The sequence below is a fragment of the Corallococcus sp. RDP092CA genome (assembly GCF_041903675.1).
GTDB lineage: Bacteria > Myxococcota > Myxococcia > Myxococcales > Myxococcaceae > Corallococcus.
The window spans coordinates 57,335-113,683 of sequence record NZ_JAYESI010000006.1; the positions used below are offsets into that span (position 1 = coordinate 57,335).

The window sequence follows — 56,349 nt, forward strand, 5'->3', positions numbered from 1 at the left end:
CCTCCACGCGCCCCGGCCACCTCGCGCGGAAGCGCTCCAGGTCCTCCAGCGCCTCACGGAAGTCGCTGTCCGCCGCGTTCACCGTGCCGAACATCACCCGGTTGCCCAGGACGAGCTGCCCCAGCACCTGGTCCCCCCGCAGCTCCAGCGGCTCCTCGCGTCCGGGCACGCCGGTGAAGATGAGCACGCCGTTCTCCTCCAGCACCTGGAGCGAATCGAACGCCACCTTCGACGCCCCCGTCGCCTCGTAGATGAGGCCCACGCCGCCCAGCCGCTCCTTCAACGCCGCCGCCGTCACCTCCTCCGAGGAGAGGTACGGCGCGCCCACCGCCTCGGCCGCGGCGGCCTTCTCGTTGGGCTTGGGGCTGCGCGAGTACATCGTCACGTCGAAGCCCGCGCGCAGCAGCGCCATGGCGCCCAGCTGCGCCACCGGCCCCGCGCCCAGCACCAGCGCCTTGCCGGGGCCCACCTTCCACGGCAGGCGGGACTGGATGTGCGCCACCTGGCGCAGCCCCTTCTCCGCGATGGTGAGCGGCTCCGTGAGCACGGCCACCTCGCGCAGGCTGTCATCCGCCTTGTGCAGGTAGGCCGCGTCCTCCACGAAGTGCTCCGCGCAGAAGCCGTGCGCGCCCTGGATGCCGCGCTCCGTGTAGTCCCCCGTCACGCAGAAGTCCGGGTGGCCGTGGCGGCACGCGGGGCAGTGCGCGTGCGGACAGGGCCGGCGCACGCGGGGCACCACCAGGTCCCCCGGCTTCAGCCCCTGCACGTGCGCGCCCACCTCCAGCACCTGGCCCAGGCACTCGTGGCCCACGATGAGGTGGTCCTCGCCCCGGGGCGCGGCGCCGTGGTGGCCCTCCAGGAGGTCCTGGTCGGTGCCGCACACGCCAATCTCCAGCGTGCGGACCTTGACCTCGGTGGGCGAGTGCAACCGCGGTTCGGGGACGTCCAGGACGCGCACCTCGCGCGAGGGGAACATGACGGCCACGGCCTTCATGGGCTCAAGGACTCCTTCCGGGCGAAGTGCTGCATGTCCCAGGACAAGGGGTGAGGACGTGGGACCCATGCCGCAAGTGCCCGCCCGCCGCCCCGGGCGCCGCCGGCCGGTCCGCCGGCGGCGACCGCCGCTGAACAGCCCGGGCCGCCCGCCTGCCTGGAGGGCGACACCCGCGGGCGCGTGAAAGCGCTGCCCCCAAAGGGGCGCGCGGGTCTATAGAACCCAACCGTGCGTGCGCCCCCCGCCTCCCGACCCAGCCGCGCCACCGCCATCGGTGCCGCGGCCTTCCTGCTGCTCGCCCTGCCCTTCCTGGTGCTGGGGGTGTTCTTCCTCGGTCAGCAGGCGCGCATGGACCTGCGCTGCGGGCGCCAGGGCCCGTGCGTCCTCACCCGCTCCAGCTGGCTGAGCGAGGAGGAGGTGGGCCGCTACGCGCCCCAGGACATCCGGAGCGTGGAGGTGGCCCGCAGCCGCAGCACCCGCCGGGGCGCCGCGCCCATCTTCCGGGCCCAGTTGCAGACGACCTTCGGCGCCCAGCCGCTCGCCTACCAGTGGACGGAGGACGAGGCGCAAGCCCAGGCCTTCGCGGACACCGTGCGGCGCTACCTGGCGGGGCCCCGCACGGACGCGCTCGCGGTGTTCCAGGACGACCGCCGGGCGTCGCTGACCGTGGGCGGCGCCTTCACCGGCGTGGGCCTGGGCGCGCTCATCGCGAGCCTGTGGCTGTTCTCCCGCACGCTGGCGCACCGCAGGGCGGAGCAGGCCGCCACCGCCTGAGCAGCGGAGTGTCCGGCGGCGGGGAAAAGCAGCCGGCCGGACGCGCGGCGTTCACGTCCTGTCCTACAGTGGAAAGCGCCTGCCCGCTTCCGGGACCCGCCTGTGCGACCCGGGGGCAGATGAATAGGTTCTGGCGAATGTTTCGACGCCTCATCGAGCGGATGCGGGGCCTGCGCCAGGCGGCGCCCCACCTGCTGCGGCCCGCGAACGTGGACGCGGACCGGGCGAAGATCTCCATCGCCCAGCTGGGCCATCACTACGCCAACAAGGTCGTGGCGCTGAAGGACGTGAACCTCAACGTCCGCTCGGGGGAGTTCGTCTGCCTGCTCGGTCCGTCCGGCTGCGGCAAGTCCACGCTGCTCTACGCGCTGGCGGGCCACGTGGTGCCCACCGGCGGCAGCGTGGCCATCGACGGCAAGCCCATCCACGGGCCCGGCCCGGACCGGCTCCTCATGTTCCAGGAGGCGGCGCTGTTCCCGTGGCTCACCGTGCGCGGCAACATCACCTTCGCGCTGGCCGCCCGGGGCGTGCCCCGCGCCGAGCGCCGCGACCGGGCCAACACCTTCATCCAGCGCGTGCGCCTGGAGGGCTTCGAGGACACGCTGCCCCACCAGCTCTCCGGCGGCATGAAGATGCGCGCCAGCCTCGCCCGGGCGCTCGCGGTGGACCCCACCGTGCTGCTCATGGACGAGCCCTTCGGCGCGCTGGACGCCCAGACGCGCGTGCACATGCAGGAGCTGCTGCAAGCCATCTGGCTGCGCTCCGGCAAGACGGTGGTGTTCGTCACCCACGACGTGCAGGAGGCGCTGATGCTGGGCACCCGCGTGGTGCTGATGGCGCCCCGGCCGGGCCGCGTGGTGGAGGACCTGGAGATCCACCTGCCCATGCCGCGCTCGCTGGAGGACCCGTCCCTGGACGCGATGGCGCGCGACATCCGCCACCGCCTGCGCGCCGCGGAAGGGCAGGCTCCGGAGGCCCCTCCCACGGAGCCCCTGCACCGCCGCGCGCGCACGCCGTCCAGCCTGCCGCGCGCCAGCGCCGTGACCGGCCGTTAGAGGGGACACCGCCATGCTGAAGTGGGCGCAGAAGCTGGGGATGATCGCGCTGCTCTTCGCGCTCTGGGAGGGGCTGTCCCGCTCGGGCCTGTGGAACAAGCACCTGTTCCCCGGGCCGCTGGAGGTGGTCCAGACGCTCGTCGCCATGGCCCGCGACGGCCAGCTCGGTGGCGCCACGCTGCGCTCGCTGGGCCGGCTGATGCACGCCTACCTCCTGTCCGTGGGCATCGGCGTCCCGCTGGGGCTGTGCATCGCGCGGCTGTCCTTCTTCCGCAACGCGGTGAAGCCGGTGGTGATGGGCCTCCAGGCCCTGCCCTCCATCTGCTGGCTGCCGCTGGCCCTGCTGTGGTTCGGCCTCAACGACAGCGCCATCCTCTTCGTGGTGGTGATGGGCAGCGTGCTGGGCATCGCCATCGCCACCGAGGACGCGGTCAACGGCCTGGACCCGCAGCTGGCCCGCGTGGCCCGCACCCTGGGCGTGCGGGGCCCGCGCTTCTACTTCGGCGTGCTCCTGCCCGGCGCGCTGCCCGGCATCGTCACCGGCCTCAAGCTGGGGTGGAGCTTCGCGTGGCGCGCGCTGCTCGCGGGCGAGCTGCTCTTCGTCTCCGGCGGCCTGGGCCAGCTGCTCACCATGGGCCGCGAGCTGATGGACGTGTCGCAGGTGATGGCGGTGATGCTGGCCATCATCCTCATCGGCGTCACGGTGGACCGCGTCCTCTTCCAGACGGTGGAGACGCGCCTGCGGCGCCGGTGGGGCCTGACGGCGTCCGTGTGAGCCGGGAGACGCTTGCGCCCTCACGGGCATTGAAAACAGGCGGGGAGTCTCCATTAGCGTGACGCCCCATGGCTTCCGCGCGCCCCCTGTCCCTGCTCCTGGGTCTCTGCTGCGTCCTCCTGACCTCCGTCGCGTCCTGCAAGAAGGACGCGTCCTCCAACGCCAACGCGCCCCTGCGCGTGGCCTTCTTCCCCAACATCACGCACGCGCAGGCGCTGGTGGCGAACGCGGAGGGGCTCTTCGGGTCGCAGCCCGGCATGGGCCACGTGGAGGCGCGGCAGTTCAACGCGGGCCCCGCGGCCATGGAGGCGCTGGTGGCCGGCTCCGTGGACGTGGCCTACGTGGGCCCGGGCCCCGCCATCAACACGTACCTCAAGGCCGGCAAGGAGCTGCGCATCATCGCGGGCGCGGTGAACGGCGGCGCGGTGCTGGTGGTGAAGAACGCGAAGACGGCCCAGGAGCTCAAGGGCAAGAAGCTGGCGACGCCGCAGCTGGGCAACACCCAGGACATCGCCCTGCGCCACTGGCTGAAGGCCCAGGACCTGAGCCTCGCCACCGACGCGGGCGGCGACGTGCAGGTGATTCCCATCAGCAACCCGGACATCCTGGGCCAGTACCTCCAGGGCGCCATCGAGGGGGCGTGGGTGCCCGAGCCCTGGGGCGCGCGCATGCTCGCCGAAGGGGGCGGCCACATCCTGGTGGACGAGCGCGACCTCTGGCCGGACAAGCGCTTCCCCACCACGGTGGTGGTGACGACGAAGAAGGTGCTGGAGACGCAGCGGCCGCGCATCGCGGCGCTCCTGCGCATCCACGTGGCGCTCACCGAGCGCTGGCGCGCGGACCCGCGGGCCTTCGCCACGTCCGTCAACGCCGCCTTCGGGCAGCTCACGCGCAAGCCCCTGCCGCCGCCCGTGCTCCAGGACGCCTTCTCCCGCCTGGAGCCGAGCCTGGACCCGGTGCCCGCCGCGCTGAAGACCTCCGCCGAGCACGCGAAGTCGCTGGGCTTCATCCCCAGCGACGACCTCGCGGGGCTGGTGGACCTGAGCGTCCTGGACGAGGTGCGCGGCGGCGCGAAGCCGGACTAGTCCCGCTTCTCCCCCTGGAGGGACAGGGCCACGTTGTCCGTCTTCTCCACCTGGTAGAGGGCCAGGACCTGCTGCCCCTTCTCCGGCTGCTTGTGGATGGTCAGGGCGCTCAGGTCCAGCGGCACCACCGGCCCGCTCACGTCGCGGACGTACAGCGTCATCCCGGACCGCTTCACCACCGGCCCGCTGACCTGGCGCATCCGGTCCGGGTCCGGCGTGAGCTGCCGCACGGACTGGCCGGGGGAGATGAGCTCCGGCGAGGTGGTGGGCACGGTGCCCACCACGTTCGAGGGGCTGGTGCTGGCCGGCTCCGTGTACGATGACGCGTCGGCGGGGCCGTCGGCGGCCCTGCCGATCTGGGGCTCGTGCGCCAGGGCGGGGCCGGCGCCCAACAAGAGGCCGAGCGTCGGCGCGGCCCACACCATGGTTCGCCATTGTCTGCGGAATCCGTGCATCATGGTGACACCTCCGTGTCACGGGGGCGCTGCCCCCGGGGTCTGTTCCAACGTAGGGTGGGCGGCACTGAATGTTCAGCGGCGGAACACGGGCCGTGCGCGCGGCAGCGTCCCCACAGTAGGGTGGGCGCAGCGCACGCGAGCCAAGGACCGCTCGCAAACGAATACGAGGCACCTTTGGCTGGACGTACCGACGAGCAGCACCGCATCGCCCTCTTCATCGACTTCGAGAACCTGGTCACCAACACCGGCATCAGCGCCAACAACTTCGACCTGCAGCCCGCCCTGGACCAGCTCCTGGAGCAGGGCAAGGTCGTGTTCCGCCGCGCCTACTGCAACTGGTCGCGCTTCGAGGACGCGAAGCAGCGCCTGCACGACGTGGGCGTGGAGCTGGTGGACGTGCCCCCCTCCACCCGCGCCGGCAAGAACAGCGCGGACATGCGCCTGGTCATCGACGCGCTGGAGCTGTGCTACGCGCGCGAGCAGATCGACACCTTCGTCATCGCCTCCGGCGACAGCGACTTCTGCCCCCTGGCGTACAAGCTGCGTGAGAACGGCCGCACCGTCATCGGCCTGGCCGTGCGTGAGGCCAGCTCCCAGATGTTCGTGCGGGCGTGCGACCAGTTCATCTACATGAAGCCCAAGCACCGGGGCGAGTCCTCGCACAAGGACAAGGAGCACGGCGGCCGGGGCGCCAAGGGCGACGAGGGCAAGGGCGGCAAGCGGGGCGGGAAGGGCCACGACAAGGGCCACGACGCCAAGGCCGAGGGCAAGGGCGGCAAGCCCAGGGCGGAGGTGCCCGCCGTCGCGCGCGAGGTGGTGCAGAGCCTGCTGCGCCGCGCGACCGGCCCGCTCAACCCGTCGCTCATCAAGGAGACCATCGTCCGCAAGGAGCCCGACTTCGACGAGCGCGACCACGGCTTCTCCACCTTCGCGCGGCTCCTGGAGGCGCTGGAGCAGGAGGGCCTCCTGCGCCGCATCCAGCAGGGGCGCCAGGGCTACATCGTGAGCCCGGACTCGGACTTCGGCGCTCCCGCGCACGAGGGCAAGGGCGGCAAGGGGCGCCACGGCAAGGCGCCCGCCCCGGCGGTGGAGGAGGAGGAAGAGGAGCTGGAGTCCTATCCGGACCCGGAGGACGAGGGGCTGTAGTCCCTCACGCCGAGGCGGCGGGCCGGAGGTGCGCTTCCGGCCCACGCAGGCCCGCTACGCCGCGCGCGGCGTGGTGGACTCGCAGAGGTGCTCCAGGAACTCCGGCAGCAGGCGGGCGGACATCACCCACAGCTTGCCCTCGCCCAGGTCCGCCAGGGACACGCGCTCCGCGTACTCCACGCAGGCCGCCTCCACGTAGTGGACGAACACCTTGCGGTCGCGCGCGCGGTACCACTCCGCCGCGTGGCCCAGGAGCGCCACGAACGCGTCCTGCACCTCCGGCCGCGCGTCGTCCTCCAGCGGCACCAGGCGCACGCCATCCAGCACGTTGAAGAGGTTGAGGCCCGGCTGCGCGGACTCGAACACCGCGAAGGCCACGGCGCGGCCCTGGTGGCGGGCCACCACCAGCTCGCGCTCGCGGGACAGGCCCGCGTCGCCCCAGCCGGTGCGCGTGGTCTCCAGGTCGAAGCGCTCCGGCACCAGGTCCAGCGCCTCGCGGTAGGCCTCCGGGCGGGTGTCCGCGACGCGGGCGAAGAAGCTCGCGCGCTCCTCCTGCGTGGGCACGCCCACCGCGATGCTCGCGGGCTTCGTCCACGCGCTGTCCACCTCGCCCTCCATGAGGCGGAAGGGCACGAGGCACGTCTGGCCGGTGTGCGCGTACCAGGTGGCGAAGTCGAACTTCGTGTAGCGCACCCAGCGCACGTTGGCCTCGCAGTAGGCGAAGAACCACTTCACCTCGGGGTCGGCCTGGGTGGGCTCGTAGCCGCGCAGGTAGATGTCGCGCAGCGCCTCGCGCGCGGTGGAGCGGCTGCCCGCGGGCTGGTGCCGCGCCAGCTGGTGCGCCATCCAGCTGCCCGCGTAGGGCTTGAGCACGGACAGCGTGGCCTCCATGCCCTCCTCCGCGGGGCGCACCACGCGGTAGCCCAGGAGCGGCGCCTCCTGGAGCTTGTCCTGCGTGCGGGAGAACTGGTCGCGCAGGCTGGTGAACTTCTCCGGCTCCTTGCCCGGGAGGCGGAAGTAGCCGGAGCGCTCGAAGAGCTTCCACGTCGCGTCGTTCCAGTCGCCCTCCACCTTCGTGGTGGGGTGGGCCTGGGCCTCCACCAGCGCGCGCCACGCGCGGGCCCCGTCGGCGTCCAGGGGCCGGACGCTCACGCCGCAGCGGCGGCCATGGGGCGTGCTGGAGATGTTGCGCACCTCCGCGCGCAGGCGCACCGGCGCGTGCCCGTCCAGCGCGACCTCCAGCACCGGCAGGCGCAGGCCCGGGTACATCAGGTCCTCGCCGGGCTCGGTGAGGAAGGACAGGCCTTCATAGGAGACATCCAGCAGGCCGCGGCGCACGTGCACCTGGGGCCAGAGCGGGTGGTCGAACTCCAGCGTGCAGGACGCGCTGGCCTGGGTGCGGCGCAGCCAGCGGTGGCGGAAGCGCACGAGCGACGTGGGCGCCGGCATCAACAGCAGGCCGCCCTCCACGCGCGCGGCGTCCGCCTGGAAGTGCACCACGCTGGAGTAGCCGAACGCCTCCAGGGTGAGGGGGCCCGGGGGGAGCGCGCCGTGCAGCTGCCAGCCGAACACGTCCTGGAGCGGCTCGAAGAAGGCGCAGGTGACCTCCACCTCGGCGTGGCCGTCGCGCGAGCGCAGGACGCCGCGGGCCTGGCGGGCGGCGAGCGCTTCACAGATGCGCGCCACGCGGTCCGCGCGCTCAATCTGCTCGCGCCACACGGGCCGCGTCTCCGGCGTGAGCAGCAGGCCGTTGTCGCGCAGCGACTCCAGGAGCCCCACGATGCGGCGGCCCGCGTCCAGCGGCGGCGCGACGAAGCGCAGGCTCACCTCCGGGCGCATCGCGTTGACGCCAATCACCTCCGCGTCCAGCGCGGTGGCCCAGCGCTCGCCCTCCCCCACCACCACGGACGCGGCCTGGCCCTTGCGGGGCACCGCGCGCGACTCCAGGTGGAGCGTCAGGTGCTCCAGGGACAGCTGCACCAGGTGCCCGGAGGAGAAGTCCGCGCCGAAAGAGGCCGCCGCGCTGAGCGCCGTTCTCACCCGGTAGCCGAGGAGGGATTCACGGCCAGCGAGCACGTCGTGAGTGTCGGTGTGCATGGGGGCTCCCTGAAGTATTGCGGGGCATGATTCTACGACGTCCGAAGAAACAGTGTTGTCCCCGGTTACGCGTGACCCGGGGAACTCGGATTCCCACAGAGTGGAGATCATTCACTCCGCCTGCACTGAGACCTTTGGGCGGTGACCTCGGCCGCGGATCGGACTGTCTTGAATTGGTTTTTCATGAGCCGGGGTTCTTCCTCCACGGACAGGCGCATGGCCTTCGGAGACAGGTGCAGGCGCGTCCCGCCCTCGGGTCGTGCGCAACCCACGAAAACAGGGCGACTCTGACACATGGCACACGCGGAGCATGTCGCATGTCGACTGGTGAGACATGCCTTGCCTCCGGGGCGGAGGTGGGGGCGCGCGCGTTGGGGGATGACTCGCGCCCGCGCGGGGCGTTATCCCGCACGGCATGTCCTCCGCCCTGTCCAGCCTCTGTCTCCACTGCGGCATGTGCTGCGACGGCACCCTCTTCACGCAGGTGCCGCTGCGGCCCGCCGAGGCGGAGGCCTTGCGCCAGCGCGGCTTGTCGCTGACGGTGAAGGAAGACGGCGCGGTGGTGCTGCCCCAGCGCTGCGCCGCCCTGGAGGGCCTGTGCTGCACGGCCTACGCGGAGCGCCCGGACGCCTGCCGCCGCTACCGCTGCCAGCTGTTCAACGCGCTGGCGGAGGGAGAGGTGTCCCTGGGGGAGGCGAAGGGCGTGGTGGACGCCGCGCACGCGAAGGTGGACGCGGTGGTGGCAGGTGTGGGTTCCGCTGAAGGTGGAAGGGGCTCCGCGATGCGCCAGGCGCGGGTGGCCGCGGCTTCATTGGAGCTGTCCGCCGAGGCGCGTGAGGCGCTGGCGCACGCGGAGGTGTACCTGGACCAGCACTTCCGGGGGCGCTTCCGTCGCTCGGGGTGAAAGCGCGTATCCGGGGGCCTGGAGGGCGGCTAGGGTGACGCGGCCCTCTCCTCGACCGAGGTCCTCCTTCCATGAAGACGTCCCTGCTGGCCGTGCTGTCCTCCGCCGTGCTGCTCGCGGGGGCTCCTGTCTCCGCGCAGGGGGGTGACGCCTTCGTGACCGCCGCGCAGGCGGACCTGGACGGAGACGGCAAGCCGGACGCGGTGGCGCTCACGGTGGGGGCGGACGGGAAGTTCACGCTGAAGGTGGGCGGCGCGACGTTGAAGGGCGACGCGTCCGGCAACGAGGTGACGGGCTTCCAGGTGGTGGACCTGGACACGGGCGACAAATGGAAGGAGCTGCTGGTCCAGACGCTGGGGGAGCTGGACGACGGCCACCGCTATCTCCTCTACGGCTACGACGGCAAGGCGGTGAAGCCGCTGGGGGACGTGCACGCGCTGACGGAGGCGAAGGGCAACGGCATCGTCCTGGTCGATAGGTGGATGGGCTTCTGGCAGAAGCGGGACAAGTACACGCTGGACCGCAAGGCGTGGAAGCTCGTGTACGTGCCGCAGGAGCTGTACGCGGTGGGCGTGGAGGCGACGGTGAAGAAGTCCTTCCCGCTGGCGCAGGGCCGCACGGGCTCCGGGGTGGTGGCCACGACGGCCCAGGGCTCCAAGGTGCAGGTGCTGGCCGCGAGCGTCCCCGCGAAGGGGGAGGTCCAGTACCTGGTGAAGTCCTCCACCGGGCTGCTGGGCTGGGTGCGGGAGCAGGTGCTGGTGGACTCCACGGACGGGCTGCCGCTGGCGGGGTGAGTCACTCCGGCTCCGCCGGAGCAGACGCGATACCGCTGGAATCACGAACGCGTCACTGTTCAGCAAGCATCCGCTTCACAAGCCCATCGAGCAATGACAGCAGGCGGTTTTCATTGAGCCCTTCATGGTGTTGACACAGCACTTGCTGGCCGGTCGCGATGCTGAGGATCTCCATGCTTCTGCTCGGAGGATCCTGTTCGAAGGGCGTCGAACAAGCCCGTTTTCATTGGCTCCCCACTCAGGGCCTTGTTGCCGCACGCGGTGATTTCGCCAGCGCGCTGAGCGCCTCTCGCAGGAGGTCTCCGGTCATCACTTTCAACTTGGAGAAGTCGAGTCCCTCCAGGGTGAGCTGGCGCGCCACCGTGGAGGCGGGCTCAGGAAGGGCCTCCACGCGGATGGGATTCGCCGGTGCGGCCACCAGTCGGTAGGGGCCTCCATTTATATCCGCGTCGAACGCGAACACGCCCCGCGCCGCCATCAACTGCCAGGTGTGCTGGAATGGCGAGAGCACCTGTGTTTCAGAGAGACCATCCGTGGGTCCCGGCAACGCGAGGATCGCTTCAATCGCGTCATCGTGAGCATCCGTATCCCGCAGGAACGCTTCAGGGGCATGGCCTCCACCCGCCGTGCTGAAGAACCCGACATGGCCCGAGCCATCACACGCGATCCAGTCGTATTCATATCCCTGGATCTCTCCCGGTTCGTTCATGGTCGTGCCTCGGAAAGGGAATGACGCTGGCCGCCAGGCGGAGACATACGTCCACGCCGTCACCACGTTGGCGATGGTGATGGAGCATATCTCCGTCCAGGGCGTGGTGGTGGTGGTCGAGTTCCAGCCGCTCCCGCTGTTGGTGGTCGTATCTGGTAGCGCTCCTGGCGATGAGCAGGAAATCCCAGCCCCCATGCCGCTGAGATTCTTCTTTTCATCGGGCCTTTGATTCCATGGCAGAGCCCTGCGCATGCCGCGTATGGGAATGCCAACCTTCGAGTCGGCGCATGCTCGCGGGCGGGACCGGAAGTCGGGTGTTGGGGCGCTCGCGGACCGGATACGCGACGGGCCCGCGAGTCTGGTTCACCGATTTTTCACGGACCCTGTCTGGAAAGGCCCTGCGGGGTGCTTCGCTATTCGACCAGGGCGAACTCCACCCGGCCCAATTGCTCATCCGTGGAGACGACCTTCACGGTGACGGGCATGCCCACGGTGAAGGTCCGCGTCTTGCCCACCATGGACAGCTCGCGCGTGTCCGGACGGTAGGGACCTCCGGCGAGCCCCTCCGCCGGCACCATGCCCTCCACCCACATGCCATCCAGCTGCGCGACGAGGCCGAAGGGCTTCACGCGCACGATGCGCGCGGGGAACTGCTGCCCGATGCGGGCGGACATGAAGCGCGCTTCCAACTCGTGGTGGCGGTCCGCCTCCGCGCGGTTGGCGGAGCGGGCGCGCACGTTGATGTGCTGGGAGAGCTTTTCAATCTCCGGGTCCTCGTGCACGAAGTCGCGCTTGCCGTGCAGGTACGCCTTGATGAGCCGGTGCACGGCGAGGTCCGCGTACCGGCGGATGGGCGACGTGAAGTGCAGGTACAGGGGCGCGGCCAGCCCGAAGTGCGGGCCCGGCTTCACGGTGTAGCGGGACGGCCCCAGCGAGCGGCGCAGCACCGAGCGCAGCGCGGCCTCCGCCTTCGCGCCGGAGATCTGCCGGTCGAACGCGGCCAGGGCCAGCGGGGTGAGCCGCGCGCTGAAGCCCGCCGCGAACCCGGAGTGCAACGCGAACGCGTTCAGGTCCGCCACGCGCTCCGGATCCGGCTGCTCGTGCACGCGATACACGGTGGGCACGCCGCGGGTCATCAGCCAGGTGGCGATGGCCTCGTTGGCGGCGACCATGAAGCGCTCGATCATGTTGTGCGCGGAGGTGTCCTTCTCCCCGGCGAGCCCGGACACGGCGCCCGTGGCGGTGTCGAAGGTGAAGCGCGCCTCGTCTCGGGACATGGTCATGCCGCCCCGGGCCGCGCGCGACACGGCGAGCCGCGCGGACGCCAGGCGGAACCAGGGCATGGCGTCGCGCACGGGCTCCATGGCGGGGGACACGACGTTGTCGTCGAGGAAGCCCGCGACCTCGTCGTAGTTCAGCCGCGCCCAGGAGCGGATGAGGCTTTCATAGACATCCGCGGCGGTGACGCGGCCGTCGGGGTCGATGCGCAGCTCGACGGTGAGGCAGTGGCGCTCCTCGTTGGGGACCAGGCTGAGCCAGTTCGCGGACAGCTCCTCCGGGAGCATGGGGAGCACGCGGCCGGCCAGGTAGACGCTGGTGGCGCGGGCGCGGGCCTCCAGGTCCAGGGGGGTGCCTTCCTTCACGGACTCGCTCACGTCCGCGATGGACACGAGCAGGCGCACGGCGCCGTCAGGGCCGGCGGGCAGCACGGAGATGGCGTCGTCGATATCGCGGGTGGACGGCGCGTCCACGGTGACGGTGGGGATGGAGCGCAGGTCGCGCCGGGCGCCGCCCAGGGCGTGGGGGCGCTCCTTCGCGCGGCGGGCCTCCTCGCTGACGTCCGACGGGAAGTCCCGGTGGAGGCCGTGGCGGGCGATGACGCGCTCCAGGGAGCGGTCGGCGCCGGGCTCCAGGCGGTAGAGGAGGACGACCTTGCCGTCCGCGATGCGGGCGACGACGGCGTCATTGTGCTGCACGGGGGTGGTGCCCGGGTCCAGCGGCCAGTCCGTGTTGGAGACCTCCCGGTCGATGCGCAGGAAGAAGGCGCCCTTGCGCGACACGACCTCGCCATAGACGACGGTCCGGGTGCGCTCCACGAGCGTCAGGCCGGACGCGGTCCACCGTTCCTCGCCGGTGGCCGTCACGGTGGCGGAGACGACGTCGCCCGCGAAGAAGGGGTTCAGGTCCGGAGGCGGGATGAAGGCGGACAGCACCTCCAGGGTGCCGGGCTTCTGCACGGTGAGGAAGCCGAAGCCACGGGGATGCACGTCGACGCGGCCGGTGACGGTGCGCGGGGAGGCGGTGGTGTCCATGTCGGCACTGTCGTAACCCACCTCCAGGGCGGGCGGGGAGATCCTGGGATTCATGTTGCACTTGAGACGCCTGTGGCACGCCATCCTGACGGGTTGTCAAAGAGGTCACTTGCGTTTGCGTCGGATATGAACATGATTCCCAGAGGGCCTCGCCAGGAGGAAGCCATGACTTCACACACCGATGACCTTCCGACCCGGGCGTCGGAGCCTGTCGCCGCCAGCGATGTGACCCTGGAGCAGGTGCGGAAGCTCGCGCAGCTCATCACCCGGGAGCTGAGCGACAAGGGTGGCGGGCACCCGCTCTTCTCGCTGCTGGGCCCGAACCATGAGTCCGTGCCGCTGCCGACGGATGTGCTCACGTTGATGCAGCAGCTGCTCGCCATCCTCGCATCGGGGGACGCCGTCACCGTGGTCCCCGTCCACAAGGAACTCACGACCCAGCAAGCCGCGAACCTGCTCAATGTCTCGCGGCAGTACCTGGTGCAGTTGCTCGACGAAGGGCGGATCCCCTTTCACCGCACAGGCACCCATCGTCGCGTCTACAGCAAGGACGTCCTTGAGTACCGCGCACGGCAGAAGACAGACCGCCGCTCCCGGCTCGACGCGATGATTCGCGAGAGCCAGGACGGCGGGGGCTATCCCGAACTCGACTGAAGCTCGCGAGGACGCCCCACTCCGTGATTCATGCTCCGTTTCCTGTCGTCCTCGATGCGAACGTCCTGATTCCCCTCACCGTCTGCGACACGTTGTTGAGCGCGGCGCATGAGGGGCTCATCCAGATTCACTGGACGGAGCTCATCCTCGAGGAGACGCGCCGCAACCTCGTCAAGGCCATCGGCTTGTCGGAAGAGAAGGCCGCGCGGCGCGTGGCGGCCATGAAGGCGGCCTTTCCCGAAGCCATGGTGACGGGCCATGAGGGGCTCATCGCCTCCATGACCAACCCGGAGAAGGACCGTCATGTCCTTGCCGCCGCGGTCCACGTGGCCGCCCAGACGCTCGTCACGAGCAACCTCCGGGACTTCGAGAGACAACACCTGCCCGCGACACTTCAGGCCCAGTCACCCGATACCTTCCTTCAACACCTGCTCAGCCAGTCGCCGGAAACCGTGCTGGAGATGCTCCGGGCCCAGGCCGAGGCCTTGCGCAATCCTCCCATCTCCCTGATGAGACTCCTGGACGGATTGGCGCGCAGCGTACCGGGCTTCGCTCGTGAGGTCCGCGAGCTCTTGCCCCCTGCCCTCCACCGATGACAGTCACTGGAAGCCAGGGGGCCTTTCGCTGTCTGTCTTCAGCCGTGGGCCCGGGTTCAATTCGAAGACGAGCCCGAACTGCCAGAGGCTGATGCGCTCCAGGAAGAGGATGTTGTAGTAGTCCTGCCCCCGCACGTACCGGGCGAACACGCCGAAGCCGGACGCCCAGCGGGGGTTCGCCGCCGCCTCCACGCTCAACGTGGCCCGCTGGTGCGGCGTCTCCCCGAAGGGACGCGAGAACGCTCCCTCCAGCCGGAAGCGGTGGCCGTTCAGCGTGCGCAGCCCCACCAGCCCCAAGCCCCAGTGCCCATCCCCATACACCTCGCGCTGCTGCGGGCTCATGCCTCCGGGCCCGATCGATGAGTTCAACTCGAAGAAGGCGTTCGCCCCCACCAGCCACGCGCTCGAGCGGTGCGGATCCACCGCGAACCCCAGCTGGCTGTGCAGCTCGAAGCGCAGCAGGTTCGTGGAGAAGCTGCCCGTGATCTCGTTCAACGGCAGCGTGCCCCCGGCGGGCTCGCAGTTCGGGTCCGTCCCTGTCTGGTTCGCGAAGAAGCACCCGTCCTCGCCGTTGGAGTAGTGCCCCACGATGACGTTCAGCCCCAGCGCCAGCGACCGGGGCGGCCCGCGCTTGTCCGGCCCGTGCAGCAGCCGCAGGTGCGCCGCCTGGAGCGTCAGCTTCGGCATGTACGACGGCGGCAGGATGGGGTTGCTCTCCGTGTTCAACACCCGCAGCCGGATGTTCGGCGTGAACACCAGCGAGAACAGCGTCTCCCTCCCGTCTTCCTTGAAGTCGCCCCGCCTCAGCTGCGGCAGGAACAGGTTCGGCGCGAACTGCCCCTCGAAGAGCAACGGCAAGGGCGACTCCGGGTCCCCCTGCCGGTGGATGCGGCTGGGCGACACGAACAGGTACGTCCGGTCCAGGAACAGCTGCGTCTGCAGGTCGTAGTCGACGTACCACCCCTTCGCCCACGCCACGCCCCCACCCATGAGCATGCCCACGAGCGCCCCCACCCCCCGCCCCCACCGCCTCGCCTGGCATCCGCGCATCCGCATGACACGCACCGTACCGAGGCCCCTCCCGTTGTCCCTCCTCCCCCGAGGCAGCCCTCCGGTGTCGGACAGTTCGCCCGCCCCGCTCCAGAAACCCTGTGCTCACCCGGACGGAGGCACATCCTCGTAAACCCTGGCATCCCGCCAGAAACGGGGGTCCGGGCCTTTCGCGCCGGCGCCGGCGCCGGTGTAGAGTCGGACCCCTTCAATGGCTGGGACGACGCTGACGCTCACCCCGGACGGGTTCCGTGGCCGGGTGCTGGGCAAGTACGAGGTGCTCTGCCGCCTGTCGACGGGCGGGATGGCGGAGATTTTCCTCGCGGCCCAGCGGGGGCTCGCCGGCTTCCGCAAGATGGTGGTGCTGAAGCAGATCCTCCCCGACATCCGCGGCGAGGAGGAGTTCGTCCGGATGTTCCTGGACGAGGCCAAGGTCACGGCCGCGTTCAACCACCCGCACATCGCCCACGTGTATGACCTGGACGTGGCGGACGGCGAGCTGTTCCTCGCCATGGAGTTCGTCCCGGGCGCCACGCTGGTGGAGGTGGCCCGCGCGTGCCGCTCCGCCCACGAGCCCATCCCCATCGGCCTGAGCCTGATGTCCGTGCGCGACACGGCCGTGGCGCTCAACTACGCGCACAGCTTCACCGACCCGCTGGGCCGGCCCTCGCCGGTCGTCCACCGCGACGTCGCCGAGAAGAACATCATGGTGACGTACGAGGGCGTCACCAAGCTGCTCGACTTCGGCATCGCCAAGAGCCTCGCTCGCGCGGGCCGCACCGCCGTGGGCATGGTGAAGGGCACCAGCGGCTACATGTCCCCGGAGCAGATCATGGGCGACCCGCTGGACGCCCGCAGCGACCTGTTCAGCCTGGGCGTCGTGCTGCACGAGTGCCTCACCGGCATGCGCCTCTTCTACGCGAAGAGCGCCGAGGCCATGATGAACGCCGTGCTGAGCGGGGACGTGCCCCCGCCCTCGCGCGTGAACAAGGAAGTACCGCCGGAGCTGGACGCCATCGTCCTCAAGGCGCTCGCCAGGAGGCGCGAGGACCGCTACAGCACCACGCTGGAGTTCGCCCGCGCCATCGAGCGCGCCGTGGGCCCGCGCATCTGGCACCCCGAGCAGAGCAGCGAGCTGATGCTGCGGCTGTTCGCCGAGCGCCGCGACCAGACCCGCCTGCTGCTCATGAGCGCGCAGTCGTCCGGGGACGGCACCTCCAGCGAGACGCAGGTGGCGAAGGTGATCGCCGGGGGCGGAGACGTCCCGGAGCCGGTCGTCGCGCCTCCCGCGAGCGCCCTGCCGCAGGGTTCCTCCACGCTGCCGCCCCGCGCTCCCGCGGCGCCTCCCAAGGCTCCCGCTCCGGCGAAGGCCCCGCCGGCTCCCGCGCCCGGCGCGTCCGGACGCCGGAACACGACGGAGGAGCTGTCGGTCCGCAAGCCCGCCGCGGCGGCGTCCTCGCGCCGGGTGTCGCCTCCGACGGAGCCGAGCCGGCCTCCGCCCACGAATGAGCTGTCCGCGCGGCCCGACGACTCCGAGCCGGGCGTGCGCACCCAGCCGGCCCTCCCGCCGGTGGTGCTGGATCCGTCGCTGCGCATCACGGCGTCCCAGGTCACGACGTCCCCCGGCTACGCCGAGGGAGAGACCATCCTCACGCCCCTGTCGCGCGTGGGCGCGCAGCCGCCGGGCTTCGGGCCGCCCACCGACGAGCCCCGGGCGCGGGGTGGACGGGAAGGGCTGTCCGAGGAGGGCCGCGCTCGGCCCACCCGGGATTCCGCCCATGGCTCCGAGGAGCCGCGGCCGCGCTCCGGACGTGATGCCGCGGAGGACTCGCGGGTCCGTGCGGAGGAGCCCCGGGCTCGGGCCGCCCGGGATGCGGCCCATGCGGAGGACTCGCGCCCCCGGCCGCCGCGCGAGCCCCCGAACGGAGCCGCCGACGAGACGCGGGTCCGGCCTGGCCGTGACGCCTCGAATGGCGGCTCAGAAGACTCGCGGCCCCGCCCTCCTCGCGACGCCTCGAACACCAGCGCCGAGGACGCACGTGCCCGCTCGCCCCGTGACGCCTCGAATGGGTCCTCCGACGAGACGCGGATCCGGTCGACCCGTGATGTCTCGAATGGGTCCGAGGACGCACGCCCGCGTTCAGCCCGTGAGGCCTCGAACGGCTCCGCCGAGGATTCCCGGCCCCGTCCCCCTCGCGATGGCGGGAACGGATCCGACGAAGCACGGTCCCGCGCTGCTCGGGACGCCTCGAACAACGGTGCGGAGGACTCCCGTCCGCGGCCCTCGCGCTCCTCCACGCTGGACAGCCTCCGCGTCACCCAGCCTCACACTCCGCCACAGCCCCTGCTGAACGACAGCGCGACGGCCATCTCGCGCGTCCCGTCCCTGCCTCCCGAAGAGGCCCCGGAGAACACGCCGGCCGTCCGCCGCTCGCCGTCCTCCCGCCGCAAGCAGTCCTCGCCTCCCTCGCGCTCCACCCCGGCGCGCGCCTCCGGCCGCCCCACCGAGCCGCACGACTTCGTCGCCGAGGCGCACGCCGCCCCTCCCCGACGCGGCAGGGGCGCACTCATCGCGCTCGGCATCGGGGTCCTCGGCATCGCGGGGCTCGGCGTCACCGTCGCCCTGGGGCTCGACGGCGGCCGCGTGTCCGCGCTCTGGAGCTCCGCGCTCGCTCGCAAGCAGGGCGCGAACTCCTCCACAACTTCTCCACCGCCTCCCTCCCCTGGACCCGAGGCCCGGAAGCCCGCCCCCGCCGAACCCACCGCGCCGGAACCCCCCACCGCCGTCGCCGACGCCACACCTCCCGACGACGCCGCGACGCCTCCGGAAGCCGCGCCCCCGGAGCCGCCGCCTGCCGGCAGCGAGACCGCCACCGCTCCCGACGACGCCCCGAAGGCGAAGACGCACGCCCCCGTCCGCAAGGCCAAGCGCGACGCCAGCGACCCGGCGGCCACCCCGGCGCGCGGCAGGTCCCGCACCGTCGCCACGCCCGCCGACGCGCAGGCCGACCTCCCCGCCCCGGATGACAGCGCCACCGAAGCGGCCGCGCCCCAGGGCTTCCTCACCCTCGTCACGGAGCCTTCCGCCCGCGTGTCCCTGGCCGGCCGCTCCCTGGGTGAAACCCCGCTCACCAAGGTCGCCCTCCCGGTGGGCAGGCACACCCTGAAGCTCGTGGACGGCACCGGCCGGCCCCTGAAGCTCCTGGTGGAGATCAAACCCGACGACACCACCTCCGTCCGGGTCCCCCTGGAGATGCTGGCCAACCCCTGATCCCGTCCGTCCGCCGGACGGGTTCCCGCCACCCCCACGCAATCACCCACCGGCGTCCAGCGTACCCGGGGCATTCCGCCGGGACGTGCTCCCACGTCCTCGCGCCTTGCCCGGAGCCACCCATGAGGATGCCCTCGCTGTCCCTGCTCGCCGCCTGCTGCATCGCCGCCACCGCCTGCACCGCTCACGCGGAGGACGCGTTGAAGCCCTCGTCCCAGGGCTCGGGCGAGACGCGCCAGGTGGAGGACTTCCACGGCGTCTCCGTGGGCCACGGCATGCACGCCGAGGTGAAGGTGGGCCCCAAGTCCGTCCGCCTGGAGGGCTCCCCCGAGAACCTCTCCCGCATCCAGCTGGAGGTGGAGGACGGCATCCTCACCACGCGCGTGAACCGCAAGGGCTGGAGCGGCCTCAACGGCCGGGTGAAGCTCATCGTGTCCTCGCCCCGCATCGACCACGTGGGGGCCAGCGGCGGCAGCCACATGGACGCCGAAGCCACCGGGTCCGGTGAGTTCGACGCCGAGGCCAGCGGCGGCTCCATCCTCACCGTGCGCGGCGTGGACGCCAGGAAGGTGGAGGCCGAGTCCAGCGGCGGCTCCGAAATCACCCTCAGCGGCCGCGCGACGCAGCTGGAGGCCGAGGCCAGCGGCGGCTCGCAGGTGCACGCCCAGAAGCTCCAGGGCATCACCGACCTGAAGGTGGAGGCCAGCGGCGGCTCCCTCGTGGAGGCGGATGCCCCGTCCAGCGTCTCCGGTGACGCGTCCGGCGGCAGCATCATCCGCCTGTCGAAGCGGCCCCAGAGCTCCAACGTCGACGTCAGCGGCGGCTCGCGCCTCGACGCGGCGAACTAGTCAGCCGCGGCACCGGGAAAGGTTGGCCGGGCCCCGGGGATGACCCGGGGCCCGGACAGGACCCCCACGAAGCAAAAGAGACGCCGCACACCGGACCTCCAAGGTCATCCGGGCGACTGTCCTTCCACGTGGATGCCGACCGCACGGGTGTGCTGCCGGCAGGCGCGTGGGCCCCATGGAACGCGCTCGAGTGACCGAACGCTTCGCAGTCCTCAAGATATTGGAAGTCCGCCCCAATCCCAAACACCCTCCGTGTCTTTCGCCGCAGGACCCGCAGGGGAACCTGGGTCACGCGCAGCCTGCCGTCCCCGACAGGCTGTAAGAACGACCGCACCGCGCTCACACGGTGCGTCGTTGAGACGCGGCAGGTCGGGTCCATCCAGCGATGATGGAAAACTCCGCGCGCGTGGGACTCCTGGAGCAACCGGATCAGCGGGCCGGAGGCAGGCGGTCCGCGTTCTGCCGCTCCACCATCCAGCCGGGGTACTCGGGGGGCAGCCTGGAGACGGCGTCCAGCTTCGCGAGCTGCTCGGGGCTGAGGCGCAGCTCGGTGGCGGCCAGGTTGTCCTCCAGCTGGGCCTGCGTCTTGGCGCCGAGGATGACGGTGGTGACGTGCGGCTGATGCAGCAGCCACGCGAGCGCCACGCGCGCCACGCTGGCGCCCGTCTCCTTCGCGACCGCGTCCATCACGTCGATGGCGTTGTACGCGCGCTCGCGGTCCACGGGCGGGAAGTCGAAGGTGGTGCGGCGGGCGCCCTCGGGGCCTTCGGCATCGCGGCGGTACTTGCCGGACAGGAAGCCGCCCGCGAGCGGGCTCCACACCATCAGGCCCACCTGCTGGTCCTTCATCAGCGGCACCAGCTCGCGCTCCAGGTCGCGGCCGGCGATGGAGTAGTAGGCCTGGAGCGACTCGAAGCGGGACAGGCCGCGGTGGTCGCTCACGCCCAGCGCCTTCATCAGCTGCCACGCGGCCAGGTTGGACGCGCCCAGGTAGCGCACCTTGCCCTGGCGCACGAGGTCGTCCAGCGCGCGCAGCGTCTCCTCCAGCGGGGTGGCCACGTCGTAGCCGTGGATCTGCAAGAGGTCGATGTGGTCCGTGCCCAGGCGCTTCAGGCTCGCGTGCACCGAGTCGAAGATGTGGTAGCGCGACAGGCCCACCTCGTTCGGCCCCGGGCCCATGCGGCCGCGCACCTTGGTGGCCAGCACCACCTGCGACCGCTTCGCCGCCAGCGCCTTGCCGAGCAGCGCCTCCGACTGCCCATACGAATACACGTTCGCGGTGTCGAAGAAGTTGATGCCCGCGTCCAGGCACCGGCCCACCAGCGCGTCGGCCTCCGCCTGGCCCTGCTGCCCGATGTTCTTCCAGTAGCCCTCGCCGCCGAAGGTCATGGCGCCGAAACACAGTTCAGAGACAAACAGGCCGGTGCGGCCCAGCGGACGGTAGTGCATGTGCGTGTCACCTTGGGTGGAGGGGAAGGCGGCCCCTCTTAACGCCCGGTGCCCGGCCCCGCAGCAGGAAGACGCGCGATGATGGACGCGCGCCGGCTGTGGAGAAGTTGGGGGCGGAGGCCGCCTGGCTTCTCGAGCGGCTTCAATCCCTCTCGGCTCCCAATCGCGCTCACGCCGTGAGCCGGTGAGGGCTCAGCGCCCGCGCACCGGATCCTCGTGATGGTCGTGCCCCGGCCCGCCGAACGTCCCGGGCCAGGGCTCCTCCGCGGGCTTCAGGCCCGGGATCGGGAAGCGGCGGAAGCGCGCCTGGCTGTACGCGTAGGGTGGATCGCACTCGCCGCACGTCGTCGCGTTGTCCATCATCACCACGCTGTCCGGCCCCAGCTCCAGGAACTGCGCGGGCGTCGCGGCGTCCGACACCGGGCACTGGAACACCTCGCTGCCGTCCTTCGCGCTCACCGCGAACAGCACCGGCCCCCGCGCGTCCAGGCCCGTGCCCACCACCACCGTCTCCGGCGGCTGGCCCGGCCAGGACGCCCAGCTCGCCAGCCGCACCTCCGGCGCCACCGGCCCCGGCCACCCCTGGAACCCATGCGTCCAGGACGGCGCGAGCGTCGGCAGCGCGTAGCCCTCCAGCGTCCACTCGCCCACGGTGTCGTCCTCGGACGGCGAGGGGATGAGGTGCGTGGACGTCGCCAGCGCGCGGCCCAGCCCCCGGGGGAAGGTCTGTGAGGCCACCGGCTGCCCGTCCTGCGTGCGCAGCGCCTGCGTGGAGCGCTCGTTGAGCAGGAGCCCGTTCACGATGGCCAGCTCCCCCGCGGCGAAGGCCTCCGTCTTGCGCCAGCGCGGCACGCCGTCCTGCGAGAACGCCATCAGCAACGTCGGCGCTCCCGGATACAGCGGCGCCCCCACGTTCTGCGTGGGCCCGAACGCCACGTACACGTCGCCCGCCGCGTCGGACGCCACGCCGTAGGGGTGCGGGTGGTTGCACTCGGCGAGCAGCGGATCCGCCAACGCCTGCGCGGACACCATCCCGCCAAAGGCATCCAGCACCACCAGGAAGTACTGCCGGCACAGCGTGTCGCGCGCCGTGCCCGCCGGGTACGCCTCGAAGAGGGCCGCCAGCCGGTCCGGCTGCATCACCCCCAGCCGCGCCATGAACAGCGTCGTCAGCCCCTGCGTGAAGTCCGGCCGCGCCGTCGTCAGGTCGAACGTCCACCGCGGCGAGCCCGTCACCCGGTCCAACAGCGACACCTGCCCGGACAGCGGCAGGTCCATGCACAGCAGCCGGTCGTTCCACAGCATGCACCGGCGGCCGGACACGCTCGCGCGCACCGGCACCGGGCCCGCCGCGTCCAGCAGCGCCGGCACGAAGAAGCCCACCAGCGTCACGTCCCCCGTGGGCCCCACCAGCAGGTCGTGCAGCGCCTCGCCGTTGGAGGCCGCGTCGTAGGTCCAGTCCGGCGCCAGCGCCGTGGCGGTGGGGCGCTCGCACACGGAGCCCTTGCACCTGCCCGGCCCCTGGCAGGGGCTGGCCGGCGCGCAGGTGAAGTTGTCCGGCGGGTCGCGGCGCTGGCACGCCCCGTCCAGGCACACGTCCGCCGCGTCACAGCCGCGCTCCGGGCCGCAGAACGTCCCGTCCGGCGCCTTCGCCAGCGTGCACCCCCCCTTCGGATCGCACACGCCCACCTGGCACTTGCCGTCCCCCGGGCACGGCGGCGCCGGCACCGACGTGCAGCCGTCCAGCGGGTTGCACACGTCCGTGGTGCACGCGTCGCCGTCGTCGCAGGCGCGCTCCGTGCCCTTGCACCGCCCCGCCGTGCACGTGGCGTCCTGGATGCACGCGTTGCCCGGGTCGCACGCCGTGCCGTCGGGCAGCTGCGTCTCCACGCACGCCTCCGCCGCCGCGTCGAACGTGGAGGCGTGGCAGGCCACCGGCGTGGGGCAGTCCGGGTACGGGTTCGCCTCGCCGCGCAGCTCCACCCGCACCTCCCCGCCCCCCGGCGCCCGCCCCACCAGCGTGGCCGTCCGCGCGCCCGTGGCCTCCGGCTTGTAGGACAGCCGGACCGGGACCTCGCCCGGCGCCATCCGCGTGGGCAGCCCCTGCGCGGCGAAGGGCGGCGTCAGCTGCGTCCACTCCACGTCCAGCGTCGTCCGGCCCGCGTTCATCACCCGGAGCTCCACCTGCCGCTCCACCTGGGGGTAGCTGGCCGGGAACGCCACGGCCTCCTGGGAGACCCGCAGGAGGCTCCGCGCGCCCGTCAGCGGGGGCTCGTCCCGGCAGGCGCCCGCGAAGGCCAGGAGGGCCGCCAGGGCCATTGCCAGGGCCACCGGCCGGCCCTGCCGCGCCCCGGAAGCCACCGTTGGAGCCCCCGGAAGGCCCGTCAGGCCCCCACTGCCCACCGTCCGCGTGCGCGCCATCGAGCCTCCTGCCCTGCCTTTACACCCCTCTCCATCCCCGCGTCCCACGGCATCCCACCCCCCAGGGTTTCAGGATTGGGCATTTCCGGGCCTGAGTTTTTTTCAGCCCCAAGGGTCTGGAGTCGCTCCAACCTCCCGGAACGACAGGCCTGTCGCAGGGTACGGTTCTGGCAACGTGCGCGGGCATGACCCTGGCTGGCCCTCCGCACGATTCTCCAGGATTGCAGGCCTTCACCGTGCTCATCGCCCGGGGCGTGCAGTCCACCGTGGACGGGCTGCCGGCGGAGGTCCGGCGGGCGGTGCTGGCCGAGCTGTTCCGACTGGGGGCTCGCGCCAGTCAGGCGCACGCGGGGCAAGCGGCGGACTGCCCTCCCTACACCCTGTGCCTGGACGTGGCGGACTGCCGGATGCACGTGGAGCTGGACCCCACGCGCACCCGCCTGTCCCTGACCGGCCTCACCCGGCCCCGGCCGCACTAGAGGACCTGGTGAACGAGCGGTGGACGTATGGGCAGATGGTGCCCCGGCGTGCGGGCTACGAGGAGAGCTGGGAGCTCACCTACCGCGTGGAGCAGCTGCGGGAGCTGGTGGGCCAGGAGCTGCACCTGGACGCGGCGCTGTCCGAGGAGCTGGACGACATCCTGGCCCGCCTGGTGATGCGCAACCAACGCCTGCGCGGCCTTCAGCGCATGGTGTCCGCGGAGCGCGAGCCGGAGGACCTGGCCCTGCACCGCGCCGCCCTGGAGGCCATGGACCGGCAGCTGCTCCAGGAGCTGCCCGGGCTGCTGGAGCGGCTGCGCGCCACGCTCCTGTAGCGCGGGGGCCTGCGCCGGTTGCCGTCCCGCGACGGGCCCGGAGGTCCTCCCCCTGTGCGCGGGACCCGTCTTCTTCACCAGTCTTAATGGAGTGTTGATCAAACGGTGGAAGCGGTAGGGGAAGCCGAGTTGGGGAAAAGTCAGCAAGCCTCCGGATTCATTCGCGAATCGGCGATCTGCTACATGTGGGCAAGTTGCCGGTTTCCCCCGGGCATCCACAGCGTCGCCGCCGGGCCACCGGTTGTCCACAGGGCGCTCCACACCATCCACAGGTGATCCACAGGGACCCCGGGGGGCGTGCGGGACGGCGTGCGGGCCCTCCCCTCCCGGGCTCCGCTGGCAAGGAAGGACCCGGATGCAACAGCCCTGTTATGGTCCGGCCCGGTCTTCTTCACGACGCGGGCGCCATCCTGGCTGGCGCTGGAGGATGAGCTCATCGACTTCTATCGGGGCGAGCGCATCGGGAAGTACGAGGTGCTCACGCAGCTGACCGTGGGCGGCATGGCGGAGCTGTTCCTGGGCTACACGTCGGGCCCGGGGGGCTTCCGCAAGTACGTGGTCATCAAGCGCATCCTCCCGGACGCGCGCTCCAATGAGCAGTTCGTCCGCATGTTCCTGGACGAGGCGCGCATCACCGCGGCCTTCAACCACCCGAACATCGCGCAGGTGTTCGACCTGGGGGAGGAGGACGACGGGCTCTACCTGGCCATGGAGTTCATCGGCGGGCAGAACCTGAACCAGGTCACCAGCGCGTGCCTGAAGAAGCGCCAGCCGGTGCCGCTGGCCTTCACCCTGTCCGTGGCCCGCGACGTGTGCCTGGCGCTGCACTACGCTCACACCTTCACGTCCCCCGGCGGCGAGCCCAGCCCCGTCATCCACCGCGACGTGGCGCAGAAGAACATCATGGTGACCTACGACGGCACCGTGAAGCTCCTGGACTTCGGCATCGCCAAGGCGAAGAACAGCCTGGAGCGCACCAGCGTGGGCACGGTGAAGGGCACCACCGGGTACATGTCCCCGGAGCAGGTGCGCGGCGATTCGCTGGATGGCCGCAGCGACCTGTTCTCCGTGGGCGTGGTGATGCACGAGCTCATCACCGGCGAGCGGCTCTTCGCGGGCAAGACCGAGCGCGACGAGATGGTGAAGATCCTCGAGGACCCCATCCCGTGGCCCTCGGTGCTGCTGCCGCACATCTCCGAGGACATCTCCCGCGTGGTGATGCGCGCGCTGGAGCGCAACGTGGACCGCCGCTATCCGTCCGGGCGGGACATGGCGCGCGCCATCGAGAAGGCGGCCGGCGGCAAGCTGATGGACGCGGACCAGCGCGCCGCGCTCATGAAGAGCCTGTTCGCGGAGCGCATGGCGGCCACGCGCTCCCTGCTGGAGAGCGCGGACGTCACGACGAGCAGCCAGGTGCTGGCGTCGGCGAAGCGGGCGCTCCAGAAGGATGACGGCCCCTACCTGCCGGAGCGCAAGGCCACCGCGCTCAGCGTGGTGGAGGCGCGCAAGAAGGCGGAGATCGCCAGGCTGCGCGCGGAGGCGTCCGGCAGCGACGAGACCGCGCCTCCGGTGAAGCGCTCGAGGCTGGGCGCGGTGTGGGCGCTCCTGTCGCTGTCGCTGCTCCTGGGCGGGGCCTACGGCGCGTTCCGGATCGTCCAGCTGCTGGAGGCCGAGGAGAAGGCGCCCCCGCCCCCTCCCATGGGCCTGGGCCCCATGGTCCCCATCCGGCCGCCCGAGTCGCCCGTGCCCGACGCGGGCGTGGCCGCCGCGGAGGCGGACAAGGGCAAGGACAAGGACCGGGGCGCGCGGGACCGCGATCCCGACAGCCGGGATGACGCCAACGCCAACCGGGGCAGCCGGAGCCGCAAGGGCAAGGGCGAGGTGACGCTCTTCCTGGACGAGCCCGCGGAGGTCTTCCTCAACAACAAGTCCCTGGGCCCCGCGCCGCTGGTGAAGCGGTCCCTGCCGGTGGGCCAGGCGGAGCTGGTCCTGGTGGGCGCGGACAAGAAGCGCCGCGTGCTCGCGGTGCCGGTGGAGGCGGGCAAGCCCGTTCGCCTGAACCTCAAGCTGAGGGAGCTGCCGGGCCGCTGAGCTGCCGGGGCGGGGCCCCTGCTCCGCGGGGGACCCGCGTCCGTTCCGGCTTGGACGGACGCAGTCGCGAAGGAGCGGCGTGGGCGGAGGGCGTCCGCTATCTTCGCCCCCTCATGGCTCTCTCCCTTGGCTTCCTGATGGACCCGCTCGAGAGCGTGCGGGTGGACCACGACTCGACGTTCTCGCTGATGCTGGAGGCGCAGCGGCGGGGGCACGACGTCTACTACTTCGAGCAGGGGTGGCTGCGCTTCAACGGTCGGTGCTCGGAGGCGCGCATGCGCCGGGTCCGGGTGCGGCGCGAGCCGGGCCGCCACTTCGACGTGCTGTCCGAGGACGTGCGGCCCCTGTCGAAGCTGGACGTGCTCTTCCTCCGCAAGGACCCGCCGGTGGACGCGGACTATCTGCACGCCACGCAGCTGGTGGAGCTGTGTCCGGACCGCGCGCCCGTCTTCATCAACGACCCGTCCGGCATCCGCGACGCGAACGAGAAGCTCTTCACGCTGAACTTCCCGGACCTGATGCCGGAGACGCGCGTGACGCGCGAGCTGTCCGTGGTGCTGGAGTTCGCGGCGAAGAACCCGCAGGGCACCATCCTCAAGCCCATCGACGGGTTCGGGGGCAAGGGCATCCTGTTCCTCGCGCCCGGGGACCGCAACGCGCGCTCCATGGTGGAGCTGCTCACGCAGGGCGGGAAGGAGCCCATCCTCGCGCAGGCCTACGTGCCGGAGAGCCGCCTGGGCGACAAGCGCATCATCCTGGTGGATGGAGACCCGGTGGGCGCGGTGCTGCGCGTGCCGTCGGACGCGGACCACCGGGGCAACATGGCCGCGGGCGGCACGCCGATGAAGGCGGAGATCACCGAGCGCGACCTGCTCATCTGCCAGCGCCTCAAGCCGTCGCTCCAGGAGAAGGGGCTGACGCTGGTGGGCATCGACGTGCTGGGCGACTACCTCACCGAGGTGAACGTCACCAGCCCCACGGGCCTGGTGGAGGCGAGCCACCTGGACGGCGTGTCCTGCGAGGCGCGCGTGCTGGACGTCGCCGAGCGGATGCACGGCGCGCGCTGAACGTGGCCGCTTCCCTCGGGATGCCGGAGGACGGCGAGACGCTGGACTCCATTGGGACCGCGGACGTGCGCGTGTTCCAGCGCCGCGCGGGCTACCGCTTCACGTTGGACGCGGTGCTGCTGGCGCACTTCGCGGCCACGGAGGGCGGCGACCTGCCCGGGCCGGTGCTGGAGCTGGGCGCGGGCAGCGGCGTGGTGTCGCTGCTGCTGGTGAAGCAGTTCGGCGTCGCGGGGCCGGTGGACGCGCTGGAGCTCCAGCCCGCGGTGCACGAGCGGCTGACGCGCGCGGTGGCGCTCAACGGGTGCGAGGGCCGGGTGCGGCCGGTGCTGGGCGACCTGCGGCGGGCGCGGACGCTGTTCACGTCCGGGGCCTACGGGCAGGTGGTGTCCAACCCGCCGTTCCGCCGGGCCGAGGCGGGCGTGGTGAGCCCGGACGCGGAGCGGGCCGTGTCCAAGTCGGAGGTGGCGTGTGACGCGCCGTCCGTGGTCGCGGCGGCGCGGCATGCCCTGCGGCCCGGAGGCGGCGTGAGCCTGGTGTATCCGGCGGCGCGGCTGGCGGAGGTGCTGGGCGTGCTCGCGGGCGCGCGGTTGTTCCCCCGGGTGCTGCGCGCCGTGCATGCGCGGGTGGACGCGCCCGCCACGCGCTTCCTGGTGCAGGCGCTGCGCGACCAGGACCGGGGCCTGGTGGTGCGCCCGCCGCTCATCGTGCACGGCGCGGGGCCTGGCGGGTACAGCGCGGAGGTGGCGGCGCTGATGGACGTGCCGCTGGCGGAGCGGAGCGGGGGTTGAGCGGTCGCCCGCCGAGCGTGGGGCCCTGCGAGCGTCGGGGCCGGAGCGGCGGGCGCATCACAACGTAAGGGGCACTTCATCCACCGGACGTCCGCGTCCCGACGAGGAGAGCCCCATGAACGTGACGCTGCTGAGCGAACAACCGTCGCTGCTGAAGTCGGCCGCGCTGCTGCCCCCGCGCCTGTCGCTGGGCGCGACGATGATCAAGCACGGCATGGCGAAGCTGAAGAAGGAGGGCACCGAGCAGCACGCGGGCATGTTCGAGCAGATGGGCATCAAGCCGGGCCGCCCGTGGGTGCTGGCCACGGGCATCACGGAGCTGGCGGCCGGGGTGAGCTCCATCCTGGGCATCGCGACGCGCCTCACGGCGCTGGGGGTCATCGTCACGCAGGCGGTGGCCATCGCGAAGGTGCATGGGAAGAACGGCTTCGACGTCACCAAGGGGGGCTATGAGTTCAACGTGGCGCTCATCGCCATCGCGCTCGGGACGCTGATGCGCGGGCCGGGGCGGCTGTCGCTGCACAGCGCGCTGGAGCGGCGGGTGAAGCGCCGGGAGCTGAGGCACCTCCGGCTGCTGCCGCGTCAGCGCCGGGGCTCGGTGCTGCTCGACGCGCTCGGGTAGCGGGGGCCTTCGAGGGAGGTGGGGGTGTTGCCTGCCCGGCTGCTGTCGAGCCGGGCCCGTGGGGAGCGCCCCTGCCCCCGCTTCATCCCGTAAGATGCGCGGGCCATGGCCCCCCCGTCCGTCCTGCTGATGCTGGCGCTCGCCGCGCCCGCCGCGTCCGTCCCCAACTTCTCCACAGCCGAGTCCTCCAGCGCCGCGCGCCTCACCGAAGCGGGGCTGGCCTCCGTGCGCTCCGTCATCCGGGACGCGAGCGCCGGGCGGCTCGAAGCGGCGGGGCTCGCGTCGGTGCGGGGGGCCATGGGCAGCTCGCAGGTGACGCGGCAATTGGAAGCGGCGGGGCTCGCGTCCGTGACGGCCGCCACGCGGGACCGTTCCGCGCTCGCGAGCACCACGGGCGTCGTGAAGCCCGCGAGCTTCGCGTCCCAGGGTGCGTCCGCCGGTGTGACCTTCGTGGATGGCACGCCCTCCAGCGACTCCGCTGCGGTTGTCTCGATGCGGATGCCCGCGGGGCTGGCCCAGGCCGCATCGCCCGCGACGGACGCGGCGCCTGCCACGGGTGCCGCATCGCCCGCGACGAATACGGTGCCCGCCACGGGCGCCGCGCCCGCTCCGGCGCAAAGCCAGACGGCAGCCCTCTCCGAGGCCGGCCGCATCGCCGTGGAGGCCAGCATCGGAGCCCTGCGCGCCGCCGCCATCGCGATGCACGGCAAGCCCGGCACCGCTCCGGCGATCGCCGTGGGTCAGCCGGACGAGCACTACGCCCGGGGCGTGGAGGCCCTCAAGTCCAGGGACTCGCGCACCGCCATCGCGGAGCTGGCCGCGTGCGTGCAGGCCGCGCCGTCCCGCACCGACTGCCGCTGGGAGCTGGGCTGGGCCTACTCCGTGGAAGGCCGCTGGGCGGACTCGCTCGCGCAGTGGACGCAGGTGCGCGCGCTCAATCCCAACCAGCCGGACCTGGAGGGCGCGCTCGCGCAGGCCCGCAACCAGGTCGCGCTCCAGGCGAGGCTCGCGCAGCCCGTGGACAGCGCGCCCCGCCCTCCCCCACCGCCGGGCGCGAAGCTGCGCATCCGCGCCGCCGGTGACCTGATGCTCGGCACCACCGTGCCGGAGGGCTACCTGCCCCCCGAGGGCGGCGGCAGCGTCATCGCGGCCGTGCGCCCGCTGCTGGAGGACGCGGACCTCACCTTCGTGAACCTGGAAGGGCCGCTCTGCGACACCGGCCGCACCACCAAGTGCCGCTCGCCCGCGAACTGCTACGCGTTCCGCTCCCCCACGTCCTTCGGCGAGTACCTGAAGCAGGCCGGCGTGGACGTGGTCTCCACCGCGAACAACCACTCCGGCGACTTCGGCGAGGAGTGCCGCCGCGCCACCGAGGCCACCCTGGACGCGCTGGGCATCGCCTGGAGCGGCCCGCCGGGCAGCGTGGCCACCGTGGAGCGCAACGGCTTGAAGATCGGCCTCGTCGCCTTCCACACGTCCGCGGGCTGCAACCACCTCAACAACCTGCCCACCGCCACCGCGCTGGTGAAGCAGACCGCCGCCACGCACGACATCGTCATCGTGTCGTTCCACGGCGGCGCCGAGGGCGGCAAGGCCCTGCACGTCCCACCCGGCAGGGAGCTGTTCTTCGGCGAGGACCGCGGCGACCTGCGCGCCTTCACCCACGCGGTGGTGGACGCGGGCGCGCACCTGGTGCTCGGCCACGGCCCGCACGTCGCGCGCGCCATGGAGTTCTACCAGGGCCGCCTCATCGCCTACTCCATGGGCAACTTCGCCACCTACGGCCGCTTCAACCTCAAGGGGCCGCAGGGCCTGGGCATGATCCTGGAGGTCGAGCTGGACGCCCAGGGCCGCTTCTCCAACGGCCGCATCCTCCCCACGAAGCAGGTGGGCGAGGGCATCACCCAGCCGGACCCCGCCGCGAGCGTCGTCTCGCTGGTGCGCAAGCTCACCACCGAGGACTTCCCCGACACGGGCGCCCGCATCGCCGACGACGGCCGCGTCACTCCGCGCAAGTCGCCCGCCACGGCCACCAACACCGCGCCGTAGCGCCGCCCCTTCACGACAGCGCCGCACCCGCACCCACGGAACGAGCACCTCCGTGGGTGTCTTGCAGGTCACGCATCGCGCGTCACCGTCAGGGAATGCGCGCTTCGGTGAAGCCGGGCTGCTGCCTGGGCTGCCGTGCGCTTCATTGCGCCACCAAGGGTGCCGCGCCGTGCAACGCGCGCGCGGGGGGCGTGCGTTAAGACAGAACTCCGCCGTGCCCGCCCACCGACTTCCACGACTGACTTCGCTGCGCCCGTTCGAATACCCCGGCTACTTCTCCGTGTGGCTGGGCGCGCTCATCTCCAACATCGGCACCTGGATGGAGACGGTGGCGATGGGCGTCTACGTCACGCAGACCACCGGCAAGGCGGAGTGGACGGGCGGCATCGTCGCGCTGGCGTTCCTGCCCGCGGTGGTGCTGGCGCCGGTGGGCGGCGCGCTGGCGGACCGCTTCGACCGGCGCGCCTACGCGGGGCTGGGCAGCCTGCTCCAGGCGGTGCTCGCGGCCGTGCTGACGGTGCTGGCGTTCCGAGGGCAGCTGTCGGTGCCCGTCATCGGCGTCATCTCGTTCCTCAACGGGTGCGTGAGCACGCTCACCGCTCCGGCCTTCTCCGCGCTGCTGGCGGAGCTGGTGCCGCCGCGGGAGCTGCACCTGTCCACCAGCCTCAACTCCGCGCAGTTCAACCTGGGCCGCATCCTGGGCCCCACGCTGGCCGCGGTGGTGTTGCAGGCGGGCGGGCCCGCGTGGGCGCTGCTCGCCAACACGCTGTCCTTCTTCGCGGTGCTCGTCGCGCTGTGGCGCGTGGTGCCGCCCGCGCGGGACCCGTCCGCGAAGCGCGAGCCGCTCTGGGACGGCATCCGCCGCGGCATCACCGTGGCGCGCGACGACGAGGACATCTCCCTGGTGCTGGTGGGCACCTTCTTCGTGGCCGCGCTGGTGGCGCCCTTCATCGGCCTGGTGCCGGTGTTCGCCATCCGCGAGCTGGGCCAGGGCGCGGCGGCCACGTCGCTGCTGGTGACGTGCCAGGGCGCGGGCGCGGTGACGGCGGCGCTGTGCGTGGGCACGCTCGCGGAGCTCTTCGGGCAGCGCAAGCTGCGCGGCTACGCGGCCACGACCATCGCGGTGCTGGCGGGCGTGTACTGGCTGGCGCCCACGCTCCAGGTGGCGGCGGTGTGCATCTTCTTCCTCGGCGCCAACTACCTCCTCCTGATGAGCAGCCTGAGCGCGGCCTGCCAGAACCGCGTGCCGCGCGAGCTCCAGGCCCGCATGAGCAGCCTCTACAGCATGGTGCTGGGCGCGGGCTATTCGCTGGGCGTCTGGTTCCAGGGCGCGCTGGCGGACCGCTTCCACCTGCGCTTCGTCACCATCGGCTCCGCGGCCATCTTCCTCGCGCTGGTGCTGACCGCGCGCCTGCTCAAGCCCGCCCGCTTCGAGAACGAGCCCCTGGCCCAGGCCGAGGTGCGGCCGTTCTCCGACAGCGCGCACTGACGCGCGGTCAGTCCCCCTCCAGGTCCCGCTTCAGCCTCGTCAGCAGCCTCACCGCGTTCGTGGCGTAGGAGCTGATCCACCGCGAGTGGATGTGCTGGATGGGCGCGGCGTTGAGGGGGTTCCACCGCGTCCGCCCCTCCTTGCGCGACAGCACCAGCTCCGCCTTCTCCAGCACCTTTTCGAGTGGCCCGCGGACGACGGCGACAACACGCGCGTGGAGATGCGCTTCGTGCCGTTGGACGCAAGCAACACGATGGTGAAGATCAGCGAGTCCGGATGGAAGCCGGACGAGAAGGGCCTCCAGGCGTCCTACGGCAACGCGGGCGGCTGGAGGCACATGCTGCTCTGCCTCAAGGGCTCCCTGGAGTACGGAATCAACCTTCGGGAGGGCGGGGCCTACTAAAAGCCGGGACGCGGGGGGAATGTCGCGGCCAGACTGCCGTTCCCTCGCGTCCCGTCCCCGAAGGAGCCCCGATGTCGTCCGTCCGCGTCCCCGCCCTGCTCCTGTCCGCCCTGCTGCTCTCCGCGCCCGCCGCCAACGCCCAGGAGCTCAAGCGCGCCCCGGAGGCGCTGGGCCTGGGCCTGGAGGGCTACCCCTACCCCGCGCCCGTGCAGTTCCTGTCCGTCAGGCTGGAGGGCCAGGACCTGCGCATGGCGTACATGGACGTGAAGCCCCCGGGCAACGCCAACGGGCGCACCGTGGTGCTGCTGCACGGCAAGAACTTCTTCGGCGCGTACTGGAAGGACACGATTCGCGTCCTCACCGGCGCGGGCTACCGCGTCGTGGTGCCGGATCAGCTCGGCTTCGGCAAGTCGTCCAAGCCGGCCATCGCGTACAGCTTCCACACGCTGGCGTCGCTGACGAGGCAGGTGCTGGAGGAGCTGGGCGTGAAGCAGGCCGCGGTGGTGGGCCACAGCATGGGCGGCATGCTCGCGACGCGCTTCGCGCTGATGTACCCGGAGGTGACGACGCAGCTGGTGCTGGAGAACCCCATCGGCCTGGAGGACTACCGCGAGTCCGTCCCCTGGAAATCCACCGAGGACCTCTACCAGGAGAACCTGAGGGCGACGGAGGAGGGGCTGCGCAAGTACCAGCGCGGCTACTACGTGAAGTGGAAGCCCGAGTACGACGAATACGTCCAGGTCCTCTACCGCCAGACGCTCAGCGGCGAGTACCCGCGCCTGGCCTGGGTGTCCGCCGCCACGCAGACGATGATCTACGAGCAGCCGGTGGTGCACGAGTTCCCGCGGGTGAAGGTGCCCACGCTGCTGGTCATGGGTCAGGAGGACCGCACGGTGGTGGGCAAGGGCAGCGTGCCGCCCGCGCTCCTGCCGAAGCTGGGGCAGTACCCGGCGCTGGGGAAGAGGACCGCCGCGGCCATCCCGGGCGCCACGCTGGTGGAGATTCCAGGCGTGGGCCACATCCCCCACTTCGAGGCGCCGGAGAAGTGGCACGCGGCGCTGCTGGACTTCCTGCGCAAGGTTTCGAAATAGCCTCCCGCATGCAAGGCTTTGCCCATGAAGCTCTTGCTGGGACCCATTCTGTACGCCCGGGCTCAGGCCACGCCCGACCCGAAGTCCCACGACGTGTGGAGCTTCTTCGTCAACGTGTTCCTGGACAGCGCGTCGGCGAAGGAGCCCCCGGCGTTGAGGCTGTGCTTCCGGGACGCGAAAGGCAGACAGGTCGCCGCCTTCGACGAGGTGAAGCCCGCCGCGGACCTCACCGCGCTGCCCAGGGACACCCGGGGCGTGGTGTGGCGCTGGGAGGTCGTCCTGCCGCGCACGGACGTGGCGCAGCGGCTGTCCTATCACTTCGAATCGCCAGCGCAGCCCGGCGCGCCGGTGACCTTCGAGCGCCCGCCGCCGCGCGATGAGCGGCCGTGGTCCTCAAAGGTCGTCCCGCCGGAGCCGCTGGTGGTGTCCGACGTCGTCGTCCCGGCGCGGGGCGTGTCGCCGAACATCGCGTTCTTCTCCTGCAACGGCGCCAGCCGCGCGAGTGATTGGAGCAACCTGGCGCAGCCCTTCGCGCTGTGGGAGCGGATGCTGCAACAGCACCAGCGGGACCCGGTGGACCCGGCGAAGACGCCGGGCTTCCAGCTGCTCATTGGCGGCGGGGACCAGCTCTACGCGGACTCGTTGCACAACACGCTGGACGTGTTGAACGCGTTCATGAAGCTGCCCCGGTCGGAGCGGCTGAGGCTGGCGGTCCCGGAGGGGCTGGGGGAGCGGCTGTTCGCGGAGTACGTCTGGCTCTACCGGGAGCGGTGGGGCGGGAGCCAGGGCATCGCGCCGGTGCTGCGGCGGGTGCCGGGCCTGTTCATGTGGGACGACCACGACATCTTCGACGGGTGGGGTTCGCACGAGGAGCTCCAGCAGGCGCCCTGGTACCGGGCCCTCTACAGCGCGGCGGCGCGGGCGTTCGAGGCCTTCCAGCGGGGCGGGCTGGAGCAGCCGGCGCAGGCGCGCGAGCCGGACGACCGGGGCGTGGTGGAGCCCGTACAGCACTACTTCCAGACGTGCTGCTTCTCCACGGCGGACTGCGACCTGGACGTGGTGTTGCTGGACTTGCGGAGCGGCCGGACCAGCCGGGTGCTGGAGACCGAGGACGCGCACCCCCAGACCGAGTTCACGGTGATGAGCCGGTCGCAGTGGGACGCGTTCGACGCGTGGCGCGAGGAGCACCGCCAGCGGCCGGAGAACGGCAAGAAGGCCCGGCACGTGTTGGTGGTGTCATCCGTGCCGTTGGTGCACCTGCGCTTCGGTCCGGCGATGGAGCGGATGAGCGGGGGGAGCATGGGCCTGCGCGACGACCTGCTGGACCAGTGGGAGTCGGCGGTGCACCGGGGTGAGCGCACGCGGTTGTTGATGAACCTGTTCTCGCTGGCGAAGAGGTCCTCCTGCGCGGTGACGGTGTTGTCGGGGGACGTGCACGTGGGCGCGAGGGCGCGCGTGCGCTCCCGCAGTCCGGACCACCTGGTGCCCGCGCTCGGCACGGTGGGGGAGGTGTTCATCGAGCAGGCGACGTCGTCGCCCATCGTGCATCCACCGCCGGGGTGGCTCGCGTTCAAGGGGATGCTGGCGCTGTCGGAGGATTCGCGTGAGGACCTGCCGGGGTTCCTCCAGACGGAGCTGTTGCCGGTGGGCAAGGAGCTGTACCTGCGCGACCGCAACTGGCTGTCCATCCGGCTGGAGCGGCCGAAGCCCCACGACACGCCCGCGCGTCCGAAGCTGTGGGTGAAGTGGATCGCGGAGAAGGAGAACCTGCCGATGGAGGTGGTGGTGGAGCCACCTCCCTTCCCCACCGCGTCCCTGGGACGTCAGGCGCTTCCTCATGAAGGGAGCGCCTGACCCCGGCGCTCAGGGCAGCGGCCCCTCCACCAGGCGCAGCACATCCGCGAGCACGCCCGCGGCCGTCACCGCCGCGCCCGCGCCGTAGCCCCGAATCACCAGCGGCGTGGGGCTGTAGCGCTCCGACAGGAAGCTGAGCGCGTTCTCGCCGCCCTTCACCGCCGCCAGCGGGTGCTCGAGCGGCACCGGCACCAGGCCCACGCGCACGCCCTCCGGCCCCACGCTGCCCACGTAGCGCAGCACCTTGCCTTCCTTGCGGTGCGCGTCCACCCGCTGCTGGAAGACCTCATCCGCCTGCGGCAGCCGCGCCAGGAAGTCCGGCAGCGGGCCCCGCGCGTCGAACTCCTCCGGCAGCAGCGACGCCAGCGCCACCTCCTCCAGCTCCAGCGAGCGCCCCAGCTCGCGCGCGAGGATGAGCACCTTGCGCGCCACGTCCGTGCCCTCCAGGTCGTCGCGCGGGTCGGGCTCCGTGAAGCCCTTCTCCATCGCCGTGCCCACCGCCTTCGACAGCGGCACGCCCGCCTCCGTCAGCCCCAGGATGAACGACAGCGACCCCGACAGGATGCCCTCCACCCGGTGCACCGTGTCGCCCGTGCGCAGCAGGTTCTTCAGCGTGTCGATGATGGGCAGCCCCGCCCCCACGTTCGTCTCGTAGAGGAACCTCCGCTGGTGCCTCGCCGCCGTCTCCCGCAGCGCCCTCCAGTGCTCCTGCCGGCCCGCGTTGGCCTTCTTGTTCGCCGTCACCACGTGCAGCCCGGACGCCATCAGCGCGGGGTAGCCCAGCGCCACGTCCTCGCTGCTCGTGCAGTCCACGAAGATGGGCCGGCCCGGCCGCCGCGCCTTCGCCCACGCGCGGAACGTGTCCAGCGTGAAGCCGGACCCGCTCGCCTCCAGCTTCGCCTTCCAGCCGTCCAGCGCCACGCCCTCCGGCGCCACCAGGCTGTGTCTGCTGTTGGCGATGGCGCACACGCGCAAGTCCAGCCCGTGCGCCCGCAGCTTCGGCGCCTGCTGGTGGATCTGCCGCAGCAGCTCCCCCCCCACCGTGCCCACGCCCGCCACCAGCAGCTCCACCACCTCCGTGGTGCCGAAGGCCTTGCGGTGCACGTGCGCCATCGCGCGCGGCCCGTCCTCGCGTGAGATCACCGCGGAGATGCTCCGCTCGCTGGAGCCCTGCGCGATGGCCGCGATGCTGCAATCCACGTCCGCCAGCGCGCTGAAGAACGTCCCCGCCACGCCCACCCGGTGCCGCATCCCGTCTCCCACGATGCTCAGGATCGCGAGCCCCGGCTGGTGCTCGATGGGGTCCACCTTCCCCGCCTCGCGCTCCACCTCGAACGCGTCCTCCAGCGCCAGCACCGCCCGCGCGGCGTCCGCCTCCCCCACGCAGAAGCTGATGGACGCCTCGCTGGAGCCCTGCGTGATCAGCACCACGGAGATGGAGGCCAGCGCCATCGCCTCGAAGACGCGCGCGGCCGTGCCCGGCACGCCCTTCAACCCCGCGCCCGCGATGTTGATGAGCGCGATGTCCGGCAGGAACGACAACCCCCGCACCGGGTGCCGCGACGCCGCCGCCGTGGCCGTCACCCGCGTGCCCGGGTGCTCCGGCCGGAAGCTGTTGCACACCCGCACCGGGATGCCCCGCTCGCGCGCGGGGGCAATCGTCTTCGGATGCAGCACCTTCGCGCCGAAGTAGGCCAGCTCCATCGCCTCCTCGAAGCTCACCTCCTCCAGCGCGAACGCCTCCGGCACCAGCCGCGGATCCGCGCTGAAGATGCCGTCCACGTCCGTCCAGATCTCCAGCAGCCGCGCGTCCAGCGCCGCCGCCGCCAGCGCCGCCGAGTAGTCCGACCCACCCCGCCCCAGCGACAGCGTCTTGCCGCGCGCGTCGCCGCCGAAGAAGCCCGGCATCAACATCAGCCGCGGCCCGCCCTCGCGCAGCGGCGCGAACCGCGCGCGGATCTCCTCCGCCCGGGGCGTCGCCTGGAGCGGGTCCCCCGAGCACACCAGCACCTGCCTCGGGTCCACGCTCACGGGCGCCAGCCCCCGCGCCTCCAGCAGCGCCGCGAGCAGCAGGCACGACGCCCGCTCCCCCAGCCCCGACAGGTGCGCCAGCACCGACGGCGAGCACTCGCGCAGGAGCCCCACGCCCTGGAGCAGCCCGCGCAGCTCGACCCCCAGCGCCACCAGGCCCTCCGCGAGCGGCCGCGTCTGCGCGGGCCTCAGGTCCGCGCTCAGCACCTTCGCGATGGCGGAGTGCGTGGCATCGAACCGGGCGCAGGCCTCCTGCACGGCCCCGCCCTCCTCGGCCACCCTCGCCGCCTCCACCAGCAGGTTGGTGATGCCCGACACGGCGGACGCCACCACCATCACCCGCTCGGCCTCGCGCGCCGCCTCCACCAGCGCCACCACGCCGCGCATCCGCGCCGCGTCCCCCACGCTGGTGCCGCCGAACTTCATCACGCGCATGACACGGCCTCCTTCCGGAGCGGCGGGACTCGGGGGCGGCGGGGGCTCATCGGAAGCGGCGTCATGCGGGTCCTCGGGGGTGGCGACTGACGGCGGTGGGGCAACGAAAAAGCCCCGCACTCGGGGGAGCGCGGGGCCGGGTTCGGAAGGGGGACCGGTGGGAGGTCCGCTTCGGAAGTCAGGCGGTCCGCGCTCCGCGAGGAGTCAGGCCGGTGCGAGTGCGAGTCTCGGTCAGGAGGGGCCGGCCGCGCGCGCCCACGGAGGACGTCGTCCCCTCGTGCCGCCGGCTGTCCCCGCTGCGTCCGACCATGGAGTCCCCATCCTAGCCGCTTCCGCGCCCCCAGGTCAGGGGGCGGGCGACCCACCCCCCGCTCCACGGTCCCCACCGTGGTGCATGCGCCCCCGGCTGCCGACATTGAACGGGTGTGAGCTGTCCCACCCCTTCAGGAGCAACCCATGGCCACCCGCAAGAAGAGCGACACCGCCCACAAGCCCGGCTTCGCCAAGGACCGCGTGGAGGGGGGGCTGGAGGCGGACGACACCAAGCCCCTGTACGCGGACGACGCCAAGCACTCCACCGAGGAGCAGAAGTTCGCCCTCGACAGTGACGGCCCCGTCGGCGGCCCCCGCAACAACCCCCAGAGCGTCATGGACGACATCGACGACGAGGAGCGCGAGGTGCGCGGCCGCCTCAGGGCCGAGGCCCGCCAGGAGGAAGAGAACGAGCCCACCCGGGAATGAAGAAAGCCGGGGCCCCGGCACCTCCGTCGGGACCCCGGTTTCAGCGCTTCGAGGGGACTCGCCCGGCTACTTGGACGCGGGGGACCCCGACGCCGGCGTCTCCACCAGCGTGAGCTTGCCCAGGTTGAGCGGCGTCACCTGCTCCTGGATGACCAGCGGGTCGCCCACGAGCACCACCTGCATGTGGGCCGGGTCCAGGTAGGACTCGGCCACGCGCTGCACCTCCGCGGCGCTGGCGCTCTCAAGGCCCTCCACGGTGCGCTTGAACTCGTCCATGGGGCGGTGCTGGGTGAAGAGCTGCGAGGCGCTGAGGCCCAGGCCCTCCATCGTCTCGAAGCCGCCCGGGAACGCGCGGATGAGGCCCTCCCGCGCGGCGGCCAGCTCCTTCTCCGTGATGGGGTTGGACTTGATGCCGGCCAGTTCTTGGATGAACTCGTTGAGCGCCGGGCCCGTCACGTCCCGCCGCACGGCCGCGTACGCGGTGAGCGGCCCCACGCCCAGGCGCGTGCCCAGGTGCGCGTTGGCGCCGTAGCTGTAGCCCTTGTCCTCGCGGATGTTCATGTTGAGCCGGCTGCCGAAGAAGCCGCCGAACACCGTGGTCGCCAGCTCCAGCGGGTACTCGTCCGGGTGGCCCGCGGCGAGGCCGGGCCGGCCCACCAGCACCACCGTCTGCTCCAGGCCCGGCTTGGGCACCACGTACACCTGCTGGCGCGGTGGCGCGGGCGGCGCCGGCGGCGGCTTGGGCGCCACGGCCCCGCCCTTCCACCCGCCGAAGTACTTCTTCCCCCACTCCACCGCCTGCTGGAGCGTCACGTCGCCGGTCATGATGAGCGCCGCGGCGCGAGGGCCGGTGTTCTTCACGTAGAAGTTCTTCGCGTCCGCCAGCGTGAGCGCCTCCACCGTCTTCGGCGTGCCGCCGGACGTGTGGCCGTAGGGGTGGTTCGGGCCGAACACGGCCTGGTAGTAGGCCTGCTGCGCGAGGAAGTTCGGGTCGCCCATGCGGCGCACCAGCTCACCCAGCTGCTGCTTCTTGCGCCGCTCGAAGGCCTTGGCGTCGAAGGTGGGCCGCAGCACGACGTCCGCCAGCAGGCCCATCGCCGCGTCCACGTTGGTGGTGAGCACGCGCGCGCCCACGAAGGCGCCGTCGGGATCCACGGTCATCATGGGCGACACGCCCAGGTCCGCGAAGGCGTTGTCCAGCGCCACCGTGTCGCGCTTGCCCGCGCCTTCCAGCAGCATGCGGTAGGCCAGGTCCGCGACGCCCAGCTTCGCGGCGGGCTCCTGGGACACGCCCGCCGCGAAGGAGATGCCCGCGAGCACCAGCGGCAGCTCCTTGCGCGTGCTGACGATGACGGTGAGGCCGTTGTCCAGCTTCGCCTGCTCGAAGGTGGGCAGCACCAGCTCTGGCGGCTTGCCGGGCGTGGGCGGGCGGTCGCGGAACGCCTCCGGATCCTGCGCCGGTGTCTGGGTTTGCGGCGGCGTGGCCGGGGCCGCTTCAGGCGGCGCCTCCGCGGGCTTCGTGGTGGCGCAGCCGGCGACGGACAGCGTGAGGAGGGCAGTGAGGATTCGGCGGTGCATGGCTTAACGGGCCTCCTTGCCCGGGGCGGAAGACGGCGCGGCCTGGCCGGCGGACGGCACCGCGTGGAGGACGACGCGCGCGTCGGGGCGCAGCACGTCGTTGGCGAACTGCTTCACCGCGTCGGGGGTGATGTCCTGGTAGCGCGCCAGGTCCTGCGCGATGTAGCTGGGCTCGCCCACGTATTGGTTGTAGCTCTGGAGCTTGTCGGACTTGCTGCCGAGGCCGCCCACGGTCTGCAGGCCCGCCAGCTGGTACGTGTCATAGCGGGTGCGCATGCGGGCGATCTCCTCCTGCGTGACGCCGTTCTTGCGGACCTCGTCCAGCACCGCGTCGATCTCCTTCTTCAGCGTGTCCGTGGTGACGCCGGGCCGGGCCACCGCCTCGATGGAGAAGACGGACTGCGCGCCCTGGCTCTGCTGCGAGGCCGTCACGCTCTGCGCCAGCTGCTTGTCCAGCACCAGGCGGCGGTACAGGCGGCTCGCGCGGCCCGTGGACAGCGCGCTGGCGAGCACGTCCGCCGTCGCGTCCCCGGGCTTGAGGTACGGGGCGGTGAGCCACGACAGGGTGAGCAGGGGCAGCGTGGCCACCTTCTCGTCGTGGCGGATGACCGTCTCGCGCGTCACCCGCACGGGCTTCACGTCCGGGCGCTGCGGCTTGGGGCCGGAGGGCAGCGTGCCGAAGTACTTCTCCACCAGCGCCTTGGCCTTCGCGGGGTCGAAGTCGCCCACGATGGCGAGCGTCGCGTTGGAGGGCGCGTACCACTTGCGGAAGAACGCCTTCACGTCATCCACCGTGGCCGCGTCCAGGTCCTTCATGGAGCCAATCACGTTGCCGGAGTACGGGTGCGGAGGCGGGAACAGCGCCTGCCACGCCTTCTCCTGCGCCTCGCCGTAGGGGGCGGTCTCCACGCTCTGGCGGCGCTCGTTCTTCACGACCTCCTTCTGCGTGTCGAGCTTCTTCTGCGTGAGCGCGTCCAGGAGGAAGCCCATGCGGTCGCTCTCCAACCACAGCGCCGTCTCCAGCAGGTTGCTGGGCACGGTCTCGTAGTAGTTGGTGCGGTCGTAGCTGGTGGTGCCGTTCAGGTCCGTGGCGCCGGCCTGCTCCAGCATGCCGATGTGCACGTCGTCCGGCACGTGCTTGGAGCCCTGGAACATCATGTGCTCGAAGAGGTGCGCGAAGCCGGTGCGGCCCGGCTGCTCGTCGTAGGCGCCCACGTGGTACCAGACGTTGACGGCCACCACCGGCAGCTTGCGGTCCACGGAGAGGATGACCTCCAGGCCGTTGGGCAGCGTGTACTTCTCATACGGGATGGCCAGGTTTTCGCGGCCGGGCTCCAGCGGCTTCGCCTCGGGGGTCTGCGCGAGCGCCGGAAGCCCCACGAACAGGGCCGCGGCGGCGAGGGCCTTCAATCGGGACAAGGTTCCTCCACGGTTCAGGACGGTGTCTCGCGCGCTTAGCACGCGCCTCGGGGCCTGTAAGCCGGAAGGCGCCCGGGAGAGGTCCGGGTGCCGGGTGTTGCTCGCCGTGCGACACTGCGGCCATGAGCCTGGAGGAGCCCCTCCCCCCGCGGGGCCGGTGCGCGGTCCACCCGGACCTGCCCGCGGGTGGCACGTGCTCCCGCTGCGGGAGCTTCATCTGCGCGGACTGCGCCACGTCCGTGGCGGGCCTGGGCGCGCGGCTGTACTGCCGGGCCTGCGCGGCGCGCCCGGACGTGAACTACCTGGAGGCGCTGCGTCAGCGCTACGAGGGCCGGCGCGACGGGTGGGCCTGGGTGATGGGGGGCGTGACGCTGCTGCTCTGCGTGGGGGTGGCGGCCGCCCTGGCGCGGTGGGGGCTGCGCGCGACGAGGCAGTCGCTGTTCACGGGGGTGCTGCTGCTCCCCGTGCCGGTGGGCGTGGCCTTCTTCCTGGGCCAGCGCTGGGCGCGTCATGCCCTGCTGGCCACGCCGCTGGTGACGGCGGTGGTGGCGGGCGTCCTGGCGCCGGACGGGCGCTTCCTCTTCTTCCTGTGCGCCATCCCCGGCGTGCTCACCGCGCTGCGCATCCACCGCGACGTGCGCAACCAGCTCTTCTTCCGGCTGCCGGTGCCGCCCGGGATGCTGAAGGTGCTGTGGAACGAGCGCTTCAACAACCCCATGGCGCGTCAGGCGTCGCGGCTCGGGTTCAGCGCGCTGTTCATGCCCCTGCTCGCGCCCGTCGCGGTGATCTGCGGCGTGGTGGCGCTGACGCGCGTGGACCCGAAGGCCCTGCCGCCCATCGGCCGCCGGGGCCAGGCCATCGCGGGCCTGGTCCTGGGGCTGGTGGGCCCGCTGCTGTGGTGGTTCGTCCTGCTGCCGTGGCTGTCCGACCGGCTCCACTCCTGACCGCGGCGGCGAGGCCGGAGCCACGCGACCCGGGGAGGGCAGGTCGGACGCACCGTGCGGGGGAGCGCGCCGCCGGCCAGGCCTCCTGGTGCGCGAGCCCCAGGGGGCCCGCGAGGGCGCTGCATGCCCGGCGCCCGGGGAGCTGGACAGACGCGCGCGGCGGCGGGTCATGCCAGCGGACGGGCCGGTGCCCACGCTGAGGGAGGAACCCCATCAGGAGAGAAGCCATGGCAACGCAACGAGTGGGTGACGTGATGACGCCGGACGTGGAGGTCGTCCGGCCATCGGATTCCCTGAGGGTCGCCGCGGAGAAGATGCGCGAGCTGAACGTGGGGCCCATCCCCGTGTGTGACGGCGACCAGCTGGTGGGCATGGTCACGGACCGGGACATCGTGATCCGCGCGGTGGCGCGGGGCCTGGACGCGGAGCGCACCCAGGTGGCCCAGGCGATGACCCGGGGCGTGGAGTACGTCTACGACGACGACGACCTCACGCAGGCGGCCGAGAAGATGAGGGCCTCGCAGCTCCGCCGCATCGTGGTGTTGAACCGGGCCAAGCAGCTGGTGGGCATCCTCTCCCTGGGAGACGTCTCGGCGGAGCTCAGCGACGAGGAGAGCGGCAGGACGCTGGAGGAGGTGTCGGCGCCGTCACAGCCGGCCGCGCACTGAGGCGGCTACATGCCGCCGAGCTTCGCCTCCAGCTCGGACAGGTCGCGGTGCACGGCCGCGTCCGTCTCCCGCAGGCCCTCCACCTTGCGCACGGCGGAGATGACGGTGGAGTGGTCCTTGTTGAAGCGCGAGGCGATCTCCGGGAAGGAGCTCTTCGTCAGCTTGCGGCTCAGGTACATGGCCACCTGGCGCGCGTGCGCGAGCGCCTTGTGGCGCCGGTCCTCCTTCAGCGCCTCCACCGTCACCTTGTAGAAGCGGGCCACCTCGCGCTGGATGGCCTCCACGTCCACGGTGCGCTGCGCGGGCAGGATGTCGCGCAGCACCTGGGCCGCGAACTCCTCCGTCACCGGCTGCCTGGTGAGGCTGTGCATCGCGGACAGCTTCACGAGCGCGCCTTCCAGCTCGCGCACGTTCTTCTGCACGTGCTTCGCGATGAAGTGCGCCACGGGGTCCGGCAGGCTCAGGCCCTCCTGTTCGGCCTTCTTCTGGAGGATGGCGACGCGCGTCTCGTAGGTGGGCTCGCGGATGTCGGCCATGAGGCCCATGGCGAAGCGGCTGCGCAGGCGGTCCTCCATGCCGGGCACCTCCGCGGGCACCATGTCGCTGGTGAGCACGATGGCCTTGTTGAGGCCGAAGAGCGTCTCGAAGGTGTAGAAGAACTCCTTCTGCGTCTCCTCGCGCTTGCCCAGGAACTGGATGTCGTCGATGAGGAGCACGTCGCACTCCTCGCGGAACTTCCGGCGGAAGTCCGTCATCCGGTGCTCGCGCACGCTCTCCACGTACTCGTTGGTGAACTGCTCGCTGGAGAGGTAGACGATGCGCTGGGTGGGGTCCTTCTCCCAGATGTGATTGCCCACGGCCTGGAGCAGGTGCGTCTTGCCCAGGCCCGTGCCGCCGTAGATGTAGAGCGGGTTGTAGTTGTGGCCCGGCCGGTGGGCCACGGCCTGCGCGGCGGCGGCGGGGAGCTGGTTGCTGTCCGCGACGACGTAGGTGTCGAAGGTGAAGCGCGGGTTGAGCCGCGCGGGCCGCGTCGAGTTCACCTTGATGGTGGGCGTGGGCGGCAGGTCCGCGGTCGGTGGCGGGCCGACGACGACCTCGTAGGCGACGCGGCCGAGGGACGGCTCCAGGCGGGAGAGGTGGCTCTCCAGCATGGCGCGGTAGTGGTCATCCACCCAGTCGCGGAAGAAGCGGTCCGGCACGCCCAGGACCAGGGCGTTCTCGCGCACCTCCATGGGGCGCATCCGCTCCAGCCAGGTGAGGGCGTAGTGGAGCCCCTCCTGACGGATGGCTTCCAGCGTGCGGGTCCAGATGACGCCGGCACTCGGCAGCGAAGGCGAAGGGGCTTGGGCGAGGGCGTTCACTTGGAGGCTCAGGGACGCCCGGCGAGGAAGAGGATCCGCGGGCGTCCGGCGGTGCTAACACCCGCTCTCCGGCTGATCAAGGAACCGACCTGTAGCACCCCGCTCCGCGCGTCCACGGCTCCACGCGTGGAGCCGCCCGGCGCGGATCACCCCACGTCCCACGAGGTGGCGCGTCCCTGTCGATTTCCGGATGTACGACATGCCCTGCGGGGAGGGTCGACAGGCGTCCTTCGGATTCAACCTTGCTGGAAGTCCGGAACTACGACGGAGGGGCAATGCGGATGCGGGCGTGGTGGAGGCTGGCGGCAGTGGGGTGTCTGGTGGGCTGTGGGGGCGCACAGCCAGGAGAGGAGACACCAGGGGCGGACTTTTCGTCCTTTGATGTCGCAGCGGAAGCCGGGACGCCGGAAGCGCCCCGCCTTCCAGAGGCGGCTCCCGCGGAGCCGGTCGGTGGGGAGGTGGCCCCCGCCCCGTCCGAGGACCCGGTGCGGGCGTCCGCGTGCGTTCCCGGGGTGGCGCAGGAGGTGAAGCAGCTGTTTCCTCCCGGCCGCGTGCCCGAGACGCCGCTCTCCCTGGAGCCGCTCCCCCTCCAGCTGACCGATGTGGCGGGCTCGCTCTACTTCACGCTGGATGATGGCTCCGTCAACGCGCTCTGGCGGAGCGATGGGACGGGCGCGGGGACCCTGAAGCTGATGGACTGGCCGTCTCCGGCCAACGCCAAGGTGGAGCTCCATTCCCTGAGGGCGGCCGGCTCGCGGCTGTACTTCGCGGTCTCCAGCCATGACGGCACCGAGGTGTGGCGCAGCGACGGCACCGCGCAGAGCACGCAGCCGGCCCGTGAGCTGCCGGCGTGCGCGGACCACCTCGCCGTCTCCGGCTTCCGGTTGCTCGGCACGGGCGTGTCCTTCTTCAACTCCCCCTGCGCGACGGGGGGCGTGGAGCTGTGGCGCACGGACGGCACGCAGGGGGGGACGGTCCGGCTGAAGGACTTCGGGGCCGCCGCGACGCTCGTGGGAGAGGAGGGGACGGCCGCCGGCCGCCTGTTCTTCCTCCAGGACGGGGCCGGTCTCCAGCTGTGGAGCACGGACGGGACGGCGGGGGGCACGGTCTGGGCCCACGCCTTCGGCGCCCAGGCCCACCTCGCGCGCATGTTCAAGGTGGGGGACGCGGTGGTGTTCGTCGTCCAGGACCCGGAGACCGGGACGCGGCTGTGGCGGACCGACGGGACGTCCGCCGGAACGCGCCGGCTGAAGCAGCTGGACGCGTCTGCGACGGTGGCGCTGAGCGAGGCGCACGCCGTGGACGCGACGGCGGTGTTCGCGCTCGTGAACGACGGCCCTGGCGGGACGACGGAGCTCTGGAGGACGGACGGCACGCGGGAAGGCACGGCGAAGCTGGGGGCCTTCGCCAGGGAGGTCAATCTCCTGGGCATCGCGGGGACCTCCGCCGTCGTGCTCTCCAAGACCCGGAACGAGCGGCACCTGGAGCTGCGCGGGCTGGCGCTGTCCGGCGCCGGCAGGACGTTCGTGGCCACCCTGGACAACCCCTTCGCGCACCTGGAGTCGGGCGTCATGAACCAGGGCGTCGTGCGGACCGGGGGCAGGCTCTTCATCAAGCAGGGCATCTACACCGGGGGCCCCGCGCCCGCGGAGGTCAGCCTCTGGGTGACGGACGGCACGACGGACGGCACCCGGAAGCTCTCGGCGAAGCTGAGCACGCAGGATGAGTACGGGTCGCCGCTCTACGCGCCGGGGACGGGCAACCTGTTCTTCACCGGTTGGACGGAGGGCGTGGGGTTCGTCCCCTGGGTGACGGACGGCACGCTGGAGGGGACCCGGGCGGTCCCCAACGGCTCGCCCGTGAATCCCTCGAGGGCCTTGAGCTTCCAGCGGGTGGGTGACCGGGTCTTCTTCGCCGGCTTCCCGGGAGCGCCGGGGTACTCGCTGTGGTCCGTGCCGGTGGATCCGTTCTGCTCCGCCACCCCGTAGCCCCGTGACCCCGACGGCGCCACCTGGACGCATCCCGGGTGGCGCCCTTCCTTGCCCCCTCTCCCCTTTTCCTACATGATCGCCAGGTCCACCCGGCGCAGGGCTGCACGGTCGGCGCAGGTGATCCTTGATTGACTTGTCCAGGAAATAGGGTTACGGACGCCCCCTTTCCAATGTACGGGTCGCGCCGGTTTCCCAGGCGCCGCCTTCAGCTCAGGAGTCGTCGTCGTGTCCAAGCGCACGTACCAGCCGTCGAAGATCCGGCGCAACCGCGCCCACGGGTTCCGTAAGCGGAACGCCACCAAGTCCGGCCGGGATGTCCTCAAGCGCCGCCGCGCGAAGGGCCGCAAGCGCCTGGTGGTGTCGTCGTTCAAGAAGTAACCGGACGCACGGACGATGGCCGAGGGAGCGGCGCCGCGGGTGCCTCAGGCAACCGACGAGCGCTTCCCCAAGGCCCTTCGCCTGCTCCACCGTCGTGAGTTCCTCGAAGTCCAGGAGCGCGGTCAGAAGATTCCGTCCGACTGCCTCCTGGCCCTCGTCCAACGCAACGCCCTGGCGCACTCCCGCATCGGCCTCACCGTCTCCAGCAAGGTGGGCAACGCGGTGGTGCGCGCACGCCTGCGCAGAGTGCTCCGCGAGCTGTTTCGCAAGCACCGCGGGCAATGGCCCCCGGGCCTCGACGTAGTCCTGGTCGTTCGCTCCTCGGCGAAGGAGGCCTCCTTCGCGCAAGTTTCCCGTGCGTTCGACGGCGTCACCCGTAAGCTGCAACGGCTCTTTCCGGCACCTCGCGTGCCCCCCAGAGAGCCTGCCCCATGAGTCCACTCGCCTTCGTCATCGCCCTGCCCATCCGCTTCTATCGGCGGTTCCTGGGGCCGCTGTTGCCGAAGGCGTGCCGGTTCCATCCCTCCTGCTCCACCTACGCCATGCAGGCGCTGGAGAAACACGGCGGTTTGAAGGGCAGCGCCCTCACCGTCTGGCGCCTGCTGCGCTGCCAGCCATTCCACCCCGGTGGATTCGATCCCGTCCCCTGACGGTTTGCTTCCGCCCGCCCTCCGGCGCCGTGCCGCCGGCACAGGGAACTCCATGACGAACGACCCGCTGTCGCCCCAGTCCAACGATTCGCAGAAGCGGCTGCTCCTGGCGCTCGCCCTCTCCTTCGCGGCCACCGCTGCCTACACCTTCTTCTTCGCCCCCAAGGGGCCGCCCCCGGGCGCGGAAGGGGCGGACGCGGGCGTCGAAGTCGCCGCGACGGTTGACGCCGGCACCCCGGGCATGGCCGCCGTGCCGCCGCCGGGCACCCCGGGCGAGGACGCGGGCACCCACGCCGAGGAGGCCCCGCCGCCCCCCGCGCGCACCGTGGAGTTCAGCCGCCCGGAGGTGAAGTACACCTTCTCCTCCGAGGGCGCCGGCCTCACCGCCGCCGTGCTCCAGGGCACGAAGATGCGCGAGCAGCAGTCGCTCACCGTCAAGGAGGGCTTCGAGAAGCTCTTCGGCAAGGACATCCCCCCGCCGCCGCAGATGAACGTGGCGCACCCGGTGCCCGGCCAGCCCCTGCCGCTCGCGGTGACCATCGAGGGCAGCGCGCCGCTGGCCGCGAACACCCGCTACGCCGTGCAGGAGGGCCCCACCGACAACGGCGGCAGCGTGGCGTTCACCGGCCGCCAGGGGCCGTGGGAGGTGACGAAGACGATCCTGTGGCCGCGCGACGGCTTCGAGTTCACCTACACCCTGCAGGTGCGCAACACCTCCGCCCAGCCGCAGGCGGGCGAGCTCAAGGTGCACTACGGCCGCGCCATCGACCCGGAGTTCGAGCACGCCCCGTCCTTCTTCGGTGGCGTGGGCAACCTGAGCCGCTCCGCGTGCTGGGTGGAGGACAAGCTCCACAACCTGTCCCCGGGCGACAAGCCGCCGGAGGAGACGCGCGGCCCCATCTCCTTCTTCGGCATCAACCAGCAGTACTTCCTGTCCGCGCTCTACCCGCTGGACGGCGCGCTCAACGGCCACTGCACGCTGACCGCCACGCCCACCGCGCGCGAGGTGTCCGCGGGCTTCCCGCTCAACGTGGCCCCCGGCCAGGTGGCCACGTTCCGCTTCGGCGGCTACCTGGGCCCCAAGGACCCGGACCTGCTGCGCCCGGTGCCCGGCGCGGAGCTGAGCGCCGCGGCCGGCCTGTCCGCCACGCCCTACCACCCCCGGCTGGAGGACACGGTCGACTTCGGCATCTGGGCGGTGGTCTGCAAGCTCCTGCTCGCCATCATGAAGTTCTTCCACGGCATCGTGGGGAACTGGGGCGTCGCCATCATCCTGCTCACCGTGGTGGTGAAGCTGGCGCTCCTGCCGCTCACCTACCGCTCCATGGTCAGCATGGAGGCGGTGAAGGTGCTCCAGCCGAAGATGGATGAGATCCGCAAGAAGTTCGCGGACGACAAGGAGCGCCAGAACCTGGAGATCATGAAGCTGTACCAGGAGGCGAAGGTGAACCCCCTGGGCGGCTGCCTGCCGCTGCTCATCCAGATGCCGGTGTGGATCGCGCTGTTCACGTCGCTGCGCAACAGCTTCGAGATCTACGGCGAGCCCTTCTTCGGCCCCATCTGGCGCGACCTCACCTACAAGGACCCCACGTACATCCTGCCGCTGGCCTTGGGCGTGTCGATGATCATCACGCAGAAGATGCAGCCGCAGATGATGGACGCGGCGCAGGCGCGGATGATGACCTGGATCATGCCCATCATCTTCACCTTCACGCTGCTGCAGTACCCGGCGGGCCTGTCGCTCTACATCTTCACGAACAACGTGCTCTCCATCGGCCAGCAGTGGGGCCTGCGCAAGTGGCTGGACCGCAAGAAGAACCAGACGGGCGGCGGGACGCCGGCGATGGCCGCCACCGCCGGGGGAGGCAAACGCAAGTGAGCGCGACACAGGGCGTGGCGGGCGGCGCGGACTTCCGCCCTCGGGTGGAGAAGCTGCTCACGGACATCCTCGGGCTGATGGGGTTCCCGGCGCGGCTGGACCTGCTGGACGCCGCCGACGGCAGCCTGTCCGTGGCGCTCCACTTCGAGTCCGGCGCGCCTCCGGGCGTGGAGCCGGGCAAGCGCAGCCAGGTGCTGGATTCGCTCCAGTTCCTGCTCAACAAGATGCTCCACCGCCCCGGCGTGGAGCGCCGCTGGGTGATGCTGGGCGCGGGCGCGCACCCGGAGCCCCGGCCGCGCCGTGACGCGGCGGCGCAGCCGCAGGCCGCCGCCCCCGTGGCGCAGGTGGCGGCCGCCGCGCCCGCGCAGCAGCCGGCCCGGGCGGCCGCGCCCGCCCCGGCCGCGCAGCCGCAGCAGCGCAGCGCGCGTGGGGGGCAGCCGCAGGCCGCGAAGCCGCAGGCCCCCGCGAAGGCCGTGGAGGCGGATGAGCGCACGCTGCAGGTCGAGGAGGAGCCGGTGTTCCGGGAGGCCGTCCGCAAGCTCGCGGAGAAGTCCGCCAGCCTGGGGCGCTTCTATGCGTTCGCCGCCATGAAGACTGAGGACCGCGCGCGCGCCCTGAAGGCAGTAGAAGGAGTGGATGGAGTGAAGGTGGCGGCGGAAGGCGAAGGCCGCAACCGACGCGTGGTGTTCACCCCGGCCAAGCCCGCCCCGATGCCCAAGCGGAGCCTGCTGCCGGACGACGACGAGGACGACGTCGACGCCTGAGCAGGTGTTGCCCGCTTGGGCCGCCGGCGGGCGCGAGAGGAGCGAATGGGTAAGGCGAAGGGTTTGAAGGACAAGCTGTACGGCGCGGCGGTGCTCAAGATGAGCTTCCGCCTGCGAGGGGACGAGGAGTCCCCGGCGTTCCGCTTTGTCTACCCGGGCGTGCTGCGCGACCTGGAGGTCGATGACGCCGAGGTGGAGAAGTACATCGAGGAGCACCGCGACGACGTGGAGCGCGCGGCCCGCGGCTCCACGCCGCCGCAGGGCGCCCGGTAGGCTGGAGTCCGGGCCCGCCCCCGCGGGAACGTGGCCGGGCCCCCTCCGACATGACGCCTGACACCGCCACCATCGTCGCGCTCGCTACCGCACCCGCCGCTGGAGCGGTGGGCATCCTCCGGGTGTCCGGGCCGGCGGCGCTGGAGGTGGGGCGGAGGCTGGCGCCCGGAGTTCCCTCGTCCCCCGCGCCTCGGCATGCGTACCTGACGGCGTTCGTGGACGCGGCGGGCGCGGTGCTGGACGAGGGGCTGTTCCTCTACTTCCAGGCGCCCCGGTCGTTCACCGGAGAGGACGTGGTGGAGCTCCAGGCGCATGGCAGTCCGCGCCTCCTGCGGCTGCTGCTCGCGCGGGCGCTGGAGGATGAGCGCGTGCGCCCGGCGCTTCCCGGGGAGTTCACCCGGCGCGCGTTCCTGAGCGGCCGCATCGACCTGACCCGCGCGGAGGCGGTCGCGGACCTGGTGGCCGCGGATTCGGAGGCGGCCGTGCGCGCCGCCGCGGCCGGGCTGTCCGGCGCGCTGGCTGAGCGGATCCGCGCGTTGGAGACGCCGCTGCGCGAGCTGCACGCGGACCTGGAGGGCGTCCTCAACTTCCCCGACGAGGCGGAGGGCGCGGACGCGGAGGCCGGCCCTCGCGTCGCCGCGCTGCGTGCGGAGGCGGAGGCGCTGCGCGCGGAGGTGGGGCGTGGACGGCTGGTGCGCCAGGGCGCGCGCGTGGCGCTCTACGGCCCGGTGAACGCGGGCAAGTCCACGCTGTTCAACCGGCTGGTGGGCGAGGCCCGCGCGCTGGTGGATGACGAGCCCGGCACCACGCGCGACGCGCTGGAGGCCCGCGTCGAGTGGGACGGCCTGGGCGTCACGCTCTACGACACCGCCGGCCTGCGCGAGGCCCCGGGACGCGTGGAGGCCCTGGGCATCGCGCGAACGAAGGAGCTGCTCGCGGCCGTGGACCTGGCGGTCCTCGTGCTGCCTCCAGGGACGTCGCGCGAGGAGGCCGCGTCGTGGACGCGCGAGGCCGGCGCCACACCCGTGCTCGTCGTCACCGGCAAGTGCGACGTCCTGCCGGGGGGACAGCAGGCGCAGGGCTCGCGCCATGACGGCGCGGGAGCGGCCGACTTCGCGTGCTCACCGCTCGGCGAAGGGGCGCGGGGCGCGAGCCCTGATGGCGCGGGAGCGGCGCGCCCGGGGAGCTCGTCCGGCGGGGATGCGACGTCCGAGGTCCTCCCCTCCCCTGCCCCGCCGCGCGTCAGCGGCCTCACGGGCGAAGGCGTGGAGGCGCTCCGGGCCTCCGTGCTCACGCGGCTGTGGGGCGGTGGCACTCCCTCCGCGGTGGCGCTCATCTCCGAGCGTCACGCGGATGCCCTGCGTCGCGCCGCCGAGGCGCTGGGCCGCGCGGCGGAGGCCTCTCGCGTCTCCACCCTGGAGGTCCTCTCCGGCGAGGTGGGGCTCGCCCTGGAAGCCCTGGGCGAAGTGTCCGGAACGAGCGCTTCGGAAGCACTCCTGGACACCCTCTTCCAGCGCTTCTGCATCGGGAAGTAGCGCCCGGCGGGCGGCGGTCCGCATGTCAGACCCCTCCCTAGAATGCCTCGCGTTCACCGGCGCTCCCCGAGGATTCATGACGGCACTTCAGCACCTTCAACCCACCTCTCACTCCCTGCTCTCGGCGCTGCCGTCGGGCTGGGTGGGGGAAATCCTCGATGGCGAGCTGGTGGCCTCGCCCCGCCTCTCCGTGGCGCCCGCGCGAGCGGCCTTCATGATGGGGGTGGAGCTGGGAGAGCGGCTGGATCCGCGCCGCGGCGGCAACGGCCGCTGGTGCTTCCTGCGCGCGCCGGAGCTGCACCTGGGCGAGGACATCCTCGTGCCCGACCTGGCCGCCTGGCGCCGTGAGCGCGTGGCCGCTCCGCCGGAGCCCGGTGCCCCGTTCTTCACCCTGGTGCCGGATTGGGTCTGCGAGGTCCTCACCCCCGCCACCACCGCGCTGGACCGGGCCCGCAAGCTGCCCCTGTATGCGCGGGCTGGCGTGTCCTACGTCTGGCTGGTGGACCCCGTCGCGCGCACGCTGGAGGTCTACCAGCGCCTCAAGCGCGGCTGGCTCCTCGTCGCGAGCCACGAGGACGAGGCCCTCGTGCGCGCCGAGCCCTTCGCCTCCGTCCCCCTGGAGCTGGGCTCGCTGTGGCTCCCCGAGGCGGCGGAGGAGCCGCCCCGCCTCGCCGCGGTGCCTTGAGCGCTCAGCTCGCGTGCTTGAGGCGCGCTTCCTCGGAGGCGCGCGACAGCCGCCGCACCGCGCGCAGCAGCAGGTCCGGATCCACCGGCGCCGCCACGAAGCCCCGGGCGTGCACCGCCTGCGCTCGGGGCAGGTCCCGCTCCGGCGCCTTGCCCGCCACCAGCACCTGCGCGCGAAGCCGCTGCGCCAGCACCTCCATCGCGGGCAGCGGCGCCACCACCACCTGCGCCTCGCTCGCGGTGCACACGTCCCCGGTGCTCGCCACCTTCACCGTGAACCCCGCCTCGCCCAGCACCCGCACCAGGCCGGCCGCCGCTTCCGCGCCCCAGCCGTACACCAGCACCTGCTCGCGCACCGTCACGCGCGGCGCCGGCAGCGGTGCCCGGGCGACCTCCAGGGGCGCCAGCATCGGCAGGTCCACGCTGTCACCCTCCCGCGCGGACTCGCGCACGGGCTTCCGAGGCTCCGGCGCCGGCAGGTCCGTCAGCTCCGCCAGGGACTGGCCCACCACCAGGGGTGACTCGTCCCACTCCGGCAGGGAGAAGCCCTCCATCCCGGGCCGGCGTCGCGGCGTCGCCGGCTCGCCCCGGTACAGCCTCCCGATGGCCCGCTCCAGCGCCACGTCCGTGGCCAGCCGGGGCACCACCCGCGCCTTCCCGGAGACGCTCTTCACCACGTCCAGCGTGGCCAGGCTCGCCGGCGCCGCCAGGGCCACCACCAGCACCTCCCGCGGCCCCTGCCCCTCCAGCCGCAGCGGCACCACCCGGTGGGCCTCCGCCACCCTGCCCGGAATCAGCCTCGCGAGCGCCGCGTCCAGCGGCCAGGTGTCCAGGTCCACCGCCTCCACGCCGGACTGGGCCGCCAGCGCGGACAGCACCGCCTCCGCCGTGCAGAAGCGCTGGTCCACCACCACCTGCCCCAGCGCCACGCCCCACTTGCGTTGGTACGCCAGCGCCGACTGCAGCTGCAACGCGTCCACCACACCCCGCGCCAGCAGGATGTCCCCCAGTCGCTTCTTCATCGCTCGCTCTCCTCCGGCCCCCCTCGGTACTCCAGCCGGGACGACCTGCTCGACATGCCCTCCCCTCTACGCTGGGAGGGTGTAAAATTACAACGAAACCGGAGGAAAAGAGGCCGGAGGAAGTCCGGATTCCAGACCTGGTTTGGAAAGCGGTGTGCCCTCTCCCTTCGTCCGGGCGGTCTCACCGTCCTTCAACGGACCCTGCCCCAATCCTTGAAGGGGGGACGACAAAGCGGACGTTCATTGGCAGACCTGAGGGTGGCCGGATGTCGCAGACGTTCCTAGCCTGTACGCATGGCTGACGCGGGCTTGAGAGAATTCGTGCGGATGCTCCGCGCGCGCCGTGTCGCTCCCGGGGGACTCGCGGGGGTGGACGCTCAGCTGGCGGGGCTCCGGTTGGAGCCCTCCAGCCTCAGGCCGTACCTGCACTTCCTGCCGGGCCGCTACACGCGCAACCTCGTCCACCGCGACGAGGGCATGGAGATCATTGTCAACTGCTGGTCTCCGGGCGTGGCGTCACCCATCCACGACCATGACGGCCAGGAGTGCTGGTTCAGCGTCCAGCGCGGCGAGTTCCTCCTGGAGAACTACCCGCTGCTGGAGGGGGGAACGGCGCCCGGCGCGGCGCGGCTGGGGGCGCCGGTGCGCGTGGGGCCGGTGGGCGCGGGGCACGTGGACTTCCGAGACCCGGGCGCCTCCATCCACCGCGTGAGCGTCGCCGGCGACGCCCCGGGCGTGACGCTGCACGTCTACTCCGGCCCGGTGGCCCGCTGCCTCGTGTTCGATCCGCGGCGCCACCGCTGCGCGGCCCACTCGCTGAGCTACCACAGCGTCTTCGGGCGGCCGGTGCGGCCCGCCGAGGGCCGCGTCCCCGCCCCCCTGCACCCCTGAGCTACCAGCGCACCTCGGGGAGCGGCGCGTACAGCGCGCGCCCCTCCGCGCCCGGCCCGGTGAGGCCCAGCTTCGCGCCCACGCGGTACACGGCCCGCACCTGCTCCATCAGCCGGGCCGACACGGTGGCCTGGCTTCCGGCCTCGTCATCGCTGTTGTCCGCCTCGTGCTTGCCCAGCAGCTCCGACAGCACCTGGCCCGTGGGCCGGGGGCGCGGGAAGACGACGACGCGGACCGGGGCGTCCTTGTCCAGCTTCACCGCCTCCTTCGCCAGCTCCAGCGCCTTCGGGTAGCCGCCGAGCGCGTCCACCAGCCCGCGCTCCAGCGCGTCCTCGCCCGTCCACACGCGCCCCTTGGCGACCGCCTGGAGCTTCTCCAGCGGCATGCCCCGCGCCTGGGCGGCCCGGCTGGTGAAGTCCAGGTAGATGGTGTCCAGCTCGGACTCCAGCTGCGCGCGCTGCTCGGGGGTGAACTCCTGGTCCGAGGAGGAGAAGGTGGCGTTCCTTCCGAAGGCGATGGTGTCGAAGTTCACGCCCAGCTTCGCCCACAGCTCCGACGTGACGAACTTGCCGTTGTACACGCCGATGCTCCCCGTCAGCGTGCCCGGCTGGGCGACGATCTTGTCCCCGTCCATGGCCACGAAGTAGCCGCCGCTGGCCGCGTACGTCCCCATGGTGACGATGACGGGCTTGCCCGCCTCTCTCGCGCGCTGCACCTCGCGGCGGATGGTGTCGCTGGCGGAGTAGCTGCCGCCCGGGCTGTCCACGCGGAAGAGGATGGCCTTCACGGACGGGTCCTCCACCGCCTTGCGGAAGGCCCCCGCCACCGTGTCGCCGCCCATCACCTGGCCGCCGGAGAGCGGGTTGGACTGGCTCTTGCCGCGCAGCACCTCGCCCACTCCGTAGATGAGCGCGATGGTGGCGCTGCCCGTCTGGTGCGGCCGGCCCGCGCGCTCCAGGTACTTGTCCACGTAGAGGAACTTCGCGCCCTCGCCGGCCTCCCGCTTGAGCTCGTCGTGGATCTCGTCGCGGTAGCGCAGCCCGTCCACCAGCTTCGCGTCCACGGCCGCCTGACCCAGCAGGGGCGCGCGGTCGATGAGGGCGCGCACCTCGTCCTCGGACAGCTTGCGGCCCTCCGCCACGCCCTTCACCACCTGGCGGAAGAGGCTGCCGCCGAAGGCCTCCGTGGCCTCGCGCTGGTAGGGGCCGTAGGACTCGTCGGTGAAGGAGTTGACGGCGTTCTTGTACTCGGCGCGCTTGGCGAACTCCGGCTTCACGCCGAGCTTCGCGAAGGCGTCGCGCGCGAAGGGCGTCTCCATCACCAGGCCGGTGAGCCCCACGTCGCCGGAGGGCTGGATGTAGACGGCGTCGAAGGCGCTCGCCAGGTAGTAGGCGCCGGTGCCGTTGCCCGCCTCGCCGAAGCCGTCCGCGTAGGCCACCGCCCGC

Annotated in this window: 51 protein-coding genes (2 of these 51 only partly in view); 35 read left to right on the plus strand and 16 right to left on the minus strand. The window is 71.9% G+C overall.

The genetic code is table 11. The annotated features are described in order from the left end of the window. Window positions 1-994: the 5' portion of a glucose 1-dehydrogenase gene (locus U8525_RS09120; RefSeq protein ID WP_374263809.1), read on the minus strand. The gene continues 101 nt to the left of window position 1, outside the view; the window shows 994 of its 1,095 coding nt (coding positions 1-994); it begins with the start codon at window positions 992-994; its stop codon lies off the left edge, out of view. 228 nt (window positions 995-1,222) lie between these two features. On the opposite strand from U8525_RS09120, the gene U8525_RS09125 reads away from it, so the two are divergent. The 4 genes from U8525_RS09125 to U8525_RS09140 all read left to right on the plus strand — a co-directional run bounded on the left by U8525_RS09125 (window position 1,223) and on the right by U8525_RS09140 (window position 4,683). Then, a complete protein-coding gene (locus tag U8525_RS09125; protein ID WP_374263811.1) occupies window positions 1,223-1,768 on the plus strand; it encodes a hypothetical protein in 546 nt (181 codons plus the stop codon). 137 nt (window positions 1,769-1,905) lie between these two features. Continuing rightward, window positions 1,906-2,823 (plus strand): ABC transporter ATP-binding protein, encoded by a 918-nt coding sequence (locus U8525_RS09130; RefSeq protein WP_374263813.1) that lies wholly within the window; start codon window positions 1,906-1,908, stop codon window positions 2,821-2,823. Between the two features lie 13 nt (window positions 2,824-2,836). After that, window positions 2,837-3,598 (plus strand): ABC transporter permease, encoded by a 762-nt coding sequence (locus tag U8525_RS09135; RefSeq protein WP_374263815.1) that lies wholly within the window; start codon window positions 2,837-2,839, stop codon window positions 3,596-3,598. Window positions 3,599-3,666: 68 nt separating this feature from the next. Beyond that, a complete protein-coding gene (locus tag U8525_RS09140) occupies window positions 3,667-4,683 on the plus strand; it encodes an ABC transporter substrate-binding protein (protein ID WP_374263817.1) in 1,017 nt (338 codons plus the stop codon). Here U8525_RS09140 and U8525_RS09145 read toward each other — a convergent pair. Beyond that, complete coding sequence (locus U8525_RS09145; RefSeq protein ID WP_374263819.1) at window positions 4,680-5,108, minus strand: hypothetical protein; 429 nt, start codon at window positions 5,106-5,108, stop codon at window positions 4,680-4,682. The genes U8525_RS09140 and U8525_RS09145 overlap by 4 nt on opposite strands. 207 nt (window positions 5,109-5,315) lie before the next feature. Here U8525_RS09145 and U8525_RS09150 point away from each other — a divergent pair, with 207 nt between their 5' ends. Beyond that, window positions 5,316-6,287 carry an NYN domain-containing protein gene (locus U8525_RS09150; RefSeq protein ID WP_374263821.1) on the plus strand — a complete coding sequence of 324 codons (972 nt, stop codon included), beginning with the start codon at window positions 5,316-5,318 and terminating at the stop codon, window positions 6,285-6,287. Between the two features lie 54 nt (window positions 6,288-6,341). Here the strand turns inward: U8525_RS09150 and U8525_RS09155 are convergent, their stop codons facing one another. Then, complete coding sequence (locus U8525_RS09155) at window positions 6,342-8,384, minus strand: PilZ domain-containing protein (protein WP_374263823.1); 2,043 nt, start codon at window positions 8,382-8,384, stop codon at window positions 6,342-6,344. A 415-nt stretch (window positions 8,385-8,799) separates the two neighbouring features. On the opposite strand from U8525_RS09155, the gene U8525_RS09160 reads away from it, so the two are divergent. Together U8525_RS09160 and U8525_RS09165 are read left to right on the plus strand one after the other, a co-directional pair. Continuing rightward, window positions 8,800-9,288, plus strand: coding sequence for a YkgJ family cysteine cluster protein (locus U8525_RS09160; RefSeq protein ID WP_374263825.1), 489 nt, complete (start codon window positions 8,800-8,802; stop codon window positions 9,286-9,288). A 71-nt stretch (window positions 9,289-9,359) separates the two neighbouring features. After that, window positions 9,360-10,082: a hypothetical protein gene (locus U8525_RS09165; protein ID WP_374263827.1), complete on the plus strand. Its 723-nt coding sequence runs from the start codon at window positions 9,360-9,362 to the stop codon at window positions 10,080-10,082. 52 nt (window positions 10,083-10,134) lie between these two features. Here the strand turns inward: U8525_RS09165 and U8525_RS09170 are convergent, their stop codons facing one another. The 3 genes from U8525_RS09170 to U8525_RS09180 form a co-directional block, all read right to left on the minus strand. Beyond that, window positions 10,135-10,257: a hypothetical protein gene (locus U8525_RS09170; RefSeq protein ID WP_374263829.1), complete on the minus strand. Its 123-nt coding sequence runs from the start codon at window positions 10,255-10,257 to the stop codon at window positions 10,135-10,137. Between the two features lie 63 nt (window positions 10,258-10,320). Next, entirely contained in the window at window positions 10,321-10,791 is a 471-nt protein-coding gene (locus tag U8525_RS09175) for a hypothetical protein (RefSeq protein WP_374263831.1), read from the minus strand. 413 nt (window positions 10,792-11,204) lie between these two features. Next, a complete protein-coding gene (locus U8525_RS09180) occupies window positions 11,205-13,103 on the minus strand; it encodes a ribonuclease R family protein (protein ID WP_374264214.1) in 1,899 nt (632 codons plus the stop codon). Window positions 13,104-13,268: 165 nt separating this feature from the next. Between U8525_RS09180 and U8525_RS09185 the strand changes: the two genes are divergently transcribed. Together U8525_RS09185 and U8525_RS09190 are read left to right on the plus strand one after the other, a co-directional pair. Then, window positions 13,269-13,757 carry a helix-turn-helix domain-containing protein gene (locus tag U8525_RS09185; RefSeq protein WP_374263833.1) on the plus strand — a complete coding sequence of 163 codons (489 nt, stop codon included), beginning with the start codon at window positions 13,269-13,271 and terminating at the stop codon, window positions 13,755-13,757. A gap of 23 nt (window positions 13,758-13,780) precedes the next feature. Continuing rightward, the gene (locus U8525_RS09190; protein WP_374263835.1) at window positions 13,781-14,353 is read left to right on the plus strand and encodes a PIN domain-containing protein; all 573 of its coding nucleotides are present in this window, start codon (window positions 13,781-13,783) and stop codon (window positions 14,351-14,353) included. A 3-nt stretch (window positions 14,354-14,356) separates the two neighbouring features. Here the strand turns inward: U8525_RS09190 and U8525_RS09195 are convergent, their stop codons facing one another. After that, a complete protein-coding gene (locus tag U8525_RS09195) occupies window positions 14,357-15,349 on the minus strand; it encodes a hypothetical protein (protein ID WP_374263837.1) in 993 nt (330 codons plus the stop codon). A 265-nt stretch (window positions 15,350-15,614) separates the two neighbouring features. Between U8525_RS09195 and U8525_RS09200 the strand changes: the two genes are divergently transcribed. Next, window positions 15,615-18,674 carry a protein kinase gene (locus U8525_RS09200; RefSeq protein WP_374263839.1) on the plus strand — a complete coding sequence of 1,020 codons (3,060 nt, stop codon included), beginning with the start codon at window positions 15,615-15,617 and terminating at the stop codon, window positions 18,672-18,674. 122 nt (window positions 18,675-18,796) lie between these two features. Then, a complete protein-coding gene (locus U8525_RS09205) occupies window positions 18,797-19,522 on the plus strand; it encodes a head GIN domain-containing protein (protein WP_374263841.1) in 726 nt (241 codons plus the stop codon). A gap of 429 nt (window positions 19,523-19,951) precedes the next feature. Here U8525_RS09205 and U8525_RS09210 read toward each other — a convergent pair whose 3' ends face one another. Continuing rightward, window positions 19,952-20,971, minus strand: coding sequence for an aldo/keto reductase (locus U8525_RS09210; RefSeq protein ID WP_374263843.1), 1,020 nt, complete (start codon window positions 20,969-20,971; stop codon window positions 19,952-19,954). 192 nt (window positions 20,972-21,163) lie between these two features. Continuing rightward, the gene (locus U8525_RS09215; RefSeq protein WP_374263845.1) at window positions 21,164-23,392 is read right to left on the minus strand and encodes a tenascin-X; all 2,229 of its coding nucleotides are present in this window, start codon (window positions 23,390-23,392) and stop codon (window positions 21,164-21,166) included. 221 nt (window positions 23,393-23,613) lie between these two features. Between U8525_RS09215 and U8525_RS09220 the strand changes: the two genes are divergently transcribed. The 8 genes from U8525_RS09220 (at window position 23,614) to U8525_RS09255 (ending at window position 32,312) form a co-directional block, all read left to right on the plus strand. Continuing rightward, a complete protein-coding gene (locus U8525_RS09220) occupies window positions 23,614-23,871 on the plus strand; it encodes a hypothetical protein (protein ID WP_374263847.1) in 258 nt (85 codons plus the stop codon). Between the two features lie 8 nt (window positions 23,872-23,879). After that, window positions 23,880-24,206 carry a hypothetical protein gene (locus U8525_RS09225; RefSeq protein WP_374263849.1) on the plus strand — a complete coding sequence of 109 codons (327 nt, stop codon included), beginning with the start codon at window positions 23,880-23,882 and terminating at the stop codon, window positions 24,204-24,206. Window positions 24,207-24,707: 501 nt separating this feature from the next. Continuing rightward, window positions 24,708-26,297, plus strand: a complete 1,590-nt coding sequence (locus U8525_RS09230) for a serine/threonine-protein kinase (protein ID WP_374264216.1) — start codon at window positions 24,708-24,710, stop codon at window positions 26,295-26,297. 113 nt (window positions 26,298-26,410) lie between these two features. Continuing rightward, window positions 26,411-27,364 (plus strand): glutathione synthase, encoded by a 954-nt coding sequence (gene gshB, locus U8525_RS09235; RefSeq protein ID WP_374263851.1) that lies wholly within the window; start codon window positions 26,411-26,413, stop codon window positions 27,362-27,364. Between the two features lie 20 nt (window positions 27,365-27,384). Next, a complete protein-coding gene (locus U8525_RS09240) occupies window positions 27,385-28,152 on the plus strand; it encodes a tRNA1(Val) (adenine(37)-N6)-methyltransferase (protein WP_374264218.1) in 768 nt (255 codons plus the stop codon). 115 nt (window positions 28,153-28,267) lie between these two features. Next, a complete protein-coding gene (locus tag U8525_RS09245; RefSeq protein ID WP_374263853.1) occupies window positions 28,268-28,774 on the plus strand; it encodes a DoxX family protein in 507 nt (168 codons plus the stop codon). 105 nt (window positions 28,775-28,879) lie between these two features. Next, complete coding sequence (locus U8525_RS09250) at window positions 28,880-30,823, plus strand: CapA family protein (RefSeq protein WP_374263855.1); 1,944 nt, start codon at window positions 28,880-28,882, stop codon at window positions 30,821-30,823. A 214-nt stretch (window positions 30,824-31,037) separates the two neighbouring features. Continuing rightward, complete coding sequence (locus U8525_RS09255; RefSeq protein ID WP_374263857.1) at window positions 31,038-32,312, plus strand: MFS transporter; 1,275 nt, start codon at window positions 31,038-31,040, stop codon at window positions 32,310-32,312. A 7-nt stretch (window positions 32,313-32,319) separates the two neighbouring features. Here the strand turns inward: U8525_RS09255 and U8525_RS09260 are convergent, their stop codons facing one another. Next, window positions 32,320-32,487, minus strand: a complete 168-nt coding sequence (locus U8525_RS09260; RefSeq protein ID WP_374263859.1) for a hypothetical protein — start codon at window positions 32,485-32,487, stop codon at window positions 32,320-32,322. Between the two features lie 54 nt (window positions 32,488-32,541). Between U8525_RS09260 and U8525_RS09265 the strand changes: the two genes are divergently transcribed. From U8525_RS09265 to U8525_RS09275, 3 genes are all read left to right on the plus strand, one after another. Beyond that, a complete protein-coding gene (locus tag U8525_RS09265) occupies window positions 32,542-32,715 on the plus strand; it encodes a hypothetical protein (RefSeq protein WP_374263861.1) in 174 nt (57 codons plus the stop codon). A 71-nt stretch (window positions 32,716-32,786) separates the two neighbouring features. Continuing rightward, window positions 32,787-33,806: an alpha/beta fold hydrolase gene (locus tag U8525_RS09270; RefSeq protein ID WP_374263863.1), complete on the plus strand. Its 1,020-nt coding sequence runs from the start codon at window positions 32,787-32,789 to the stop codon at window positions 33,804-33,806. Window positions 33,807-33,830: 24 nt separating this feature from the next. Then, the gene (locus U8525_RS09275; protein WP_374263865.1) at window positions 33,831-35,660 is read left to right on the plus strand and encodes an alkaline phosphatase D family protein; all 1,830 of its coding nucleotides are present in this window, start codon (window positions 33,831-33,833) and stop codon (window positions 35,658-35,660) included. Between the two features lie 9 nt (window positions 35,661-35,669). Here U8525_RS09275 and thrA read toward each other — a convergent pair whose 3' ends face one another. Further along, window positions 35,670-38,126: a bifunctional aspartate kinase/homoserine dehydrogenase I gene (gene thrA, locus U8525_RS09280; protein ID WP_374263867.1), complete on the minus strand. Its 2,457-nt coding sequence runs from the start codon at window positions 38,124-38,126 to the stop codon at window positions 35,670-35,672. Between the two features lie 456 nt (window positions 38,127-38,582). On the opposite strand from thrA, the gene U8525_RS09285 reads away from it, so the two are divergent. Continuing rightward, window positions 38,583-38,867 (plus strand): hypothetical protein, encoded by a 285-nt coding sequence (locus U8525_RS09285; RefSeq protein ID WP_374263869.1) that lies wholly within the window; start codon window positions 38,583-38,585, stop codon window positions 38,865-38,867. A 66-nt stretch (window positions 38,868-38,933) separates the two neighbouring features. Here the strand turns inward: U8525_RS09285 and U8525_RS09290 are convergent, their stop codons facing one another. Both U8525_RS09290 and U8525_RS09295 read right to left on the minus strand, forming a co-directional pair. Next, window positions 38,934-40,445, minus strand: a complete 1,512-nt coding sequence (locus U8525_RS09290) for a M16 family metallopeptidase (RefSeq protein WP_374263871.1) — start codon at window positions 40,443-40,445, stop codon at window positions 38,934-38,936. A 3-nt stretch (window positions 40,446-40,448) separates the two neighbouring features. After that, window positions 40,449-41,855, minus strand: coding sequence for a M16 family metallopeptidase (locus U8525_RS09295; protein ID WP_374264220.1), 1,407 nt, complete (start codon window positions 41,853-41,855; stop codon window positions 40,449-40,451). Between the two features lie 131 nt (window positions 41,856-41,986). Here U8525_RS09295 and U8525_RS09300 point away from each other — a divergent pair, with 131 nt between their 5' ends. Together U8525_RS09300 and U8525_RS09305 are read left to right on the plus strand one after the other, a co-directional pair. Beyond that, window positions 41,987-42,808: a hypothetical protein gene (locus U8525_RS09300; protein WP_374263873.1), complete on the plus strand. Its 822-nt coding sequence runs from the start codon at window positions 41,987-41,989 to the stop codon at window positions 42,806-42,808. 227 nt (window positions 42,809-43,035) lie between these two features. Next, on the plus strand, window positions 43,036-43,476 hold the full coding sequence (locus tag U8525_RS09305; RefSeq protein ID WP_374263875.1) for a CBS domain-containing protein: 441 nt from the start codon (window positions 43,036-43,038) through the stop codon (window positions 43,474-43,476). A gap of 5 nt (window positions 43,477-43,481) precedes the next feature. Here the strand turns inward: U8525_RS09305 and dnaA are convergent, their stop codons facing one another. Further along, a complete protein-coding gene (gene dnaA, locus U8525_RS09310; protein WP_374263878.1) occupies window positions 43,482-44,837 on the minus strand; it encodes a chromosomal replication initiator protein DnaA in 1,356 nt (451 codons plus the stop codon). Between the two features lie 458 nt (window positions 44,838-45,295). Here dnaA and U8525_RS09315 point away from each other — a divergent pair, with 458 nt between their 5' ends. The 9 genes from U8525_RS09315 to U8525_RS09355 all read left to right on the plus strand — a co-directional run bounded on the left by U8525_RS09315 (window position 45,296) and on the right by U8525_RS09355 (window position 52,992). Continuing rightward, entirely contained in the window at window positions 45,296-46,825 is a 1,530-nt protein-coding gene (locus U8525_RS09315) for a hypothetical protein (RefSeq protein WP_374263880.1), read from the plus strand. A 228-nt stretch (window positions 46,826-47,053) separates the two neighbouring features. Then, on the plus strand, window positions 47,054-47,206 hold the full coding sequence (gene rpmH / locus U8525_RS09320; RefSeq protein ID WP_014400872.1) for a 50S ribosomal protein L34: 153 nt from the start codon (window positions 47,054-47,056) through the stop codon (window positions 47,204-47,206). A gap of 15 nt (window positions 47,207-47,221) precedes the next feature. Then, window positions 47,222-47,641 carry a ribonuclease P protein component gene (gene rnpA / locus U8525_RS09325; protein WP_374263882.1) on the plus strand — a complete coding sequence of 140 codons (420 nt, stop codon included), beginning with the start codon at window positions 47,222-47,224 and terminating at the stop codon, window positions 47,639-47,641. Continuing rightward, the gene (yidD, locus tag U8525_RS09330) at window positions 47,638-47,856 is read left to right on the plus strand and encodes a membrane protein insertion efficiency factor YidD (protein ID WP_014400870.1); all 219 of its coding nucleotides are present in this window, start codon (window positions 47,638-47,640) and stop codon (window positions 47,854-47,856) included. The genes rnpA and yidD overlap by 4 nt, the downstream gene beginning before the upstream one ends. Before the next feature lie 52 nt (window positions 47,857-47,908). Then, window positions 47,909-49,735 (plus strand): membrane protein insertase YidC, encoded by a 1,827-nt coding sequence (gene yidC / locus U8525_RS09335; protein WP_374263885.1) that lies wholly within the window; start codon window positions 47,909-47,911, stop codon window positions 49,733-49,735. Beyond that, complete coding sequence (locus U8525_RS09340) at window positions 49,732-50,499, plus strand: hypothetical protein (protein WP_374263887.1); 768 nt, start codon at window positions 49,732-49,734, stop codon at window positions 50,497-50,499. The genes yidC and U8525_RS09340 overlap by 4 nt, the downstream gene beginning before the upstream one ends. Before the next feature lie 45 nt (window positions 50,500-50,544). Next, complete coding sequence (locus U8525_RS09345) at window positions 50,545-50,772, plus strand: hypothetical protein (protein WP_374263889.1); 228 nt, start codon at window positions 50,545-50,547, stop codon at window positions 50,770-50,772. Between the two features lie 50 nt (window positions 50,773-50,822). Further along, the gene (locus U8525_RS09350; RefSeq protein ID WP_374263891.1) at window positions 50,823-52,307 is read left to right on the plus strand and encodes a tRNA modification GTPase; all 1,485 of its coding nucleotides are present in this window, start codon (window positions 50,823-50,825) and stop codon (window positions 52,305-52,307) included. Window positions 52,308-52,383: 76 nt separating this feature from the next. Further along, window positions 52,384-52,992 carry a Uma2 family endonuclease gene (locus U8525_RS09355; protein ID WP_374263893.1) on the plus strand — a complete coding sequence of 203 codons (609 nt, stop codon included), beginning with the start codon at window positions 52,384-52,386 and terminating at the stop codon, window positions 52,990-52,992. A 4-nt stretch (window positions 52,993-52,996) separates the two neighbouring features. Here U8525_RS09355 and U8525_RS09360 read toward each other — a convergent pair whose 3' ends face one another. After that, window positions 52,997-54,013 carry a hypothetical protein gene (locus U8525_RS09360; protein WP_374263895.1) on the minus strand — a complete coding sequence of 339 codons (1,017 nt, stop codon included), beginning with the start codon at window positions 54,011-54,013 and terminating at the stop codon, window positions 52,997-52,999. A 369-nt stretch (window positions 54,014-54,382) separates the two neighbouring features. On the opposite strand from U8525_RS09360, the gene U8525_RS09365 reads away from it, so the two are divergent. Continuing rightward, entirely contained in the window at window positions 54,383-54,904 is a 522-nt protein-coding gene (locus U8525_RS09365) for a cysteine dioxygenase family protein (protein ID WP_374263897.1), read from the plus strand. 1 nt (window position 54,905) lies between these two features. Here the strand turns inward: U8525_RS09365 and sppA are convergent, their stop codons facing one another. After that, on the minus strand, window positions 54,906-56,349 hold the 3' portion of the coding sequence (gene sppA / locus U8525_RS09370; RefSeq protein WP_374263899.1) for a signal peptide peptidase SppA. 353 nt of this gene lie beyond the right edge of the window; 1,444 of the gene's 1,797 nt are visible here — the last part of the coding sequence; its start codon lies beyond the right edge, outside the window; its stop codon occupies window positions 54,906-54,908.

Coding starts and splice junctions, on each gene's coding strand:
- U8525_RS09165 (WP_374263827.1), top strand. CDS start 9,360: ATGAAGACGTCCCTGCTGGCCGTGCTGTCCTCCGCCGTGCTGCTCGCG.
- U8525_RS09135 (WP_374263815.1), top strand. CDS start 2,837: ATGCTGAAGTGGGCGCAGAAGCTGGGGATGATCGCGCTGCTCTTCGCG.
- U8525_RS09180 (WP_374264214.1), bottom strand. CDS start 13,103: ATGGACACCACCGCCTCCCCGCGCACCGTCACCGGCCGCGTCGACGTG.
- U8525_RS09350 (WP_374263891.1), top strand. CDS start 50,823: ATGACGCCTGACACCGCCACCATCGTCGCGCTCGCTACCGCACCCGCC.
- yidC (WP_374263885.1), top strand. CDS start 47,909: ATGACGAACGACCCGCTGTCGCCCCAGTCCAACGATTCGCAGAAGCGG.
- U8525_RS09300 (WP_374263873.1), top strand. CDS start 41,987: ATGAGCCTGGAGGAGCCCCTCCCCCCGCGGGGCCGGTGCGCGGTCCAC.
- U8525_RS09305 (WP_374263875.1), top strand. CDS start 43,036: ATGGCAACGCAACGAGTGGGTGACGTGATGACGCCGGACGTGGAGGTC.
- U8525_RS09360 (WP_374263895.1), bottom strand. CDS start 54,013: ATGAAGAAGCGACTGGGGGACATCCTGCTGGCGCGGGGTGTGGTGGAC.
- U8525_RS09200 (WP_374263839.1), top strand. CDS start 15,615: ATGGCTGGGACGACGCTGACGCTCACCCCGGACGGGTTCCGTGGCCGG.
- U8525_RS09145 (WP_374263819.1), bottom strand. CDS start 5,108: ATGGTGTGGGCCGCGCCGACGCTCGGCCTCTTGTTGGGCGCCGGCCCC.
- gshB (WP_374263851.1), top strand. CDS start 26,411: ATGGCTCTCTCCCTTGGCTTCCTGATGGACCCGCTCGAGAGCGTGCGG.
- U8525_RS09215 (WP_374263845.1), bottom strand. CDS start 23,392: ATGGCGCGCACGCGGACGGTGGGCAGTGGGGGCCTGACGGGCCTTCCG.
- U8525_RS09245 (WP_374263853.1), top strand. CDS start 28,268: ATGAACGTGACGCTGCTGAGCGAACAACCGTCGCTGCTGAAGTCGGCC.
- U8525_RS09230 (WP_374264216.1), top strand. CDS start 24,708: ATGGCGGAGCTGTTCCTGGGCTACACGTCGGGCCCGGGGGGCTTCCGC.
- U8525_RS09130 (WP_374263813.1), top strand. CDS start 1,906: ATGTTTCGACGCCTCATCGAGCGGATGCGGGGCCTGCGCCAGGCGGCG.
- thrA (WP_374263867.1), bottom strand. CDS start 38,126: ATGCGCGTGATGAAGTTCGGCGGCACCAGCGTGGGGGACGCGGCGCGG.
- U8525_RS09175 (WP_374263831.1), bottom strand. CDS start 10,791: ATGAACGAACCGGGAGAGATCCAGGGATATGAATACGACTGGATCGCG.
- yidD (WP_014400870.1), top strand. CDS start 47,638: ATGAGTCCACTCGCCTTCGTCATCGCCCTGCCCATCCGCTTCTATCGG.
- U8525_RS09355 (WP_374263893.1), top strand. CDS start 52,384: ATGACGGCACTTCAGCACCTTCAACCCACCTCTCACTCCCTGCTCTCG.
- U8525_RS09345 (WP_374263889.1), top strand. CDS start 50,545: ATGGGTAAGGCGAAGGGTTTGAAGGACAAGCTGTACGGCGCGGCGGTG.
- U8525_RS09210 (WP_374263843.1), bottom strand. CDS start 20,971: ATGCACTACCGTCCGCTGGGCCGCACCGGCCTGTTTGTCTCTGAACTG.
- U8525_RS09285 (WP_374263869.1), top strand. CDS start 38,583: ATGGCCACCCGCAAGAAGAGCGACACCGCCCACAAGCCCGGCTTCGCC.
- U8525_RS09185 (WP_374263833.1), top strand. CDS start 13,269: ATGACTTCACACACCGATGACCTTCCGACCCGGGCGTCGGAGCCTGTC.
- U8525_RS09170 (WP_374263829.1), bottom strand. CDS start 10,257: ATGGAGATCCTCAGCATCGCGACCGGCCAGCAAGTGCTGTGTCAACAC.
- U8525_RS09240 (WP_374264218.1), top strand. CDS start 27,385: ATGCCGGAGGACGGCGAGACGCTGGACTCCATTGGGACCGCGGACGTG.
- U8525_RS09275 (WP_374263865.1), top strand. CDS start 33,831: ATGAAGCTCTTGCTGGGACCCATTCTGTACGCCCGGGCTCAGGCCACG.
- U8525_RS09290 (WP_374263871.1), bottom strand. CDS start 40,445: ATGCACCGCCGAATCCTCACTGCCCTCCTCACGCTGTCCGTCGCCGGC.
- rnpA (WP_374263882.1), top strand. CDS start 47,222: ATGGCCGAGGGAGCGGCGCCGCGGGTGCCTCAGGCAACCGACGAGCGC.
- U8525_RS09195 (WP_374263837.1), bottom strand. CDS start 15,349: ATGCTCATGGGTGGGGGCGTGGCGTGGGCGAAGGGGTGGTACGTCGAC.
- U8525_RS09155 (WP_374263823.1), bottom strand. CDS start 8,384: ATGCACACCGACACTCACGACGTGCTCGCTGGCCGTGAATCCCTCCTC.
- U8525_RS09205 (WP_374263841.1), top strand. CDS start 18,797: ATGAGGATGCCCTCGCTGTCCCTGCTCGCCGCCTGCTGCATCGCCGCC.
- U8525_RS09140 (WP_374263817.1), top strand. CDS start 3,667: ATGGCTTCCGCGCGCCCCCTGTCCCTGCTCCTGGGTCTCTGCTGCGTC.
- U8525_RS09160 (WP_374263825.1), top strand. CDS start 8,800: ATGTCCTCCGCCCTGTCCAGCCTCTGTCTCCACTGCGGCATGTGCTGC.
- U8525_RS09270 (WP_374263863.1), top strand. CDS start 32,787: ATGTCGTCCGTCCGCGTCCCCGCCCTGCTCCTGTCCGCCCTGCTGCTC.
- U8525_RS09250 (WP_374263855.1), top strand. CDS start 28,880: ATGGCCCCCCCGTCCGTCCTGCTGATGCTGGCGCTCGCCGCGCCCGCC.